Annotated in this window: 48 protein-coding genes and 1 pseudogene (1 of these 49 only partly in view); 26 read left to right on the top strand and 23 right to left on the bottom strand. The window is 71.0% G+C overall.

Annotated features, from left to right (window positions below):
- The 5 genes in view from LADH09A_RS11350 to LADH09A_RS11330 are tightly spaced (at most 6 nt apart) and all read left to right on the top strand, a layout consistent with a single transcriptional unit that may run on beyond the window.
- Positions 1-345: the 3' end of a branched-chain amino acid ABC transporter permease gene (locus LADH09A_RS11350; RefSeq protein ID WP_238644848.1), read on the top strand. Its footprint begins 552 nt before the window's first position; 345 of the gene's 897 nt are visible here — the last part of the coding sequence; its start codon lies off the left edge, out of view; it ends in the stop codon at positions 343-345.
- Positions 342-1,361 carry a branched-chain amino acid ABC transporter permease gene (locus tag LADH09A_RS11345; RefSeq protein ID WP_238644847.1) on the top strand — a complete coding sequence of 340 codons (1,020 nt, stop codon included), beginning with the start codon at positions 342-344 and terminating at the stop codon, positions 1,359-1,361. The genes LADH09A_RS11350 and LADH09A_RS11345 overlap by 4 nt, the downstream gene beginning before the upstream one ends.
- The gene (locus LADH09A_RS11340; protein WP_238644846.1) at positions 1,358-2,101 is read left to right on the top strand and encodes an ABC transporter ATP-binding protein; all 744 of its coding nucleotides are present in this window, start codon (positions 1,358-1,360) and stop codon (positions 2,099-2,101) included. Before LADH09A_RS11345 ends, LADH09A_RS11340 begins: the two co-directional genes overlap by 4 nt.
- The gene (locus tag LADH09A_RS11335; protein ID WP_238644845.1) at positions 2,101-2,901 is read left to right on the top strand and encodes an ABC transporter ATP-binding protein; all 801 of its coding nucleotides are present in this window, start codon (positions 2,101-2,103) and stop codon (positions 2,899-2,901) included. Before LADH09A_RS11340 ends, LADH09A_RS11335 begins: the two co-directional genes overlap by 1 nt.
- A gap of 6 nt (positions 2,902-2,907) precedes the next feature.
- Complete coding sequence (locus LADH09A_RS11330; RefSeq protein ID WP_238644844.1) at positions 2,908-3,711, top strand: methyltransferase domain-containing protein; 804 nt, start codon at positions 2,908-2,910, stop codon at positions 3,709-3,711.
- Between the two features lie 140 nt (positions 3,712-3,851).
- On the opposite strand, the gene LADH09A_RS11325 is transcribed toward LADH09A_RS11330, so the two are convergent.
- Together LADH09A_RS11325 and LADH09A_RS11320 are read right to left on the bottom strand one after the other, a co-directional pair.
- The gene (locus LADH09A_RS11325; RefSeq protein WP_238644843.1) at positions 3,852-4,463 is read right to left on the bottom strand and encodes a dihydrofolate reductase family protein; all 612 of its coding nucleotides are present in this window, start codon (positions 4,461-4,463) and stop codon (positions 3,852-3,854) included.
- Between the two features lie 95 nt (positions 4,464-4,558).
- Complete coding sequence (locus tag LADH09A_RS11320) at positions 4,559-5,122, bottom strand: DinB family protein (protein WP_238644842.1); 564 nt, start codon at positions 5,120-5,122, stop codon at positions 4,559-4,561.
- Between the two features lie 178 nt (positions 5,123-5,300).
- Between LADH09A_RS11320 and LADH09A_RS11315 the strand changes: the two genes are divergently transcribed.
- The 4 genes and pseudogenes from LADH09A_RS11315 to LADH09A_RS11300 all read left to right on the top strand — a co-directional run bounded on the left by LADH09A_RS11315 (position 5,301) and on the right by LADH09A_RS11300 (position 9,361).
- The gene (locus tag LADH09A_RS11315; protein WP_238644841.1) at positions 5,301-5,768 is read left to right on the top strand and encodes a winged helix DNA-binding protein; all 468 of its coding nucleotides are present in this window, start codon (positions 5,301-5,303) and stop codon (positions 5,766-5,768) included.
- A 173-nt stretch (positions 5,769-5,941) separates the two neighbouring features.
- Positions 5,942-6,823, top strand: a pseudogene (locus tag LADH09A_RS11310) (ATP-binding cassette domain-containing protein); the annotation flags it as partial.
- Positions 6,820-7,647 carry an ABC transporter permease gene (locus LADH09A_RS11305; protein ID WP_238644839.1) on the top strand — a complete coding sequence of 276 codons (828 nt, stop codon included), beginning with the start codon at positions 6,820-6,822 and terminating at the stop codon, positions 7,645-7,647. The pseudogene LADH09A_RS11310 and the gene LADH09A_RS11305, both read left to right, overlap by 4 nt.
- A gap of 196 nt (positions 7,648-7,843) precedes the next feature.
- Entirely contained in the window at positions 7,844-9,361 is a 1,518-nt protein-coding gene (locus LADH09A_RS11300; protein ID WP_238644838.1) for a hypothetical protein, read from the top strand.
- 24 nt (positions 9,362-9,385) lie between these two features.
- Here the strand turns inward: LADH09A_RS11300 and LADH09A_RS11295 are convergent, their stop codons facing one another.
- Positions 9,386-12,565, bottom strand: coding sequence for an ATP-binding protein (locus LADH09A_RS11295; protein ID WP_238644837.1), 3,180 nt, complete (start codon positions 12,563-12,565; stop codon positions 9,386-9,388).
- Positions 12,566-12,677: 112 nt separating this feature from the next.
- On the opposite strand from LADH09A_RS11295, the gene LADH09A_RS11290 reads away from it, so the two are divergent.
- The 6 genes from LADH09A_RS11290 (at position 12,678) to LADH09A_RS11265 (ending at position 19,632) form a co-directional block, all read left to right on the top strand.
- The gene (locus LADH09A_RS11290; protein WP_238644836.1) at positions 12,678-13,511 is read left to right on the top strand and encodes an ABC transporter ATP-binding protein; all 834 of its coding nucleotides are present in this window, start codon (positions 12,678-12,680) and stop codon (positions 13,509-13,511) included.
- Between the two features lie 32 nt (positions 13,512-13,543).
- Positions 13,544-14,527 (top strand): ABC transporter substrate-binding protein, encoded by a 984-nt coding sequence (locus tag LADH09A_RS11285; RefSeq protein ID WP_238644835.1) that lies wholly within the window; start codon positions 13,544-13,546, stop codon positions 14,525-14,527.
- Between the two features lie 5 nt (positions 14,528-14,532).
- Positions 14,533-16,632 carry an iron ABC transporter permease gene (locus LADH09A_RS11280; RefSeq protein ID WP_274529370.1) on the top strand — a complete coding sequence of 700 codons (2,100 nt, stop codon included), beginning with the start codon at positions 14,533-14,535 and terminating at the stop codon, positions 16,630-16,632.
- 27 nt (positions 16,633-16,659) lie between these two features.
- Entirely contained in the window at positions 16,660-17,565 is a 906-nt protein-coding gene (locus tag LADH09A_RS11275) for a siderophore-interacting protein (RefSeq protein ID WP_238644833.1), read from the top strand.
- 101 nt (positions 17,566-17,666) lie between these two features.
- Positions 17,667-19,127: an SDR family NAD(P)-dependent oxidoreductase gene (locus tag LADH09A_RS11270; RefSeq protein ID WP_238644832.1), complete on the top strand. Its 1,461-nt coding sequence runs from the start codon at positions 17,667-17,669 to the stop codon at positions 19,125-19,127.
- Positions 19,128-19,155: 28 nt separating this feature from the next.
- Entirely contained in the window at positions 19,156-19,632 is a 477-nt protein-coding gene (locus LADH09A_RS11265) for a heme-degrading domain-containing protein (protein WP_238644831.1), read from the top strand.
- A gap of 60 nt (positions 19,633-19,692) precedes the next feature.
- On the opposite strand, the gene LADH09A_RS11260 is transcribed toward LADH09A_RS11265, so the two are convergent.
- The gene (locus LADH09A_RS11260; protein ID WP_238644830.1) at positions 19,693-21,069 is read right to left on the bottom strand and encodes an FAD-dependent oxidoreductase; all 1,377 of its coding nucleotides are present in this window, start codon (positions 21,067-21,069) and stop codon (positions 19,693-19,695) included.
- Positions 21,070-21,304: 235 nt separating this feature from the next.
- Here LADH09A_RS11260 and LADH09A_RS11255 point away from each other — a divergent pair, with 235 nt between their 5' ends.
- Together LADH09A_RS11255 and LADH09A_RS11250 are read left to right on the top strand one after the other, a co-directional pair.
- On the top strand, positions 21,305-22,687 hold the full coding sequence (locus tag LADH09A_RS11255; protein ID WP_238644829.1) for a serine hydrolase domain-containing protein: 1,383 nt from the start codon (positions 21,305-21,307) through the stop codon (positions 22,685-22,687).
- A 92-nt stretch (positions 22,688-22,779) separates the two neighbouring features.
- A complete protein-coding gene (locus LADH09A_RS11250; RefSeq protein ID WP_238644828.1) occupies positions 22,780-24,102 on the top strand; it encodes an alpha/beta hydrolase in 1,323 nt (440 codons plus the stop codon).
- Between the two features lie 26 nt (positions 24,103-24,128).
- Here the strand turns inward: LADH09A_RS11250 and LADH09A_RS11245 are convergent, their stop codons facing one another.
- A complete protein-coding gene (locus LADH09A_RS11245) occupies positions 24,129-25,355 on the bottom strand; it encodes an MFS transporter (RefSeq protein ID WP_238644827.1) in 1,227 nt (408 codons plus the stop codon).
- A 41-nt stretch (positions 25,356-25,396) separates the two neighbouring features.
- Between LADH09A_RS11245 and LADH09A_RS11240 the strand changes: the two genes are divergently transcribed.
- The gene (locus LADH09A_RS11240) at positions 25,397-26,491 is read left to right on the top strand and encodes an ROK family transcriptional regulator (protein WP_238644826.1); all 1,095 of its coding nucleotides are present in this window, start codon (positions 25,397-25,399) and stop codon (positions 26,489-26,491) included.
- Between the two features lie 96 nt (positions 26,492-26,587).
- On the opposite strand, the gene LADH09A_RS11235 is transcribed toward LADH09A_RS11240, so the two are convergent.
- Positions 26,588-27,040 carry an Rv0361 family membrane protein gene (locus tag LADH09A_RS11235; RefSeq protein WP_238644825.1) on the bottom strand — a complete coding sequence of 151 codons (453 nt, stop codon included), beginning with the start codon at positions 27,038-27,040 and terminating at the stop codon, positions 26,588-26,590.
- 57 nt (positions 27,041-27,097) lie between these two features.
- Positions 27,098-28,336, bottom strand: a complete 1,239-nt coding sequence (locus tag LADH09A_RS11230) for a L,D-transpeptidase (RefSeq protein ID WP_238644824.1) — start codon at positions 28,334-28,336, stop codon at positions 27,098-27,100.
- Between the two features lie 394 nt (positions 28,337-28,730).
- Here LADH09A_RS11230 and LADH09A_RS11225 point away from each other — a divergent pair, with 394 nt between their 5' ends.
- A complete protein-coding gene (locus LADH09A_RS11225; RefSeq protein WP_238644823.1) occupies positions 28,731-29,867 on the top strand; it encodes a DUF1996 domain-containing protein in 1,137 nt (378 codons plus the stop codon).
- 241 nt (positions 29,868-30,108) lie between these two features.
- On the opposite strand, the gene LADH09A_RS11220 is transcribed toward LADH09A_RS11225, so the two are convergent.
- The 8 genes from LADH09A_RS11220 to LADH09A_RS11185 form a co-directional block, all read right to left on the bottom strand.
- Positions 30,109-31,086 carry a hypothetical protein gene (locus LADH09A_RS11220; protein ID WP_238644822.1) on the bottom strand — a complete coding sequence of 326 codons (978 nt, stop codon included), beginning with the start codon at positions 31,084-31,086 and terminating at the stop codon, positions 30,109-30,111.
- Between the two features lie 32 nt (positions 31,087-31,118).
- Positions 31,119-32,645 (bottom strand): OmpL47-type beta-barrel domain-containing protein, encoded by a 1,527-nt coding sequence (locus LADH09A_RS11215; protein WP_238644821.1) that lies wholly within the window; start codon positions 32,643-32,645, stop codon positions 31,119-31,121.
- 8 nt (positions 32,646-32,653) lie between these two features.
- Entirely contained in the window at positions 32,654-36,589 is a 3,936-nt protein-coding gene (locus LADH09A_RS11210) for a ThuA domain-containing protein (RefSeq protein WP_238644820.1), read from the bottom strand.
- An 18-nt stretch (positions 36,590-36,607) separates the two neighbouring features.
- Complete coding sequence (locus tag LADH09A_RS11205) at positions 36,608-37,615, bottom strand: multicopper oxidase domain-containing protein (protein WP_238644819.1); 1,008 nt, start codon at positions 37,613-37,615, stop codon at positions 36,608-36,610.
- 348 nt (positions 37,616-37,963) lie between these two features.
- Positions 37,964-38,803 (bottom strand): amino acid ABC transporter ATP-binding protein, encoded by an 840-nt coding sequence (locus tag LADH09A_RS11200; protein WP_238644818.1) that lies wholly within the window; start codon positions 38,801-38,803, stop codon positions 37,964-37,966.
- 4 nt (positions 38,804-38,807) lie between these two features.
- Positions 38,808-39,602, bottom strand: a complete 795-nt coding sequence (locus LADH09A_RS11195) for an amino acid ABC transporter permease (protein WP_238644817.1) — start codon at positions 39,600-39,602, stop codon at positions 38,808-38,810.
- A 132-nt stretch (positions 39,603-39,734) separates the two neighbouring features.
- Positions 39,735-40,553, bottom strand: a complete 819-nt coding sequence (locus tag LADH09A_RS11190) for a basic amino acid ABC transporter substrate-binding protein (protein ID WP_238644816.1) — start codon at positions 40,551-40,553, stop codon at positions 39,735-39,737.
- A 175-nt stretch (positions 40,554-40,728) separates the two neighbouring features.
- On the bottom strand, positions 40,729-41,406 hold the full coding sequence (locus tag LADH09A_RS11185) for a hypothetical protein (protein ID WP_238644815.1): 678 nt from the start codon (positions 41,404-41,406) through the stop codon (positions 40,729-40,731).
- A 316-nt stretch (positions 41,407-41,722) separates the two neighbouring features.
- On the opposite strand from LADH09A_RS11185, the gene LADH09A_RS11180 reads away from it, so the two are divergent.
- The 4 genes from LADH09A_RS11180 to LADH09A_RS11165 are packed head-to-tail and all read left to right on the top strand — an operon-like array spanning position 41,723 to position 44,765.
- A complete protein-coding gene (locus LADH09A_RS11180; RefSeq protein WP_238644814.1) occupies positions 41,723-42,334 on the top strand; it encodes a SipW-dependent-type signal peptide-containing protein in 612 nt (203 codons plus the stop codon).
- 9 nt (positions 42,335-42,343) lie between these two features.
- Positions 42,344-42,976, top strand: coding sequence for a SipW-dependent-type signal peptide-containing protein (locus LADH09A_RS11175; protein WP_238644813.1), 633 nt, complete (start codon positions 42,344-42,346; stop codon positions 42,974-42,976).
- Positions 42,977-42,987: 11 nt separating this feature from the next.
- Entirely contained in the window at positions 42,988-44,280 is a 1,293-nt protein-coding gene (locus LADH09A_RS11170; protein ID WP_238644812.1) for a signal peptidase I, read from the top strand.
- Positions 44,277-44,765: a hypothetical protein gene (locus LADH09A_RS11165; protein WP_238644811.1), complete on the top strand. Its 489-nt coding sequence runs from the start codon at positions 44,277-44,279 to the stop codon at positions 44,763-44,765. The genes LADH09A_RS11170 and LADH09A_RS11165 overlap by 4 nt, the downstream gene beginning before the upstream one ends.
- Before the next feature lie 73 nt (positions 44,766-44,838).
- Here the strand turns inward: LADH09A_RS11165 and katG are convergent, their stop codons facing one another.
- Entirely contained in the window at positions 44,839-47,115 is a 2,277-nt protein-coding gene (gene katG, locus LADH09A_RS11160) for a catalase/peroxidase HPI (RefSeq protein WP_238644810.1), read from the bottom strand.
- Positions 47,112-47,567, bottom strand: a complete 456-nt coding sequence (locus tag LADH09A_RS11155) for a Fur family transcriptional regulator (protein WP_308194534.1) — start codon at positions 47,565-47,567, stop codon at positions 47,112-47,114. The genes katG and LADH09A_RS11155 overlap by 4 nt, the downstream gene beginning before the upstream one ends.
- A 198-nt stretch (positions 47,568-47,765) precedes the next feature.
- Here LADH09A_RS11155 and LADH09A_RS11150 point away from each other — a divergent pair, with 198 nt between their 5' ends.
- The 3 genes from LADH09A_RS11150 to LADH09A_RS11140 all read left to right on the top strand — a co-directional run bounded on the left by LADH09A_RS11150 (position 47,766) and on the right by LADH09A_RS11140 (position 50,771).
- Positions 47,766-48,173: a YciI family protein gene (locus LADH09A_RS11150; protein ID WP_179778611.1), complete on the top strand. Its 408-nt coding sequence runs from the start codon at positions 47,766-47,768 to the stop codon at positions 48,171-48,173.
- Positions 48,170-49,312, top strand: a complete 1,143-nt coding sequence (locus tag LADH09A_RS11145; protein WP_238644809.1) for an RNA polymerase sigma factor — start codon at positions 48,170-48,172, stop codon at positions 49,310-49,312. Before LADH09A_RS11150 ends, LADH09A_RS11145 begins: the two co-directional genes overlap by 4 nt.
- 430 nt (positions 49,313-49,742) lie before the next feature.
- Complete coding sequence (locus LADH09A_RS11140; protein ID WP_238644808.1) at positions 49,743-50,771, top strand: glycoside hydrolase family 11 protein; 1,029 nt, start codon at positions 49,743-49,745, stop codon at positions 50,769-50,771.
- An 87-nt stretch (positions 50,772-50,858) separates the two neighbouring features.
- Here LADH09A_RS11140 and LADH09A_RS11135 read toward each other — a convergent pair whose 3' ends face one another.
- The 6 genes from LADH09A_RS11135 to LADH09A_RS11110 all read right to left on the bottom strand — a co-directional run bounded on the left by LADH09A_RS11135 (position 50,859) and on the right by LADH09A_RS11110 (position 57,662).
- On the bottom strand, positions 50,859-52,295 hold the full coding sequence (locus LADH09A_RS11135) for a serine/threonine-protein kinase (protein WP_274529357.1): 1,437 nt from the start codon (positions 52,293-52,295) through the stop codon (positions 50,859-50,861).
- A 201-nt stretch (positions 52,296-52,496) separates the two neighbouring features.
- Positions 52,497-53,390, bottom strand: a complete 894-nt coding sequence (locus LADH09A_RS11130; protein ID WP_238644806.1) for an SGNH/GDSL hydrolase family protein — start codon at positions 53,388-53,390, stop codon at positions 52,497-52,499.
- Between the two features lie 125 nt (positions 53,391-53,515).
- Positions 53,516-54,190, bottom strand: a complete 675-nt coding sequence (locus tag LADH09A_RS11125) for a DUF6891 domain-containing protein (RefSeq protein ID WP_238644805.1) — start codon at positions 54,188-54,190, stop codon at positions 53,516-53,518.
- Positions 54,191-54,258: 68 nt separating this feature from the next.
- Positions 54,259-54,873 carry a dihydrofolate reductase family protein gene (locus tag LADH09A_RS11120; protein ID WP_238644804.1) on the bottom strand — a complete coding sequence of 205 codons (615 nt, stop codon included), beginning with the start codon at positions 54,871-54,873 and terminating at the stop codon, positions 54,259-54,261.
- Positions 54,874-55,045: 172 nt separating this feature from the next.
- Entirely contained in the window at positions 55,046-56,440 is a 1,395-nt protein-coding gene (locus tag LADH09A_RS11115; protein WP_238644803.1) for a non-reducing end alpha-L-arabinofuranosidase family hydrolase, read from the bottom strand.
- A 136-nt stretch (positions 56,441-56,576) separates the two neighbouring features.
- Entirely contained in the window at positions 56,577-57,662 is a 1,086-nt protein-coding gene (locus LADH09A_RS11110) for a hypothetical protein (RefSeq protein ID WP_238644802.1), read from the bottom strand.
- Between the last annotated feature and the right edge of the window lie 9 nt (positions 57,663-57,671).

Below are 57,671 nucleotides of genomic sequence, written 5' to 3'. Positions count from 1 at the left end.
CCGGAGATGGTCGCCTGTCTGGGCGTGAGTCCCGCCCGGATCCGCGCGGGCGTGCTCGCCGCCGCCGGCGCGCTGGCCGGGGCGGCCGGGGTGCTGGGCGCGCCGATCATCGGCCCCGGCACGGACACCGCCGACACCGTGCTCCTGCTGTCCCTGGTGGTCGTCGTCCTCGGCGGGCTCGGGTCGATGGGTGGCACCCTGCTGGCCGCGCTCGCGATCGGCGAGATCCAGACGCTGGGAGTGGCGCTGCTGCCGTCCGCGGCGCCGTTCCTGCTGTTCGCCGCCATGGCGGCGGTACTGGCCGTGCGGGCGCGTGGCCTGGCCAGCAGATGGAGAGCGGCATGAGGGACGAGGTGATCCGGCGCGCGCGGGGCGCGGTGGCGGCCCTCGCCCTGGCCGGCCTGGTCGTGGCGCCCTGGGTGGTCGACGACTACACCACGGCGATCCTCGCCCGGACGCTGGCGCTGGCCCTGGTCGGGGTGAGCGTGGCCCTGCTCACCGGCGTCGCCGGCATGCCCACCCTCGGTCAGACCGCGCCGTACGCGGCGGGCGCCTACGCCTGCGCCGTGGTCGGCAGCCAGATCTCCGATGTCGGCGTCGTGCAGCTCGCCGTCGCGGCGGTCGCCGGTGCGGTGCTGGCCGCGCTCACCGTGCCGCTCGTCGTCCACGCCCGAGGGGTGATCGTCCTGATGATCACGCTGGCCATCGGTGAGCTCGCCGTCACGGTCCTCGGTCGCTGGCGGTCGGTGACCGGCGGCACGGACGGGTTGGCCGGCATCGCCGCGGTCCGCCCGTTCTGGGGGCTCCCGGTCCTGGCCAACGACCAGGACCGTTACCTGTACGCCCTGGTCGTCGTGACCGTCCTGGTCGGCGCGGTGCTGTTGCTGCTGCGCACCCGGGCGGGGCTGCTGCTGCGGGCCGGCCGCGACGACGAGACGCGGCTGCGGGCCAGCGGTCACCGGGTGCCGCTGTACCTGTCCGGCGCGCACATCGCCGCCGGGGCGATCGCCGGTGCCGCCGGATCGCTCCTGGTCGTCGCCCAGCAGTACATCTCCCCCGCCGACTTCGGCTTCGACACCTCCGCGCTGCTGCTGCTCGGTGTCGTCATCGGTGGCACCGCCTCGATCGGCGGGGCCCTGGTGGGCGCGGCACTGGTCATCGCCGTCCGGGACTGGCTGTTCGGTGTGCTGCCCGGCCACGCGCCGCTGGTGCTGGGCGTGCTGTTCGTGGCGACGGTCTACCTGCTGCCGACCGGTGTGCACCGGGCACGGGGCAGGTGGGGTCTGCCGAGCGAGCCGGCGGACCAGCCGGACGCGTCACCCGAGCGTGACCAGGCCACAGTGCCGGAGCTGCACCGATGACCGGGCTGCTCACCGTCGAGGATGTCAGCGTGCGCTACGGCTCGCTCGCCGCGCTGGCCGGGGTGGACCTGTGCGTCCACGACGGCCAGCGGCACGCGCTGATCGGCCCCAACGGAGCGGGCAAGACGACCCTGCTCAACGTGATCGGTGGGTCCAGGAAACCGCAGCACGGCAGGGTGATCTTCGAGGGACGCGACGTCGGTCGGCTGGGCCCGGCGGCCCGGGCCCGACGGGGCATCAACCGCATCCACCAACGACCCGCGGTCTTCGCGACGCTCACCGCGACGGAGAACGTGGTGGTCGCCGCGCTGCCCCGGCTCACACCCCGCCGCAGGTGGTGGCCGGGCGGACGCCGGCGCATCGCACAACACCGGGCGGGCCCGCTGCTGGACCAGATGGGCCTCACCGACGTCGCGACGGTGCCGGCCGGGCACCTCGCACACGGGCAACGACGCCAGTTGGAGATCGCCATGGCCCTCGCCGGTCGCCCCCGCCTGCTGCTGCTCGACGAACCGGCGGCCGGGCTGTCCGCCGTCGAGGTCGGCCGGCTCGTCGAGTTGCTCCAGGCGCTGCCCAGGGCGGTCGCCGTGTTACTGGTCGAACATCGACTGGACCTGGTGTACGCCCTCTCCGACACCGTCACCGTGCTGCGCGACGGTCGGACGTTGGCCGCCGGCACACCGGACGAGATCCGTACCTCGCCGCTGGTGCGGCAGGCCTACGCCGACGGGGTGGCCTGATGCTGTCGGTTGATCGCCTGTGCGCCGGCTACGCCGGAGGGATCGTGCTGCACGAGGTCAGCCTGCGGGTCCGCCCGGGCAGCATCCAGGCCGTGGTGGGTCGCAACGGCGCGGGCAAGAGCACCCTCGTGCACACGATCGCCGGGCTGGTGCGCGCCTCCAGCGGTCGCATCGAGATCGGCGGTGTGCACGTGGCCGGCCGGCAACCACACCGCATCGCCCAGTCCGGCGTCGGTCTCGTCCCGCAGGGCCGGCGGGTCTTCTCCCGGCTGACCGTGGCCGAGCACCTGCACCTGGCGGCCGCGCCGTGGCGGGCCCCCGCCTCCGGTGGCGAGGGCTGGACGGTGGCCCGGACCCTGGAACTGCTGCCGCGGTTGGCGGTGCGGCTACGACACCGCGGCTGCGAACTCTCCGGCGGCGAGCAGCAGATGCTGGCGATAGCGCGGGCGCTCCTCGGCCAACCACGGGTGCTGCTGCTCGACGAACCGTGCGAGGGCCTCTCACCCGACCTGGCGGCGCGGGTCCGTGAACTGGTCAACGGCCTCGCCGCCGACGGCCTGACGGTGCTGCTCGTGGAACAACAGCTCCAGCACGCGATCGAGGTCGCGGACCGGGTGGCGGTGCTGGAGTACGGCCGGGTGGTCTACGACCGACCGACGGCGGAGGCCCGCGTCGACCCGGCCCCACTGGCGGCGATGTTGAGCGTCGCCACCGCCCCACCGCCGCCGCCACCACCCAACCGACCGGCCCCTCGGCTCTGGGCCGACACCCCCACGTCACCCGACCCCTCGGAGAGGTAGACACCAATGACAACCGCCACGAGCGATGGCACGTACACGTTCGACAACGGCCAACCGGACGCCGTGCCCCAGATGCACGCGCTGGAGTCCTTCCTGGACCCGATCACGACGCGCCGCCTGGCCCAACCGGTGCTGCGGCCGGGAGCGACCTGTTGGGAGGTCGGGGCGGGCGGCGGCTCGATGGCCCGACGGATCGCCCGCGCGGTCGGCGACGACGGCCACGTGGTGGCCACGGACATCGACCCCACGCACCTCGCGGCGGAGGGCAACCTACGCGTACGTCGCCACGACGTGCGCACCGAAGCGCCGCCCGGGGACGCGTTCGACCTGATCCACGCCCGGCTGGTGCTGCTGCACCTCCCCGACCGGCGACGGGTCCTGCGTACGCTCACCGGCGCGCTGGCCCCCGGCGGGTGGTTGGTGGTCGAGGAGTTCGACTGCACCGCGCCACAGCGGGTGCTGACCGCGCCCAGCGATGACGCCGCGAAGCTCTTCGCGCAGGTCATGGACGCCATGATGGGTGTCCTGGAGGATCACGGCGCCGACCTGGGGTGGGCACAGGACGTGCACACCGAGATGGCCCTCGCCGGTCTGAGCGACCTGGACACCATCACCCACTCGCAGAGCTGGGCCGGCGGCTCGACCGGAACGTCGCTCTACGAGACGAACTCCCGCCAGTTGGAGCCGGATCTGCTGGCGGCGGGGCTGTCGCCCAACCAGCTGACCGCCTTCCGGCGGCTGCTCCGCGACCCCGGGTTCGCCGTCATGTCGTACCACTTCGTCTCCACGCGGGGTCGCCTGCCGAGCTGAGCAGGCGGACGACCGCGCGGAGGGCGGTCGCGTCGTCCGCACCTCTGCCGCCGCAGCACCCCCCCGCTGCGCTCCGGACAGCTCCGTGACGGCGTTTGACCGCACCGGCCGGGCTCCTCACGAGGAGCTCGGCCGGTCTGTCACTTCGGGACGTGGTAGCGCAGGTGCGTGACGTGTGGTGACTCGATCACCGCGGTACGTTCGAGTTCGACGTGGTCGGTGCCGAGGTCGTCGAACAGGCGTGTGCCGGCACCGAGGAGGACCGGTACGAGTTGGAGGTGGATCTCGTCCACCAGCCCGGCCTTGACGAACTGTCGTCCGATGGTGGGCCCGCCCATGACGAGGACGCTCTGGTCGCCCGCCGCGTGTCGCGCCTGGCGCAGCGTGCTGTGCAGCCCGTCGTCGACGAACGTGAAGACGCCGCTCTTCATTGTCAACGGGTCGCGCGCCTCACGGGTGACCACGAAGCACGGCACCGGGAACGGGGTGTCCTGCCACAGGTCCACGCCGACATCGAACGTCCGCTGGCCGATCACCACGGCCCCGGTCGTCGCGTGCCGCTCTCGTACCTGCGCGGCGTCGACCCCGACCGGGGTGACCCCGTCGGCCGCCACCGCGCGATCCCCGTCAGCCTGGAACAGCCACTCGTGCAGCCGCTCGCCGCCTCTGCCCATGGGTTGTTCGGGGCTGACGTCAGGGCCGGCGGCGAAGCCGTCCAACGACACGCTCATGCTCAACACCGTGCGGCCCATCGGGCCCTCCTCATCATCGAAGCTGCGCCATCCTGGAACTGATCCCGCCCCCGCGCGACCGGCCTGCCGCGCTCGGTCGCCGGGTTACCGGACCGTCATGTTCGGCGCGGTACAGCGCCGTCCTGCCAGCCGTAGAGGTCGCGCAGCAGGGAGATCTCTGCGCCGTGATGGATCAGCTCCCGGTTGACGTGCAGGACGATGCCCTCCATGGGAAACCGCTCGGGGCCCACAGCGGGCGGACTCTCCAGGTCGGCGTCCGAGAGCTCGCGGACCCCGGCGTTCCACCTCCCGTACATCTCATCGAGCTGTCTCAGCGCCTCGTCGGCGGTCCCCGCGTAGGGGAAGCTCCGGGAGTCGACCTCCTGGCCGCCGAAGTGCCATCCGACCCGATAGCCCAGGCAGGAGACGATGATGTGCGCCAGCCGCCAGGCGATCGTGGTCACCGGCGCCGGCACCGGGTCGGGGGACGCGGAGTCCATCGTCCACTGCCCCGAACCTGCCGACATCGGTGCGGCCGTCGTGCCGCGTGGACGGATGCTCCAGCAGCCACGCACCGGCTCCCAGAAGTACTCCTCATCGGCAAGACCGTGCAGCCGCGGCCGCAGGTTCTTGTGCCAGTGCCGGTCCAGCTGGTCGGCGATCCGCTCACTTCTTGTCACTTCCGCAACCTACCCAACGGAAAGACCTGCCACGACCCTCGCGAACGCCGTCGGTCACCAGGTGATGCTGAGCGGGCCGCAACGGCTCGTGCGCGGGAACAGCCGGGTCACCTCATTGACCTCAACACGACTTGAGGTCCTAGGGTCGCGCTCAAATAGACGTTCCCAGGAGGCACCCGTGGCAACCCCGCACCTGTCCGACGCCGAACTCGCGACCCAGCCCGCCGCGTACTGGACCGGCGTGGCCTATGAGGCACTCATCGCCTTCACGCGGGCCCGGCACGCTGAGTTCGGCTTCACCCAGCCCCAGTTCTGGTTGCTCCGCAACCTGTCGGGCAACGACATCTCACCCGACGGTCACGGCATGACCATTCCGGAGCTCGAGATGGCGATGAGCACCTACCTGAGGTCCGAGGACGATCTGGAGGCCGAGGCCGGCGTTCTGCTTACTCGGGGTTGGCTCACCCGGGACGACCAGGAGCGGCTGTGGATCACCGAGGCGGGTGAGGCGGCTCGCGTCGACCTCAGGCAGCACGCTCCGGCGATCCGCGCCCGCATCCATCACGGGATCGACGACGCCGACTACGTGACGACACTGAAGGTGCTCCGACAGATGACCCGGAACACGGACGGTCCGGCGGTCTGACCACACCCGGTGTGCCCGCGGCCGTGTCGGTGGCGTGTCAGGGCGGTGTCAGCCGACCGGTGCAGGCTGTACGCATGACAGCTGACCTGGCGATCGAGGCCGAGGGCCTCGTGAAGAACTTCGGGAAGACGAGGGCGCTGCAAGGCGTGGACCTCGCCGTTCCCCGCGGGACGGTGCTCGGGGTGCTCGGCCCCAACGGCGCTGGCAAGACCACCGCCGTGCGCATCCTCTCCACCCTGCTCACCCCGGACGGCGGAAGCGCCCGAATCGGCGGTTTCGACGTCGTACGGGACGCCGAGCGCGTGCGGCAGAGCATCGGCCTCACCGGCCAGTACGCCTCGGTCGACGAGGACCTCACCGGCCGGCAGAACCTGGAACTGTTCGGCACCCTGCTGGAGTTGGGACGGGCCGGCGCCCGGCGGCGGGCGGCCGAACTGCTCGACTGGTTCGACCTGACCGACGCCGCGAACCGGCAGGCCAAGACCTACTCCGGTGGGATGCGGCGGCGGCTGGACCTGGCCGCCAGCCTGGTCGGCTCCCCCGACGTGATCTTCCTGGACGAGCCGACGACCGGACTCGACCCGGCCAAGCGCGAGGACATGTGGAACGTGGTCCGCTCCCTGGTCGGCGACGGCTCGACGGTCCTGCTCACCACGCAGTACCTGGAGGAGGCCGACGCGCTCGCCGACGAGATCACGGTGATCGACCACGGCCGGGTCATCGCGCACGACACCCCCGACGGGCTCAAGCGGGTGGTCGGCGGGCAGACCCTCGAGGTACGCCCGTCCGATCCGGCGCACCTGGCCCGCACGGCGGCGATCCTGACCCAGGTCAGCTCCGGCGCGCAGGCCGACGAGATCCGCAGGGGCGTGCTCGCGGTGCCGGTCAGCGACGACGCGGCACTGACCGAGAGCGTCGCGCGGTTCGCCGCCGCCGGCATCGCGGTCACCGAACTCTCCCTGCACCTGCCGAGCCTCGACGAGGTGTTCTTCACCCTCACCGGTCGTACGGCGTCCGCTGACGACACCACCCGCCCCTCGGAGGTCGCGGCATGAGCACTCTGACCGACGCGGCGCCCACGAGAAGCCGCGCACTCTCCACCACCACCCCGAACCCGCGACCGTTCCGGCTGGTCCGGCACTCGTTGGCGCTCGCCAAACGCAGCCTCATCAAGACCTGGCGTACGCCCGAGGCGCTCATCGACGTCACCCTGCAACCGGTGCTGTTCCTCATCATCTTCGTGTACGTCTTCGGCGGCGCCGTCGCCGGATCGACCCACGACTACCTCCAGTTCCTGCTGCCCGGCATCCTGGCGCAGACCATCGCCACCGGCGCCATCGCGATCGGCGTCAACCTCAACACCGACATCGCCAAGGGGATCTTCGACCGGTTCCGGTCGTTGCCGATCCCCCGCTCCGCACCACTGGTCGGCGCGGTCCTCGGCGATGTCGTCCGGTACGTCATCGTCACCGTGTCGACCCTCGCGATCGGCTACGTGATGGGTTTCCGGATCGAGACCGACCTGTTCCGGGCGATCGCCGGGTGTCTGCTCGCGGTGCTGTTCGCGCTCTGCCTGAGCTGGCTGCCGGTGCTCGTGTCGATGAAGGTGCGGACCGCGGGTGCGGTGCAGGGTGTGATGTTCGCGCTGATCATGCCGCTGAGCTTCGCGTCCAACGTGTTCGTCGGCGCCGACACCCTGCCGGGCTGGATGCAGGCGTTCGTGGACGTCAACCCGATGACGCACCTGGTGGCGTCGGTACGCGGACTGTTCCTCGGCACCCCACTCGGCAACCACGTCTGGTGGACGCTCGCCTGGTGCGCCGGCTTCGTCGCGGTGTTCATGCCGCTGGCGCTGCGCGCGTACCGCAAGAAGATCTGACCTGGTCACGGCGTCGGCACCTCGACCTGCCGACGCCGTGACCGAATGCCGCTCCACGCCGCGCGAACCATTGACCGGGGTCGGGGTGTACGCCATGATCGTCCTCAACTCAATACTGACGGCCGTCGTTGTGCGTGCAGTGGTGCTGCGCGGCGGCGGTTGCGCGTCGGCGTCTCACGGGGGAGATCGTTGCCGAATGACCATGTCCAGGATCAGGCCTGCCACCACGTCGGAATTCCGGGCGCAGGCGGCCGAGGGCGACAAACCGAGTGATCGGGGACTGACCGTCGGTCGTCGCCGCCTGCTCACCGGTGGGTCCATCCTCGCCGCGTCTCTGGTGGGGCAGAGCCTCGTCGGCAGCGCCGCACGGGGTGCGGCGGGCACCGAGCTGTCAGTCGGAAAGGTGGAGATCACTCCGCCGGCGGGCACGTACCTGGCCGGGTACGGCGTCGATGTGCCCCGCAAGGCGACCGGGACCGCCGCCCCGCTGTTCGCGCGGTGCATGATCCTGTGGCAGGCGGGCGTGCCCCACGTGATCGTCACCGCCGACGTCCTCGGGTTCGCGCGTGGCCTGCACCGGTCGATCCGCAGCCAGGTGGTCGCTCTGGGGCTGGCGTCGGAGAACTTCGCCCTGACGGCCACGCACACGCACAACGGCCCGGTGCTCCCCGACAAACTCGACCCGTTCATCTCGTACGCGATGAATTCCACTCTGCAGGCGCAGGTGCGTGCCTACGGCGACCAGTTGGCCACGACGATCGTGCAGCTGGTCCGGGACACACTCGACGGCCCACGAACGGCGTGCACCCTCGACTACCAGGTCGTCGACCAGCACTTCTCGCGCAACCGGGAGAACCTTCCGTACGTCGAGTCGGACGTGCCCGTCCTGACGGCTCGTACGCCGGGTGGTGAGCCGCTGGCCGTGCTGTTCAGCTACGGGTGCCACCCGGTGGTGGCGGGGTCGCAGACCCTGTTCGACTCGGACTACCCGGGGGACGCGGTCACCCGGATCGAGCAGGCCACCGGCGCCTTCGCCCAGTTCCTCCTCGGGCCGGCCGGTGACCAGAACCCCACCGGCGCGCGGGGTTGGGCCCAGCGCAGCCTGCGCGGCGCCGAACTCGCGCAGGCCGTCACGACGGCGCTGCTGAGCCCAGGTCGGCCGGTCGCCGGCCCGACGACGACCCACTACCGGGAGGTGAGCCTGCCGCTGGACGTGACGCTGACCGTGGGCAACCTTCGGGACGTGTCCGCGGCCTACGCCGTGCGGTATCACGATCTCTCCCTGCCGGGTTACTACCGGCGGCACGCGCGAGAGATGATCGCGCAGATCGACGCCGGCACGTTCGCGACGTCGATTCCGGTGCCCCTGCAGTCCTGGAGATTCTCCGGCAGCCCGGACCTTCGGCTGCTGCTGGCCGGCGGCGAGATCGTGTCCGGATACGCCGTCTACTTCCGGGCGCGATACGGCACGTCGAGCCAGCTGATGTTCGCCGGCTACGCGAACGAGGTGCCCGCGTACCTGCCCAGCGACGAACTGCTGCGCAGGCCCGCGACGTACGCCGGCGGGATCGACACCGACTTCCCGGGCATCGCCGGCGGCTCGATGACGGTCTACGGCTGGTTGGGGCACCTCAGGGGGAAACCGACCGCCGCCTCTCCGGACGGGGCGGAACAGATCCTCATCAACGCGATCAGCGCGGCGCTGGCGGCGTAGCGGGCACGTCGGCCGAGTGGAGCGCTAGGCGAGCAGGTCGTCCATCAGCTCGCGGACCCGGACGACGATCGCGGCGACGGACCGCCCGCGCAACGCGGCCACCAACGGCTCACGCTGCTCCTCGTCTCCGAGGGCGACGTTGAGCCGTTCGGCGTCGCCGGGTGGGAAGAACGCCCCGGCGTGGGCGCCGATGCGCGTCGCGAGCGCGAACAGCTCGCGAGCCGCCGCCACGTCGCCCCGGTGCGCGGCGAGTTCGGCGCCGCCCTGCGCCCACGCACCGATGACGGGCAGATCCCGTGAGGAGAGCGCCTCGTCGCTGGCGAGGACCAGCGCGGCGACCGCGCGGGCGTCGGCGTTCTCTCCCGGCACCGGCCGCACCTGCGCCGCCCGCAGGTGCAGGACCGCCACCGCGACCCGGAGCATGGCGCGCGGCTGTGGCGGCGGGCCGGTCCAGCCGGCCAGGATCCGGATCACCTCGTCGCCGTATGCCCGGGCCTCGTCGTAGCGCTCGCGTTGCCACGCCACGTGGGCCAGCCCGAGGCACGCCACGGCGGCGTCCACCGCCTCGGCCTCGCCCGGCGTCGCCGTCTCGGCCAGTCGCCGCTCGGCGTCCCGGTCGCCGGCCAGGGCGAGCTGCACGTCCAGCCGTACCCGGATCGACCGGGCGTCCTGAGTGGCGCCGATCAGCTCCATGTGGCGGACGCTGCGCGCCAGCCACTCGGCGGACCGCGTACCCTCGCCCGGCACCAGGAACTGCCCGACGGCACCCGCCGCCATCGCCATGCCCCACTGGTCACCGGCCATCTCGAAACGACGGTAGGCCTGCTCGGCGTCCACGATCGACGCCGCGTGCATGCCACCGTTCTCCCGGACGGCGGCGCGGGCGAACAGGCCGAGCCCCTGCACGTACGGGTCGGGGTGCTCGACCAGCTCGACGGTGCCCTTCATGCTCTCCTCCGGGTCGGCGGCGTCGAACAGGGGCAGCGCGGACGCCAGCACGGTCAGCCGGGACGACACCTCGTCCGGTCGCTCGGCGAGGACTGTCCGAAGTCCCCGGCGGGCGAGCACGGCGAGCCGGAGGTCCCCGCTGATGCCGGCGTTGACCCCGATCAACAGGCACATCCAGGCCATCCGGTCGGCGTCGGGCAGCGGTCTGCCGCTGCGGCGGCCGCGCAGGATCGCGGAGCGCAGCCGTCGCTGCGGGTCCTCGACGTGCAGCAGACCCGCCGCCCACCCGGACACCTCGAGGTGCAGTCCACGAACCGCCCAGAGGTGGAACAGCGCGGTGGCGATCTCGACGGCGGCCGGCTCGTCGTCCTGCCCGAGTGCCCAGCGCAGACCCGCGACCAGGTTGTCCTGCTCGTCGGCACAGCGGGCGAGGGCGTCGATCTGCCCGGGGCCGACGAACTGGTCGGCGAGCCCGACCGCCAGCTCCCGCGCCCACGCGACCAGGCCGGCCATGGCCAGACCGCGGGCACCGGTCGCGTCCAGGCGGGCTTCGCCGTACTCACGGACCGTTTCGAGCATGCGGTAGCGCGGCGGGCCGTCCCCCTCGACCAGGGTCAACAGGGACTGTTCCACGAGTGTCGCCAGGCCACGGCGGACGTCCGGGGTCTGGGCGACCGCGGCGGCGAGGTCCGCGGTGAACGGCGCGGGAACGACCGCGACCCGCTGGAGCAGGTCACGGTCGTCCTCGGCCAGCAGCTCCCTGCTCCAGTCGACCATCGCCCACAGGCTCGCGTGCCGTTCCGGCAGGCCGCGCAGGGCGTCGTCGAGCAGCGCGAAGCGGTCGCTCAGCCCGGCGAGGACGTCGTCGATCGGCATACTGCGCAGTCGTGCGGCGGCGAGTTCGAGTGCCAGTGGCAGGTTGTCGAGCCGGTGGCACAGGGCGAGTGCCCGCGCCGTGTCCCAGGTGGGCACCGCGCCACCAGCCCTCGCCCGGGACTCGATGAGGGCGAGCGCGTCGCTGTCCGGCAGGGCGGTCAGCCGGTGGACCAGTTCGCCGGCCAGACCCAGCGGGGCCCGGCTCGTCGCGAGCACGGTGACCTCGGACGAGGTCACCGCGACCAGGTCCGCGACGACGGTGGCCACCGCGTCGAGGACGTGTTCGCAGTTGTCCAGCACGACCAACCCGTCGAGGTCGGGCGCCACGGCACGAAGCCGTTCCGCGGGGCTGAGCACCCGCCGCTCCAGGCCCAGGTTGCCGCCGGTCGCCGAGGTGTCCGCACCCCCGAGGGCGGCGAGCACCGTGGGCAGCACCTCGTCGGACGAGCGCAGGCCGGCGAGTTCGATCACGCGTACCGACTGCCCGGCCGCCGCCGCGCGGCGCGTCACCTCGGCGGCAAGACGGGTCTTGCCCGCGCCGCCGGCCGCCACGATCGTCACGAGAGCCGCATCGGCGAGCCCCTCCACCACGGCCGCGACATCGCGTTCCCTGCCGACGAGGGCCGTCATCGGCCGACGCCAGGCGGCGGGAAGGGCGATCCGCATCGGCTGCCGGGGCGACACCTCGACGACCGGTGTGGTCAGCTCGCCGCGCAGCAGCGCGAGGTGCACCTGTGTGATCACGGGCGACGGGTCGGTGCCGTACCGGTCGGCCAGGTCGGCCCGGAGTCTCTGGACCACCTCCAGCGCCTCCGCCTCCCGCCCCTGAGCGGCGAGGACCCGGACGAGCAGGGCGGCGGACGGCTCGTCCGGCGGTGTCCGCGCGACGAGCCGACCCAGGTCGACCTCGTCGAACGGGCCCGCGCCGGCGAGTGCCGCCTGTGCTCGCAGCGCGGCGACGTCCGCGAACAGGCGGGTGTCCTCGACGGTGACGAGTTCCGGGACCTCGGGGAACAGGGCGCGGGCCTGGTCGGCCGCGCCGCGGGCGGCACCGGCGTCACCGGCCCGGAGCAGGGTCCGCGCCTGGTCGGCGAGCATCCTCGCCTCGACGGCGTCGACGGTGACCTGCTCGGCGGGCAGCCGGTATCCACCCGGCACCGCGACCACGGGCAGACCGAGACGACGTACCCGGGACACGAGCGCCTGGACGGCGCCGGTCGCGTCGTCGGGTGAGGCGCCGTCCCACACGGCGTCCACCAGAAGGCTCGTCGAGACCGCCCGTCCACGGGCGTCGACGAGCGCGCGGACCACCGCCGCGAGCCGTTCACCCCGAACGGGCTGGCCGTCGACGGCGAACGGGCCGAGGGTCGTGATCTGCACCGACCCAGCATCCCCCACGCGTGCACGGACCCGACCACTGACGGTCTGCCCGCGGACCACGACGTCGGGACCGGCTTGACACCCGGGCGTTTCCTTAGGTTAGCCTCACCTAATGCAGAGCGAGTTGGCGTCGGCCAACGGGGAGCGCAGCCTGTCCGGCGTCGACCTCCGTCTGGGCTACCACGGTGTGCCGGTGGTGCACGGTGCCATGATCAGCCTTCGTGCGGGCGCCGTGACCGCGTTGGTGGGCCCCAACGGCAGCGGCAAGTCCACCCTGTTGCGGGCCCTGGCCCGGCTGCACCCGATCGAGGCCGGCACGGTCCACCTCGCCGACGGCACCACCGCCGCCAGCCTCCCGTCCCGGGAGTTCGCCCGTCGGGTCACGCTGCTGGCCCAGAGCCGGCCGGTGCCCAGCGGCGTCACCGTCCACGACGTCGTGGGATACGGCCGCCACCCCTACCGGGGGCGCTGGCGCGCGGAGGATCCGAACGGTCCCGCGGCCATCGCCCGCGCCATGGACGTCACCGGCGTCGCCGCGATGGCCGATCGACCCGTCGACGAGCTGTCCGGCGGCGAGTTGCAGCGGGTGTGGCTGGCCACCTGTCTGGCCCAGGACACCCCGGTGCTGCTGCTCGACGAGCCCACCACGTTCCTCGACCTGCGCTACCAGGTGGAGATCCTCGACCTGGTCCGTGACCTCGCGGACGACCACGACGTCGCCGTCGGCGTCGTGCTGCACGACCTCAACCAGGCAGCCGCCGTGGCCGACGAGGTGGTCCTGTTGCACCAGGGCCGGGTGCGCGCCACCGGCACCCCCGCCGCGGTCTTCACCGAGGACGCCCTCACCGAGACCTACGGGATCCGCATCGAGGTGACCACCGATCCGCTCAGCGGACTGGTCACCACCCGCCCGGTCGGGCGGCACGCGATCCGCGCCCTGGTCTGAACACCCCTCATCCCCAGCAGAGAAAGACCGTCATGACCCGTACCCGTTTCACCGCCCTCCTCGCCGTCGTCGCCGCGTTGACGCTCGGCGCCTGCGGCACCACCGAGAACGCCGCATCCCCCGAGACCTCCTCCTCGGCGGCCGGCGGGCCGGTCACCCTCACCGACAGCCGCGGCAAGGAGATCACCCTCAAGGCCCCGGCGACCAAGGTCGTCGGGCTCGAGTGGGGCGAGGTCGAGATGCTGGTCAGCCTGGGCGTCATGCCCGTCGGTGTCGCCGACCCCAAGGGCTACGGCACCTGGGTCACCTCCGCGAAGCTCGACCCGGGTGTCAAGGACGTCGGTACGCGCGGCGAGCCCAGCGTCGACTCGATCGTCGCCCTCCAGCCCGACCTCATCGTCATGGAGGACGACCGGGGGGCCAACATGGTCAGTCAGCTGGAGAAGTACGCCCCCGTCGTGGTCGCCAAGGGCAGTGACGCCACCGACAACCTCGGCCGGATGCGCGCGGACCTCAACATGATCGCGAAGGCTGTCGGCAAGACCACCGAGGCGGAGAAGCTGCTCACCGACTTCGACGCGGCCATCGCCGACGGCAAGAAGAAGATCGCCGACGCCGGGGCCGCCGGCCGGCCGTTCGCCTTCGCCGACGGCTGGAAGGAGGGCAGCACCGTCAGCATCCGGATGTTCGGCAAGGGCTCTCTCGTCTCCGAGATCGGCACCCAGCTCGGCCTCACCAACGCCTGGACCGGCAAGGTCGACGAGGCGTGGGGTCTCGGCCAGACCGACGTCGAGGGCATGACCGTCCTCAAGGACCCGAACCTGCGCTTCTTCTACAACGCCTCCGACGGCGACGACGTGTTCACCGACGGTCTCGCCGGCAACGCCATCTGGAAGTCGCTGCCCTTCGTGCAGAAGGGCAACGTGCGCAAGATGCCCAACGGCATGTGGACCTTCGGCGGTCCGCTCTCCGGCAAGCAGTACATCGACGAACTCGTCAAGACGTACGCGGTGTGAGCGTGCTGAGCGCACCCCCACGCCCGGAGCCGGCCACCCGGCCGGCTCCGGGCGGACGCCTGGCCGTGCCCCGCGTGGTCGGTGTCTTCGTCGCCGCGATCCTGCTGCTGCTGGTGGTCGGCGCGGTGCACCTCACCCAGGGCACCTCGTCGGTCGGCGCCCTCGACCTGCTGCGGCTCCTGACGGGCGCCGACGACGAGGCGGCCCGCGTCCTGATCGCCTCCCGGTTGCCCCGGCTGCTCGCCGGGTTGGCCATCGGCGTCGCGCTCGGGTTCGCCGGCGCCGCGTTGCAGTCGATCGCCCGCAACCCCCTCGCGTCTCCGGACACCCTCGCGGTCAACGCGGGCGCCCACCTGGCGATCGTCGCCGTGGCCGCGTTCGGCGTCTCGCTGCCCGCGCTGCCCGCCGGTGGTCTTGCCTTCTGCGGAGGGCTGGCCGCCGCCGGCCTGGTGATGGCGATGTCCTCCGGTGGGCAGGCCGGCACCACCCGACTCATCCTCGCCGGCTCGGCGACCGCGCTGGCGCTGGGGTCGGTGACGACGCTGCTGCTGCTCCTGTTCGAGCAGGCCACCATCGGTCTGTTCGCCTGGGGCAACGGCTCGCTGGTGCAGAGCGACCTGACCGCGCTGACCCAGCTGGCCCCGGTGATCGTCGGCGCCGTCGTCGTGCTGATGCTGCTCGGGCACCGCCTCGACATCCTCGCCCTCGGCGACGACACCGCCACCGTGCTCGGTCTCGACGTGCGGCGCACCCGGCTCACCGTCATGGTGCTGGCCGTGCTGCTGTCCGCCGCGGCCGTCACCCTCACCGGCCCGGTCGGCTTCGTCGGCCTGTGCGCCCCGGTGATCGTCCGGCTGCTCGCCCCCGTGGTGCCCGGGGTGCACCGGCACCGCATCCTGCTGCCGTTGTCCGGCATCGCCGGGGTCATCATCGTCCTCGGCTCCGACGTGCTGCTGCGCGCCGTGATGGGCGGGCAGGCCGGCGTCGACATTCCCACCGGCGTGGTCACCACCCTGTTCGGCGCGGCGATCCTCATCTGGCTGGCCCGCCGGCACCGCGACGCGGGCCCCACCCGCCGCCCGCCCGGCGGGCACGCGGCCGTCCGCTCCGCCGGCTTCCACCGCATCGTCCTCACCGTCACCGCCGTACTGACCGTCGGCGCCGTGGCGGTCGGCATGCTCGCCGGTGACACCTGGGTGCTGCTCGGCGACGTGCTGAACTGGCTCAACGGGAGCACCGGGCCCGCGTACACCTTTGTGCTGGACCAGCGGTGGCCGCGCGTCGCCGCGGCGGTCCTGGCCGGCGCGGCGCTGGCGGTGGCCGGCACCACCGTGCAGGCGGTCTGCCGCAACCCGCTGGCCGAGCCCGGCATCCTCGGCATCACCGCCGGCGCCGGGTTGGGGGCCGTCTCACTGCTCACCTTCGTGCCGCTGGCCGGGGTGTGGGCCGTCTCCGGGGTCGCCGGGCTCGGCGCGATGCTGGCCTTCGCCCTGGTGTACGGCCTGGCCTGGCGCGGCGGGCTCAGCTCCGACCGGCTGGTGCTGATCGGCTTCGGGGCCTGGCAGGGCGGCATGGCGGTCATCACCTACCTGGTCGTCGCCTTCGACCCGTGGAACACCGGCAAGGCGTTGACCTGGCTGTCCGGCTCCACCTACGGCCGGATGCCCACCCAGGTGCTGCCGGTGCTGATCGCCCTGCTGGTGCTCACCCCGGCCGTGGTCGCCGCCCGTCGCGAACTCGACCTGATGGCGCTGGACGACGACACTCCCCGGGTGCTGGGCGTCCGCCTGGAACGCACCCGGCTGGTCGCGCTCGGCGCGGCGGCGCTGCTCACCTCCACCGCCGTCTCGGCCGTCGGGGTCATCGGCTTCGTCGGGCTGGTCGCCCCGCACGCCGCCCGGGCGCTCGTCGGTGGCCGACACTCCCGGGTGCTCCCGGTGGCCGCCCTGCTCGGCGCGGCGCTGGTCAGCATCGCCGACACCGTCGGACGGACGCTCATCGCCCCGGCCCAGATTCCCGCCGGCCTGGTCACCGCCATGATCGGCGCCCCGTACTTCGTCTGGCTGCTGTGGCGGTCGCGCGCAACGACGAACAACCCCCGGTAGACGCCGGCCCAACCCGGAGAGGCACCCATGACCGAAACCCTGCCCATCGCCCCGTGGCGCGTGTTCACCGTCACCGTCCGTGCGGTACGCCGACTCAGCCCGTCCTTCGTCCGGGTGACCTTCACCGGGGCGGACCTCGACCGCTTCGCCGACAACGGTTACGACCAGCGCATCAAGCTGGCGCTGCCGCTGCCCGACCAGCGCGGGGTGGATCTTCCGGAGGGCGCGGACTGGTATCCGCGGTGGCGGGCGCTGCCCGAGCACCGGCGCAACCCGATCCGTACCTACACCGTCCGGGCGGTCCGACCGCACCTCGCCGAGGTCGACGTCGACCTGGTGCTGCACGGTGACGGCGGCCCGGCGACCCGCTGGGCTCGTCGGGTGAGCGCCGGCGACCAGATCGCCATCGTCGGGCCGGACTCCGGCTACGACGGGAACCACGGCGGCGTCGAGTTCCGGCCGTCGACCGGTAGCTGCCTGCTGCTGGCCGGGGACGAGACCGCGGTGCCGGCGATCGGCAGCATCTGCGAGCGCCTTCCCCTCGACACCCGGGGTGTGGTGCTGCTGGAGGTGCCCGACGCCGACGACGTGCTGCCGCTGGTGGCTCCCCCCGGCGTCGAGGTCCGCTGGATGCCCCGGGGCGTCGACGGGTACGGCAGCCGGCTGGTTCCCGCCGTCGCCGCCGCGGTCGACGACCTGCTGGTGCCCGGCGCGTCGGCGACCACGCAGCCCGTCGGAGACGTGGACGTGGACACCGAGATCCTCTGGGAGGTACCCGAGGAGGTGGCCACGGCACCGTTGTACGCGTGGCTGGCCGGGGAGGCCGGTGTCATCCGCGCGCTGCGCCGGCACCTGGTCGCCGAGCGGGGTCTGGACCGGCGGGCGGTGGCCTTCATGGGCTACTGGCGCCTCGGTCACGCCGACGCCGACTGACAGCGAGGTGCGTGTCGGGCCGCGCGGTGCGTACAGTTTCGGATCGGACTTGGGGCGAGCCGGTTGGATCCGGCACAGGAAACGGGACGAGACAACGACGCATGACGGTGGACAACATTACCGAAAACGGTCAAGACGGTATTGACCGAAGCCGGCTGGAGGCCTGCCTCAGCGTCTTCGAGGCGTTGGAGGCGCTGCCCTCCGACCATCCCGACGTGGTGCGGGTGCAGCGGGCCACCGCGCGGCTCTACAAGGTGATCAAGCAGAGGCGACGTGAGGAACGGCGCGACGCCATCCTCGCGGCCGACCGGGCGGTGACGGAGGCCACCGCCACCGGCGCTCCCGGGCGCATCGACGACGAGACGCAGGGCATCCCGCTGGCGACCTCCGTCGCGGGCGAGACGGCGGGCTTCCTGCACAACCCGCGCGGCTGCTATGTCTGCAAGCAGCGCTACCGCGAGGTGGACGCCTTCTACCACCAGCTCTGCCCGTCCTGCGCCGCGCTCAACCGGGAGCGCCGCGACGCCCGTACCGACCTGACCGGCCGACGCGCCCTGCTCACCGGCGGCCGGGCCAAGATCGGCATGTACATCGCGCTGCGGCTGCTGCGCGACGGCGCCCACACGACGGTGACCACGCGGTTCCCGCACGACGCGGTCCGCCGGTTCGCCGCGATGCCCGACAGCGGGGACTGGCTGCACCGCCTGCGCATCGTCGGGATCGACCTGCGCGACCCCGCCCAGGTGATCGCCCTCGCCGACTCGGTCAGCAGCCAGGGCCCCCTCGACATCCTGATCAACAACGCGGCGCAGACCGTCCGCCGCTCCCCCGGGGCGTACGCGCAGCTCGTCGCCGCGGAGGCCGCGGCCCTGCCGGACGGCCCACTGCCGGAGCTGATCACGTTCGCCAAGCCGGACGGCCAGGGCGGCCCGGTGGGCAGCCTGACCGCCGCGCCGCAGTCGACTGCTCTCACCCCGCACGCGCTCACCGCACTGGCGCTCACCAGCGGTTCCGCCTCGCCGGAGCGCATCGCGGCGTCCACGGCCATCGACGCCGGTGGCCTCGTCCCGGACCTCGACTCGGTCAACAGCTGGGTCCAGCGGGTGCAGGAGGTGGACCCGGTCGAGCTGCTCGAAGTGCAACTGTGCAACGTCACCGCGCCGTTCGTGCTGGTCAGCCGGCTGCGCCCGGTGATGGCCGCCGCGTCGGCGCGCCGCAAGTACGTGGTGAACGTGTCGGCGATGGAGGGCCAGTTCGGCCGGGGCTACAAGGGGCCGGGGCACCCGCACACCAACATGGCCAAGGCCGCGCTGAACATGCTGACCCGCACCAGCGCCGAGGAGATGCTGACCGACGGCATCCTGATGACCAGCGTCGACACCGGCTGGATCACCGACGAACGCCCCCACCCGACGAAGATGCGACTGGCCGACGAGGGCTTCCACGCCCCACTGGACCTGGTCGACGGCGCGGCCCGGGTGTACGACCCGATCGTCCGCGGCGAGCTGGGCGAGGACCTGTACGGCTGTTTCCTGAAGGACTACGCGCCCTGCGCCTGGTGACCCACCCCGTGTGACGAGGAGAAGAAACATGTCAGCTGACCGTGAGCCGTGGCCGACGCTGGACGAGCTGCTGCGCGAGGAGAGCGAGTTGGAACTCGCGGGCCTGTCCGAGACGGACGCGTACGAGCTGGGGATGCTCGCCGTCACCGCCGCGACCGAGCAGGGCCTGCCGGTGTCGGTCGGGGTGTGGCGGGCCGGGCGTCAGCTGTTCCACTGTGGCCTGCCCGGGTCGACGGCCGACAACGACGCGTGGCTGCGCCGCAAGGGTCGGGTCGTGATGCGGTTCGAGCACTCGTCGCTGTACATGGCCCGGTTGTGTCAGGACAAGCAGGTGACGCTGGCCGAGAGGTTCGGCCTGCCGGCCTCGCGGTACGCGGCGGCCGGTGGCGCGGTGCCGCTGCGCGTCCGGGGCACCGGTGTGGTGGGCTGGGTGGGGGTCTCCGGGCTACCGCAGCTCGACGACCACCGGTTCGTCGTCGACGTCCTGCGCAAGCTCAACCGCTAGATGATCGGACCCGGCGGCCTCGTACGAGGCCGCCGGGTCGTCACCTCCTGGGCGGGGGCGTCAGTGCGCGCGCCGGTTGGCGCGCAGCGCGCCGAGGAGCACACCGGGCCGGGCCAGCGCGCTCGGGTGCTCGCGCATGGAAACGACGTCGTTGAACCGGCGCGCCGTGGTCACGTCCGTGACGGTCGCGGCGATGATCTGCCGGCTCGCCCAGCTGGAGATCCGGTAGCCGCGCGGGTAGGGCCCGTCGACGTGGGGCAACCCCAGGTCGGCGGAGGTCGAGATCGACCAGGCGGCGTCGACCACGACCCGTTGCAGCGCGAGGAAGTGGTGTGCGGGCGCCCGCAGATCCGGGTCGGACCGCAGATACGTCGACAGGCAGGCCGCGTGCAGGGCCGCCGACGTCATCCCCTGCCCGTACACCGGGTTGAACGACGCGACGGCGTCGCCGACGCTGATGAGGCCGGCCGGAAACCGCTTCAGGGCGTGGAAGTCCCGTCGCCGGCTGTCGGCGTGGTGGTAGGTCTGGACGTCGCCGAGCATCTCCTGGTCGGCGACCTCGCCGAACTCGGGTGGGAACTGCTCGCGCAGGCGGCGGACGAAGTCCTCCGGGGTACGCCCGGGGCGGTCGTTGCCGTAACCGGCCATCATGGCCATCCACCGGCCGTCCTCGATGGCGAAGAACGCGGCCCCGGCCACGTCCACCTCCGTCTTCGACGTGTTCAGCGCCAGCACGACCGTCGAGGGAGGGGTGACGTCCGGGCGTCGGAACACGGCCGTCGCGTAGTTGAGGTGCACGGTCATCCGCCGGGTGACCGGGCGGTCCCAGCCGGCCTGCTCCAGCCAGTCCGAGAGTCTGCTCGACCGCCCCATGGCGTCCACCACGAGTTCGGCCCGCTCGACGCCGGCGACCCCACCGACGTCGCAGCGGACCCCGGTGACCGCGGTGCCGTCGAACACGAGGCCGGCGGCTCGGGCGGTGACCGTCTTGACGTTGGGCAGCCGGAGCACCTGCTCGCGGATCAGCCCCTCCAGCAGCGGCCGGCTGCCCGCCAGGGTGTCGGCGTCGTCGGGAACGACGACCTTCGGACGGCCGTCGAGGTAGTTGCGGCGGGCCTCCGGTGGCGCTTCGACCGCCCCGCGCGCCAGGGCCGCCTCGCGGAATCCCGGAAACAGGCGCTCCAGCTGGAGGAGACCGCCGGGCAGCAGCGCGTGCAGCTGCGTCCCCTGGGGTACGCCGGGCCGCGCGCCGGCCACCTGGGGGTCGTCCCGGTCGATGATGACGACGCTGTCGGCGTGATCGGACAGCACCCGGGCGGCCAGCAGGCCGGCGACGCTGCCACCGACCACGACGGCCGTACCCATCATCGGGTTGGGCTGGTCAGGGGGTCGAGCCGTGTTCAGCTCTGCGAAGACCCGGGATGGGGAGAGGGACATCGTGCTCTCCAAGGGGTACGAGGTGTGGTGCCCTCCCCGTGCCCGCCAGCGTTCGGTGCACGGGCGGACCGGTGGACGGTCGATCGGCGTGACGCTCGCCGATCGTCGCACAACCCGTCGGACGTCGACCGAACGTGTCCGGCAGGTGACCACTTGTTGGCCGATGGGATGGACGCCGTCGCCGTTCGGGCGGCCCGGTTGGCGCGCGTCCGTGTCGACTGTCACGATCTCCGGCATGCCCGTCGCGCGTCGCACTCTGCTGGGGGCCGGTCTGGCCGCTGCCACCTCCGCCCTCGCGGGTTGCGGCGACGGTGGCCCGCCGGATGCGGGTGTGGCCGGTCCCGGTGACGCGGTGACCGCGACCGACGCCGCCGGCAACAGGGTGGGTTTCGGCTCGGCCGGCACCACCACGCCGCCGTCGGGCTCACCGAGCGCCACCGCGTCCCCGAGCGGCACTGCCGCAGCCGGCCAGGCCCGCTACGCGCAGGACGTGACCGCGCTGCTCCGGCGGCATCTGCCCGCCACCGCGCAGACCGTGCAGCACAAGGGTTTTCCCGGCGCGGTCGCCGTCGTTCTGGTGGATGGTAAAACGACTGTGCACACCGCGGTCGGGGAGGCGCTGCGCTACGGCGCGGGGCCCAAACTGCTCGCGGCGGGCCAGCGCGTCGAGATGCGCCCCGATTCCGTCTTCGACCTCGCCTCGGTCACGAAGGTGTACACGGCCATCCTGCTGTTGCAGCAGGTCGACAGGGGACGCGTCGACCTGGGCGCACCGGTCCGCGACTACCTGCCCGGCTTCACCGGGGCGGGCACCGAGCGGGTCACCGTCGAGATGCTGCTCGCCCACACCAGCGGCCTGCCCGTCGGCGCCAAGGTCACCGGGCTCGCCGACAACGCGGCCCGCTGGAACGCCGTGCTCACCACCGGGCTGGTCTCCGGCGCCGTGCCCGGCAGGACGTTCCGCTATTCCAGCGTCGGGCTGATGATCGCCGGCAGGATCGTGGAGAAGGTCACTGGCCAGCGTCTCGACCAGGCGCTCAAGAGCGGCCTCACCGGCCCGCTCGGCCTGCGCGACACCGGCTTCAACCCGAACACCTGGCTGTCGGGCAGCGCGAAGGCCAGCCGCCTCGTCGCCACCGACGCCCGCTCGTCGCGGGGTCTGCTGCGGGGCACCGTGCACGACGACGTCGCCAACCACCTCGGCGGTGTGGCCGGTCACGCCGGCATCTTCGCCACCGCCACCGACCTGGCGGCGATCGGTCAGATGCTCCTCGACGGGGGCACCCACCAGGGCAGGCGCATCCTCGCGGCGGCGACCGTGCGCCGGATGCTCACCAACCAGAACGCCGGGAAGCCCGCCGTGGACCCGGAGCGGCCCAACCGGACCGCCGCCCACGGTCTCGGGGTCGTGCTCAACCAGAGCTGGTTCATGGGCGGGCTCGCCTCGGCCCGGACGTTCGGCCACACCGGCTTCGCCGGCCCCTCGCTCCTGGTCGACCCGGGCCGCAGACTCGTCCTGGCCCTGCTCACCAACCGCGCGCATCCCAACTGGAGCTGGGCGAACCCGGACCCGGTCCGCGCCGCCGTCGGCGATCTGCTGGCCAGAGAGGTCGGCTGAGCCGAGGGTGTAGACCCGCACGCCTCACCCTGACACGATACTTGCGCTCGCAGTGCAAATACTTCGTCCCTCACGGTGGAGGTCCAATGCAGATGTCTCACCGGAGACTGCTCTCCATGGTGGCCGGGGTCGCGCTCGCCGCCGGCCTGTCCGTCGCCCCCGTACCGCGCGCCGCCCACGCCGCCGCCACGCCGACGTACCGCCCAGTGATCTTCGTGCACGGCAGCGCCGGGTCGGCCTCGCAGTTCCAGACCCAGGCCAAACGTCTCGCCAGCAACGGCTACCCGATCGACATCATCGAGGCCCACGAGTACGACTCACCGAACATCGCGACGATCCTGCCCCAGGTGTACGCGGGGCTCGACACGCGGATCTCCCGCCTGCTGGCGACGACCGGCGCGGACCGGGTCGACCTGCTCGCGCACTCCCTGGGCACCTTCGTCATGCAGGGTTACCTCAACAGCTCACCGGCGCGTGCCGCCCGGGTCGCGCACTACGTCAACCTGGACGGGCGCACCGCGACGTCCCCGCCGGGCGGTGTGCCCACGCTCGCCATCTGGGGTGAGGGCGACCCGGCCCGTGCCGTGGTCGGTGCCACGAACGTCCACCTCCCCGACCAGTCCCACACGCAGACCGTGTCGTCACCGGAGTCGTTCGGCGAGATCTTCCGATTCCTCCAGGGTCGCGTGCCACACACGACGCGGATCGTGCCGCAGCTCTTCGGCACGGCCCGGGTCTCCGGTCGCGCGGTGCTCTTCCCGAGCAACGTCGGCGTCACCGACGCGACCCTGGAGGTCTACCCGGTCAACTCCCTGACCGGCGGTCGACTGTCCGACCGACCCACACATCGGCTGCCCCTGAGTGGCGACGGCGCGTTCGGTCCCGTCCCGGTGCTCGCCACGGCCCGCTACGAGTTCGCGATCGTGCGCCCCGGCGCGCCGACGCACCACTTCTACTCCCAGCCGTTCCTCCGCTCGGACTCGTTCGTCCGACTGGCGACCAGCGTGCCGGGCGAGGGGCTGGGCGCGCTGGTGGACACCAGCGACCGGCACACGGCGCTGACGATCCAACGCCAGAAGGAGTGGTGGGGCGACCAGGGCGAAGCCGGCGACCACCTCTGGATCAACGGCAGGGACGTCCTGAACGCGGCGAACACGCCACGGACCAAGCGGACGATCGCGATCTTCGCGTTCGACGACGCCAGCGACGGCGTGACCGATCTGACCGCGCCCCTGCCGGAGTTCTTCAGCCAGACCTTCATCACGGGCGTGGACCTGTTCATCCCGTCAACACCGGCGCACCTCGGCCTGGTGCGGATCACCGTGGGTCAACGCGGCGGCGGGTACGACGTGATCAACCTGCCGAACTGGAGATCGAGTGCCCATCGCGTGACGGTCAGCGTCGACGACTTCTGACCCCGACCGCGGGCGGCCCGGCCCCGTCAGCTCCCGACGGTGGCCGGGACCCGCTCACGCGTACGGCGTCCGACGGCGAAACTGATCATCCCCAGGGCCAGCCCGACGATGGCCAGGACGACGCCCACCCGGGCCGGCGCGAGGTAACCGAGCCCGGCGGCGATGGCGACGCTGCCCAGGGCCGCGCCCAGACTGTTCGCGATGTTCATGGCGGACTGGTTGAGCGCCGCGCCCATCATCTGCGCTCGGGGGGCGACCGTAATCAGGCGTGCCTGGAGGACCGGCCCGAGATAGAGGCTGGTGGCGCCGACCAGGAACGCGCCGACGAACAGGCCGACGCGGGTCGACGCGACGAGGCTGAACGCGGCGATGCTCACGGTCATCGCGACGAAGCCGATGATCATGCTCCGCTTCAGGTCGCGGTCGGCGAACCAGCCACCCAGAGCGTTTCCCACGGTCATGCCGAGCCCCACCGCGACCAGGACCCACGGCACCGTCGTGGTCGAGAGGCCGGCCACGTCGGTGGTGACGGGGGCGATGTAGGTGTTGACCGCGAAGAACCCGGCGAACCCGACCGCCCCCGTCGCGGCGACGAGCCAGACCTGCGAGGTCCGCAGGGCCCTGAGCTGGGCGGCCGGCGAGCCGTCGACCGCCGCGGTGACCTCCGGCACGACCGCCAGCACCGCCAGCAGCGTGAGCAGGAAGACACCGGCGATGACCAGGTACGCGACGCGCCAGTCGGCCACCTGCCCGAGCCGCGTGATGAGGGGTACGCCGACCACGTTGCTCACGGTCAGGCCGCTGAGCACGATGGCGAAGCCGCGGGCCTCGTTGCCGGGGCCCATCAGGGTCGCCGCGAGCAGGCCGGCCGCTCCGAAGTACGCGCCGTGCGGCAACGCCGCCGCGAACCGGGCCACCAGCACCAGGTCGAAGGTGGGGGCGACCGCGGAGGCGACCGTGCCGACGGCGAAGAGCGCCAGCAGCCCGAGCACGAGCTTCTTGCGGGGCAGGCGGGCACTCAGCGCGGCGATCAGGGGCGCGCCCACGACCACGCCGAGGGCGTAGGCGGTGATCGTCCAGCCGGCGCGAGCGACGGCGTCCGAGGACGACCGGGCGTACTCCTGCGGGAGCAGGCCGCGCGCGATGTCGGGCAGCAGGCCCATCGCCGCGAACTCGGTCAGGCCGATCGCGACGCCACCCAGTGCCAGCGCGACCAACGCCGCCACCCGTCGACCTCTGCTCAACTCGATCACCGAGAAAATTTAGCAACAGCGTTGCGTAATAGGGTGGTGAGATGACTCGCATCACGGCGGACGTGAGGTTCCTGCGTGGCTACAATCAGGCCCGGGTCATGGCACTGGGGCGCACCGCGCGGACGTTCGAGCGCTCGACCGTGGTCGAGGCCACCGGCCTGACACCGCAGGCGGTCTCCAAGGTCGTCGCCCGCCTGACCGCCGACGGCCTGATCCGTCCCGCCGGAGTGCGTCGTACGGGCATCGGCAAACCCGCGGTCGTCTACGAACTCGTCCCCGACAGCCGGTACGCGATCGGCGCGCACGTGGCCCGGCGCACCCTGCGGCTGGTCCTGGTCGACCTGGCCGGCACCGTGCACCACTCGGCGGTCAGCCCCCTACCCGGCGACTTCACCCCGGAGCAACTCCTCGACGCCCTGGCTGTCGGCATCGACGCGATGACGAGCAGCAGCGACGTCCGGGGCCGGCTCACCGGGGTGGGCATCGGCATGATCGGCCCACTGGACCACGCCCACGGCCTGGTCCGGGACGCCCACGGCCTGCGGCACTGGCACGACGTACCGCTGCGCGAGATCGCCGAGAAACACCTCGGCCTGCCCGTCCACCTCGACAAGGACGTCACCGCGGGGATCACGGCCGAGGCCTGGCGGCACGGGGCCACGTTCGGCGACGCGGCACTCATCATGATCGAGTCCGGCATCGGTGGCGGCTTCTGGCTGGGCGGCACGGCACACCGGGGCGCGCACACCAACGCGGGCGAATTCGGCCACACGGTCGTCGACCTGAACGGGCCCCGCTGCGTCTGCGGTCGCCACGGATGCCTGGAGATCGTGCACAACCAGGCCGCCGACGCCGGAGACATCGACCGGGCCGCCCGCGTCGTGGCGGTGGGCGTGGTCAACCTGCTCCAGACACTCGACCTCGCCCACGTGGTGCTGGCGGGCGCGGATCTCCTCCGGAACCCGCAGGCCTATCTCGCGGCGGTCGTCGAGGCCGTCCAGGCCGACGCCCGACGCGCGGACTGGCTCACCACGAAGGTGGCCCTGTCCAGCCTCGGCGCGGACGTCATCGCCGCGGGCGCCGCCATGCAGGTCCTCGACCAGCACTACGGCGTTCCGGAACTCGCCCCGGCCTGACCGACTCGGCGGGCCGATGGCAGGTCACTTCAGCCCGACCCGGAGGGCCGGCTCCAGCACGACGCGTCCCGCCCCGCGGCCGGGTCGTCGCGCCGCTCACTGGCAGACGCGCCACTCGCCGTCCTCCTTGACCAGGAACATGGTCTGCGTCATCCGCGCACCGGTGGCCTGCTGGACCATCTCGACCGTCGCGGTCCCGGTGACCCGCCCGTTGGAGTTGTTGACGTACACACCGACGATCTCGTAACTGCCGATCGTCAACTGGGCTGCCTGGATCCGGGCGAAATCGGCCTGCGTCATGGTCTCGCGCAACTCCCCGCACAACCGCGCGTACGCGCCAGGGTAGTTGCCGGCCCGCACGTCGTCGATGTACGCCGCCGTCGCCGTCCGGGCCGGTTCGACGGCGTCCTTGACGCTGCGGTAGAACCAGAACCCGCCGCAGACGCCGACCACGCAGCACACCGTCAGCAGCACGGCGACGACGATCAGGACGGTACGAGTCGTGCGGTTGGGCTTCGGGCTGGGAACCATCATCGGCTCGTACGTCATGCCCCGGAGGGTAGGGACGTGAGACAAGCGCGTTGAGCCGGTCGGGACCCTGGCGGGTCAGCCGCCGGAGGCGGAGGGGCCCGGCGTCGGCGAGCCGCCGCTGACCGTGTCCGCGTGCGGCGCCGGTCGAAGACTTGCGGGTATCGGCAGGGCGCTGCCCTGGACGAACTGCTCCCAACTGGTGTTCCAGGCCGTCCAGCCGTTGCCCGGTTGCAGCCGGACCTCGGTGCCGGTGAAGGTGACCAGATCACCGACCTGGGTGACGCCCATCAGCCAGTCGGCGGCGGCCGCGGAGACGTTGGTGCAGCCGTGCGACACGTTGCGGTGTCCCTGATCCGACACCGACCAGGGCGCTCCGTGGATGAACTCGCCGCCCCAGGTCAGCCGCTGCGCGTCCTGGACGTTCACCACGTAACCACCGTTCGGCTCACCGCGGGTGTCGAAGGTCGTGCGCTGGTGCTTCTCCATGATCACCATCTTGCCGCTGGAGGTCGGTGTGCTCGGCTTGCCGAGGCTGACCGGGATCCTGCGGATCAGCTTGCCGTCGCGCAGGACACGCATCTGCTTGGTGGCGTTGTCGACCTCGATCGCCACCTGCCGCCCGATCCTGGACGTCGCGGTGCGGTCGACGTCTCCGACCCGGTTCCGGCCGATCGGCAGACCCTGCAAGCCGGCCCGGACGCTGATGGTCGTGCCCGGCCGCCAGAAGTCCGGGGCTCGGTAGTAGACCTGACTGCCGTCGTCCAACCAGGACCAGACACCCGGCTGCGGTGGGCTCGTGGTGACGAACAAGCGACGTTGCACATCAGCACGGTCCGCTCTGGAAATGGGCGGATCGAATGCGAGGGTGACCGGCATGGCCGTGCCGTAGGTCCGTTTGTCGGCGAAATACAGCGTGCTGGTCACCTGCGGTTTCGTCGACGCCGGCATGGTGGTGAAGGTCGTCGTGCCGGTGGTGGTCCGGCCGGAGTCGCCGGTGGCGGTCACCTCGGCCGTGTAGGTGCGCTGCGGTTGCAACGGGACGCTCGGCACCCAGGTCGAGCCGTCCTCCCGTGGCACCGCCCTGACCGGCGTGCCCTTGTCGTCGGCGATGCGCACGGCGGTGATCGTCCCGCCTCTGACGAGCGCCGCGACCTCGGCGCTGACCGGCACGTTCCGGGATCGGTCGGCGGGCGTGAGGGTCAGCTCCGGCGCTGCCACCTCACGCACGGCGGGCCGGGCGGCGGGCTCCCGCTCGGCGGTGCAGCCGCCGACGGCCAGGGGTGCCGCCGCGACGGTCACCACCACGAGCGCCATTCGCCTTCGTAACCCCATCGAACGTCCCCCGGCTCTCGTTTTTTGCGTAGCCGCAATTCTCTCCGCGCCGGCACGCGCCCTGCGCTGTTTCGCTGAATCACGAGGCAAACGTGGGAGGAGCCGTTCGTCGCCGCGGTGGCATGTCCCGTCCGGAACCCGGGCCACCGGTGGACGGGCTGTCCAGCCAGCGAGACGTCGCGGCGCCTCGCTCGGCAGGCCACTGAAGAGAGTGGAGTCGCGCCACAGTCGCCGATTACAGTTTTTTGAAAAAAATTTAGGAATTGAGATCAAGGCAACTGCTGAGCGATATTTAAGGGAGAATTAATCGTTGCAGTTGTGAACCAAGAGGTGGGCGACTCGTACTCTTCGTTCTCGGAAGAAAGGTGCGCCCCCCTTGATAAATCTGCGATCCACCCCTCTACACCGTCGTTCCGTCACCGCCCTGCTGGTGGTGGGCCTGGCGTTCGCCGGCGGATGCAAGGAGGCTCCGGGCACTCCCGGCGCGTCCGGCCCATCCGCCGACACCGGCATCGGCTCGTCCGGCCCTGAGGCGCCGACGGGCACCGCCGGGGCCGACCCGTCGGCCACGCCGAGCGCCCCGGGCACGTCCGCGACGCCGTCCACCCCGGGCAAGCCGGCCACCCCGTCGACCAGCACCGCCCCGCCCACCGCGTCCGGGGGCTGGATCACCATCGACGCCGCCGCGCAGGCAGCGGCGACGAAGGCGTTCTTCGCGCGCAAGCCCAAGCCGGTGACCGGCAACCCGGTCAAGGTCCCCGAGTTCAACGTCGGCTGCAAGACCAGCCACCACAACAGCGACGACCCGATCGTGCTGCCCAAGCTGGTCGGCGGCTCACACAACCACACGTTCTGGGGCAACCGGTCGACCGACGCCAACTCGACCGCCGAATCGCTGCGGGCGTCGAAGGCCACCACCTGCAACTCGCCGGACGACCAGTCCGCCTACTGGGTGCCGACGATGTACCAGAACGGCAAGGTCGTGGACCCGACGGAGGTGACGGTCTACTACGGTTCCCGGCTGAAGGACCCGAGCAGGACCCAGCCGTTCCCGTTCGGCCTGCGCATGATCACCGGGAACGCGAAGAACCAGGTCGACACCCCGGACAAGCAGGGCAACCACTTCTGGTGCGCCGGCATCGGCGGCGAGATCGGCCGCAGCGCCGACAAGACCTTCCCGGTCTGCGCCAAGACCGCGAACATCGTCCGGCAGATCACCTTCCCGGACTGCTGGGACGGCAAGCACCTGGACAGCCCGGACCACAAGGCGCACATGGCCAACGGTGACCACACCGGGGCCTGCCCGAAGAGCCACCCGGTGCCGGTCCCCTCGGTGTCGTTCGTGATCTCGTACCCGTTGAGCGCGAACACGGACGGCATCACCCTCGCGTCCGGCACGTCGTTCTCCATGCACGCGGACTTCTTCAACGCGTGGAAGGACGAGGCACTGGCCGCACGGGTGCGCAACTGCCTCGACCAGGGCGTGAAGTGCAACTCGGCCGGTAACTTCTAGGGCCGACGCGGCACCACGGCAGCGGCCGGTCACCCCCGTTCGGGGTGACCGGCCGCTGCACGAGCGCGACCCCGCTGTGCGCCGTGCCCTCGTGATGTCTTGTTGAGCGGTATACCTCAGAGGCATATTTATGCCTCTGAGGTATACCGCCTACTACCGCATCCGCCCCGACGGAGGTGACCGACGGTCACCAACGGCCGAGGGCCACGCCGCAGCCCCAGACCGGTCAGGGTCCAACCGTCTAGAGTTTCGCCGCGCCCGCCTCTGCAGCCTCCTGCACCGCCGAGGTCCGACGGACCTCGGCCCGCTGGTCAGCGGCGTCCACCCGGTCCGCGGTGGCCACCCGGGCTGCCCGGTTGGTGGTCGTGGCCGCCTGGTCGCCGGTCACGCCGCCACGGATCCGGTTGTTGGCGGCCACCTGGGCCGCCGGGTTGTTGCCGGTAACCGTCAGCTGACCGTTGATGATGTTGTCGTCGACGGTGACGCCACCGGTGGTGCTGGTGATGCTGACGTCCCCGCCCCAGTAGCCACCGGAGGCGCAGCTGTCGAGCGTGCCGTTCGGGCCGACCTGCACGCCGCCCAGGTTGCCGGCGAAGGTGGCCCTGCCGCGCACCGCGCTGCCGCACACGACACTGCCGGTGGCGCTGTTGAGCACCGACAGCGTGCCGTCGACGAACGAGTCGTGCAGGTCGGTGTAGTAGGTGCCGGTGCTGCTGAGATTGCGCTGCACCTGGGTGCCCCGGTCGAGCCGGACCTCACCGGCGCCGACCGTGACGTTCCCGGCGACTGTCGACTCCTCGGCGAACAGGAAGCTGTCGATGGTCGCGCTGCCCTTGGGCCGCACGGTCACGGTGCCGGTCTGGGCGTTGGAGAGGAAGATGCCGTAGCCACCGGCGGCGAGCACCACCTGGCCGTCGACTGTGGTGTCGGTGGCGTCGAGGTAACCGTCCGCGGAGACGCGTACCTCGCCGCTGACCCGCCCACCGGTCACCACCAGGTTGCCGCCGGCGGCGACGGTGACGTTGCCGGTGATCGTGGTGCCGGTGAGTGCGCAGGACTCGCCCGCTGGCACGTACAGGTCGTTGGGCACAGTCACCGCACCACCGGTGCCGATGCAGTGGGTAACCAGGTCGGCGTGGGCGGTGGGTGCCACGGCCAGCACCGAGGCGGCGACGACGGCACTCACGGTGGCCAGCTTGGCGACGGTACGTCCGGGCATCGTTGTACTCCCTGTCGATGAGATTCGAGGACTCATGCGCCGACGTCCGATCGGGCCGCGGCCCGGACGATGGCGCCCTGCTGCCGCCGGTCGAGCGTTCCGCCGGTCACCAGCGCGCCGGTGACCGTCTCGACGTGCCGGACGAAGTGGGCGTGGCCGGGGTAGTCGGCGTTTTCGTCGATCAGATCGTTGATCGTGCAGCCGTTGCCGGTGTCGACGTTGCCGACTCCGGTGTCGTCACCGTCGATGACCACGGTGGCCCGGGTGTCGGACCCGGGGCAGGCGTCAGTGCCGTCGGCCACCACCGTGAACGTCGTCGACTGCTCGGTGGACACGTTCCCCGCGGCGTCGGTTGCCCGGTACCGCAGGGTGTGCGCGCCGGTGGCGCGGACCGTGACCGGCGAGGCGTACGCGGTCCAGCCGCTGGTGTCGAGCGCGTACTCGACCGAGGCCACACCGGAACCGGCGTCGGTCGCGGTGACGGCGACGGTCGCGGCACCGACGTACGCGCCGTCGCCGTTGCGCTCGCCGGTCACCGCGGCGGTCACGGCGGGCGGGGTCTCGTCCTCCTCCGGAGCGGCGACGACGGTGAAGTGGGACATCTGCTCCGCCGACGTGTTACCGGCGACGTCGGTGGCCCGGAAGTGCAGCATGTGCATCCCGGCCGCGTTCACGACGATCGGATTCGTGTACGCGGTGAAGGCTGCCCCGTCCAACGCGTACTCGATGGTGGCGACACCGGATCCGCTGTCGGTGGCGGTCAGCGTGGCGGTGGCCGTACCGATGTAGTTGCCGTCGCCGTCCTGCTGGCCGGCCAGTGCGGCCGTGACCACCGGCGCGGTGGTGTCGTCCTCCCCCGGCTCGACGATCCGGAACGACACCGAGCCGACCGCGCTGACGTTGCCGTCCTGGTCGGTGGCCCGGAACTGCACTGAGTGGTCACCGATCGCGGTCACGCGCACCGGCTCGGTGTACGGCAGGAAGCTGCTGTCGTCGACCTGGTACTCGACGGTCTCCACCCCCGACCCGGTGTCGGTGGCCGTCACGGTCACCGTGGCCGCGCCGACGTAGTTGCCGTCGCTGTCGCGGTCGCCGGCCACGGCGGCGGTCACCGTCGGCGGCGTGGTGTCGCCGCCTCCGCCGCCCTCGGTGACGACCAGCTCACCGACCATCTGGCTGTGCCCGGGGATCGAGCAGAAGTAGCGGTAGCGGCCCGGGGTGAGCCTCACGGTCGCCTGGTGGCGGCCGCTGTTGGCGTCGAACGGGCTGGCCAGGATGTTCAGCGTGACGTCGTGGTTGTAGCCCTCGGTGCTGGTGTCGAAGGTCAGCGTGTGCGGCATCCCGATGGTGTTGCCGGTGGCCTCGCTGTTCTCCCAGATGATGGTGGTCTCGCCGGCCACCGCCTGGGCGGGTGCGGACTTGTAGCGGGTGATGTCGCCGTCGGCGGTCCAGGTCAGCACCTGTTCCGCGACGCGCGGGGCGGCGGAGGCGGGCGTCGCCGCCCACGGGATCACCGTGAGCAGCAACGCCGCCAGCGCGGCCGTGAGTCGTCGGGTCATCGTCTCTCCTAGAGCTCGCGCACGCGCACGTTGCGGAACTCGGTCAGGTCGTTGTCACCGTGGTTCTGCAGGCCGATGAAGCCGCGCAGGAACTGCCGCAGGTCCGTCGGCGGGTCGCCGGCACGGGAGGACTGCTTGCCCGGCGTGTTGTCGAATTCGTTGATCACCACACCGTTGCGGACCATCGTGTAGTGCTGCCCGACGACACGGATCTCGTAGTCGTTCCACTGCTCCTTCGGGGTGACGCCGGCCTGGGCGAGCGGCACCGGGTCGAAGTTGTAGACCGAACCGGTCTTCTGCGGCTCACCGGTCTCACCGTCGTAGATCTGGATCTCGTGTCCGCAGTAGATCGCCACCCAGGCCTGCGAGGTCCGGGCCGATCCGACCGTGCCGCAGCTGCCCGGCGGGCGCTGCTCCAGGGGGATCCGCGGGTCCGGGAACCGGGTGAAGACGCCGGTGTTGGCCCGGCCGGTGCCCGGTGCGATGTCGCGGAACTGGAGCTTCAGCGAGAAGTCGCCGAGTTCCTTCGTGTGCCAGAGCATGCCGAGGCCGCCGCTGGATCGCAGCGACCCGTCCGGCTGGATGGCGAACGAGCCCGTCGGCGCCTGCTGCCAGCCGCGCAACGACTCGGCGGTGCCGTCGAAGAGCGGCTCGTACCCGGTGCGCCCGTTCCGTCCGACCGCCGACGCGGCAGCCAGGCGGGTGAGGGTGCCGGCCTCCCGGGCGGTGAGCAGGTCGTCGGCCTGCAACGCGCGGGTCACCGCGGTCACGTGTCGGACGAAGGCGTCGTGGTCGGCCCAGGTGCTCTCGTCGTCGATCAGGTCGTTGATCGTGCAGCCCTGCCCGACCGTACGACTGGGCACGCCGGTGTCGGTGTCGTAGAGCCACACGTTCTGCCGGCTGTCGGGCACCGCGCAGCCCACCGTGACCGTGCTCTGCACCGTCGCGGTCTCACCGTCGGCGTACGTGACGGTCAGCTTCGCGGTGTAGGTGCCGACCCTGGCGTACGTGTGCCGGGGATTCGCCTCGGTGGACGTGGCGCCGTCGCCGAACTCCCACCGGTGGCTGACGCCGCCGGAGCGGGCGCCGTCGAAGGCGATGGTCAGGGGCTTGTTCTGCACGGCGACCGAGTGCGCCGCGGGCACCGGGGTGGGCGCGCCACCGGTGTAGGTGATCCGGATCAGCTTCTGGTTGGGGTGCAGGCTGAAGAACCCGCCGCCGTAGTCCAGCAGGTAGAGCGCGCCGTCCGGGCCGAACTTGGCGTCCATCCAGCTCTGCAGCCGGGCGTCGCCGTTGCCGCCCGGGATGATGGCGCGCAGCGACTCGGCGTACACCGGTGGGGCGGCCTGCGGCACGCCGGCCGGGTCGACGGTGACCGCGACCCGGTTGGCGGCGTTGGACTGGTCGCCGATGAACCACTTGCCGTCCCAGTGCTCCGGCCATGCCACACCGCTGGTGGTGTCGACGAGGTCCCGGTGGTACGTCGGGCCGGACATGATGGCCTGCCCGCCGCCGCGCAGGTACGGCTGGGTGTAGGTGGCGTCGGCCGCGACGTAGGTCGGCAGGCCGCTGCCGTCGGTCCGCTTCGGGAAGACCGGGCCGCCGCCGTCGGGCGAGTACCAGATCATGTTGTCCCGGGCGGCCGGGATGTCCACCAGACCGGTGTTGCGCGGCGAGGTGTTCTTCAGGTTGTCGCAGTCGTACCAGCCGGTCAGCACTGTCGCGTCGGTGTTGCTGCGGTCCCGGTACGGCTGCCGGTTGCCCATGCAGTACGGCCAGCCCTGGTTACCGGCGGAGGTGATGATGGTGGCGGTCTCGTACTTGGCCGGGCCCAGGGTGGGGCTGGGCGACGAGGCGTCCGGGCCGACCCAGCCCGCGGTCAGCCACTGGTGCTTCGGGTCGATCTGGAGGCGGGCGATGTTGCGTACGCCCATCACGTAGATCTCCGGCCGGGTCTTCTCGGTGCCCGGTGGGAAGAGGTTGCCCTCCGGGATGGTGTACGTCCCGTCGGCCTCCGGGTGGATCCGGATGATCTTGCCGGCGAGGTCGTTGGTGTTGCCCGAGGTGCGGCGGGCGTCCTGGAACGAGATCCCCTCGTACTCCTCGGTCCAGTTGTTGCCGGCGTAGCCCTGCGACCCCTCGGAGGAGTTGTTGTCGCCGGAGCCGACGTAGAGGTTGCCCTTGGCGTCGAACGCCATGCCGCCGCCGGAGTGGCAGCAGCTGTGGATCTGCACCGGGAACTGCAACAGGTCCTTGCGGGTGGTCTGGTCGATGCTCTGCGCCTGGCGGTCGTAGGTGAACCGGGAGACGGTGCGCTGCCCGACCCGCTTCACCCGGTCGACCGAGTCGTGCGGCATCCAGTAGACGTAGAGCCAGCCGTTCTCGGCGAACGCGGGGTCGGGCACGATGCCCAGCAGACCCTCCTCGTTCTTCACCAGCTCGGAGCCGCTGCCCCGGTTGCCCATCACCTCCAGGGTCGTGAGCAGCTTGGCCTGCTTGGTCCGTGGGTCCCAGGAGTGGATGGTGCCGCAGCCCAGACCGACCTTCGGGTTGTTCCAGTCCGCGATCGGGCCGCTCGGGCAGGCCGCCTTGCCGACGTAGAAGGCCGTGCCGTCGGGGGCGATGGTGAGCCCGTGCGGCTCGCCGATCTGGTCCAGTTGCCCGGTCTGGTTGGCCGCGGTGAGCCGCTCCACCTTGTAGTTCGCGGCGATCGTGGCCTGGCAGTCACCGCGTACGCGGCCGGTGGTCCAGTTGAGAGCCCCGGTGAGGTGCGTGCGGAACGCCTCCTCGCCGTAACTGCCCTCGGTGCGGCCCATGCCGGTGTAGAACGACCGGCCGCCGTCGTAGTCCCGGCACCAGGACACCGGGTGGAAGGCGCCGTTGGCGGCCGGTCCCGGGTTGTAGTGCCGCTCCTCGACCTGGGCGAGGGTGTGCACCGTGCCGATGGGGTTCGGGTCCCAGTTCTCCCAGCGGTCGGAGCGGGTGATGGTCAGCGGCAGCGACGCCGTGGCCGGGTGTTTCCGGTCCAGGATGTTCACCACCGCGCGGTTCACCGCGGGCGGTTCCGGGGCGGTGGTGCTGCCGGTGAACAGGCGCAGGTCGGCGAGTTGGACCAGCGGTTCGCCGCTGTTCGCGGTGACGTTCAGCCGGTAGCGCGTGAACTCCTGCGGTGTGGCGATGTCGAACCGCCGGGTCTGGTACCGGTCCGGGAAGCTCTGGCCGGTGCGCCGGTCCAGGTCGGACCAGGTCTGGCCGTCCGTGGAGCCCTGGAGGGTCCAGTCCTTCGGGTCCCGGCCGGAGGAGTCGTTGGCCGACGTCAACGCGTAACCGGTGATCCGCTTGGCGGCGCTCAGCTCGTAGGCCACCCAGGCGGTCGGGGTACGGACGAGCCACTTCGTGTTGGCGTCGCCGTCGGTCAGCTTCTCCTTGGTCTCGTTGGGTGGGTTCTCGCCGCTGGCGGTCACCCGGGCCACCGGCTCGGCCACCGGGATGGCGCCCGCCGGGCGGGTGCCGATCAGGCCGGTGAACCAGGTGGAGTCGACCTGGGCGCGGGCGGCGTCGGCGATGCCGACGAAACCGCCGCCGGCCTTCATGTAGCTCTGCAGCGCCGACTCCTGGTCGCGGTTGAGCGCGGCGCCCGTCGCGGAGAGAAACACCACGCTGCGGTACGCGGACAGCCCGGCCGTGGTGAAGACGCCGGGGTCCGTGGTGGCCGTGACATCGATGTCATGACCGGCACCAAGCTGTTTGATGGTGTCCACCGCGCGGGACACCGGGTCCTGCTGCTCGGCCACCGGCCCGTGGAACACGAGGACGGCGGTCCGCTGCGGCTGCGCTGCCTGCGGGGTGGCGGCCGGTCGCGGCGCGGCTGCCGCCGCCGTCGCGGGAAGCAGTGTCGCGAAGGCCGCTACCGCGGCAAGGGTTCGTCGTAGTTTTCTGGTCATCCCCGTCCCCACTTTCGGTTAACTTCCGTGCGTGTGGGTGTGGCCCTGGAACCGGTGGATCGCCTCCTCGGCGCCCGGTGGCATGCTGCCGTCGGCGTTGCGCACCAGGAAGATCCCGGCCATGCCGCCGTCGGAGTGGGTCTGCACGTGGCAGTGGTACATCCACGCCCCGGGTCCGACGCCCTCCCCGGCCAGCACCTGAAAGCCGAACGAGCTGCCCGGGTTGAGGTCCTTGTTGTCGACGACCAGGCTCGGGTCGCTCGGGCCCTCCAGCATTCCGGTGCGGTTGTCGGCCCAGCGGTGGGCGTGCAGGTGGAAGGTGTGGAACAGGTTGCCGTGACCGATGGCGATCCACTCCACCCGCTGGCCCAGGTTGGCCTCGAACATGGGCGTGGCCGGCGCCATCCTGTTGTTGATCGTCATGTCGTGGAACACGACCGTGAACTGCTTGTCCGGCAGGATGTCGCCACGGCGTCGGACGATCAGCGCCCCGTACAGTCCCTTCGCGACACCGCCGCTGCCGTGGTCGGTGCCCATCGCGTGGTCGTGGTAGTGCCAGTAGCCGGCGCTGCCCGGCATGTAGCGCCGGCCCGCCGCGGCCACCATCTCGTGGGAGCGCCAGACGTACGTCCGTGTCTCACCGGGATTGTTGAACGAGGCGTTGAACGGGCTGCCGTCGGACTCGGTGCTGTAGTCCACCCCGTGCGGATGGATGGACAGCCGCTGGTTGGTGGTGTTGACCAGGGTGATCTCCAGGGTGTCACCCTCGTACATCTCCAGCAGTGGGCCCGGCACGGTGGCCTGACCGGGCGCGAGACCGTACCCGAACAGGTTGCCGGGCAGCTGCTCGGCGTAGATGGTGATCTTCTTGGTGACACCGGCGGCGGCCCGGGCGGGGCTGCCTCCGAACGCGGTGCCGATCGTCGGGGCGGACGCGCCCAACGCTCCGGCGGCGAGCGCGCCGCTGGCGATCAGCGATCGGCGGGACAGGTGGCGGCGAGGGCCACCAGCGTGATCGTCGTCCATGGGTCTCCGTTCCCAACCGGGCGAAGACGCGACGAGGACAGGGTGCATCGACCCGAGCACGGGGGCGGTAGCACGACTGAGGGTGAGGCTCGTCGCGAACTTTGCTCGGAAGACTCAAGACTTTCGGTGGATGACAGCAACTTATGTAATCCATCGATGAAAGTACAGGTCTGATTGCAAAAAGATTACCTTGACATCACGACGGCCGTCGATTGACATGAACCTGACACACGGCGGTCGCGGACGTCCAGCGCCTGGTCAGTCAGTCGCTGGCGGACACCGCCGACACGACCGCGCCGGGTTGCCCTCGATCGGGCAACCCGGCGCGCAGACGTACGGGATCGGTTGTCAGAGGCGGTGGCGGTCGTCCGCCGGCAGGCCGGGGGCCTCCGGCGCCTCGGGTGCCTGATCGGTCTGACCGAGCTGGGCGACCCGGGTCGGGTCGAGGACCCGGGAGAGGAACGAACGGGTCCGTTCGTGCTTCGGAGCGCCGAGCACCTCCTGCGGTGGCCCCTGCTCGACCACCACCCCACCGTCCATGAACACGACCCGGTCGGCGACGTCGCGGGCGAAGGCCATCTCGTGGGTGACCACCATCATCGTCATGCCGTCCTCGGCCAGTTTGCGCATGACGGTGAGCACGTCCCCGACCAGCTCCGGGTCCAGCGCGGAGGTCGGCTCGTCGAAGAGCATCACCTTCGGCTCCATCGACAGCGACCGGGCGATGGCCGCCCGCTGCTGCTGACCGCCGGAGAGTTGCGCCGGGAACACGTCGGCCTTGTCGGTCAGCCCGACGCGTTCCAGGTTGGCCCGGGCGACGCGCTCGGCCTCGGCCCGGCCGCGCCGGAGCACCCGGCGCTGGGCGATGGTGAGGTTGTTCAGCACGGTCAGGTGCGGGAACAGGTTGAACGACTGGAAGACCATGCCGATGCCGCGTCGGACCGCGTCGACCTCGACGTCCGGGTCGGTCATCTCGACGCCGTTCACCCAGATCCTGCCGGCGGTCGGCTCCTCCAGCAGGTCGACGCAGCGCAGCAGCGTCGACTTGCCGGACCCGGACGGCCCGATCACGCAGACCACCTCGCCCTGGCCGACCTCGAAGTCGATGCCCTTGAGCACCTGGAGCGGCCCGAAGGACTTGTGCAGGTCGCGGATCTCGATGGCGGGGCGGGATGCGGTCGTCGTCATGCGGTCACCGGGCCTTGGCGTAGCGGAGTTCGAGGCGACGTACCACCTGGGACAGGGGCAGAGTGATGATCAGGTACGCGAGGCCGGCCACCAGGAGCGGGGTGGCGTTCACCCGGTCGTTGAGCATGTCCCGACCGAACTTGGTGATCTCGATGGTCTGCGCCGTCACGCCCAGCACGTAGGCCAGCGACGAGTCCTTGGTGAGCAGGATGAGCTCGTTCGTCAGCGGCGGGATCACGATCCGGAACGCCTGTGGGATGACGATCGTGCGCATGGCGGTGAAGTGCGACATGCCGAGGGTGCGCGCCGCCTCCATCTGTCCCTTGGGGACGGCCTGGATGCCGGCCCGGATGGTCTCGGCCATGTAGGCGGCGGCGGTCAACCCGAGCCCGATCGCGATCGAACCGAACACACCGCCCGGGATCTCGCGCTCCGGGAAGGCGATCGGGATGCCGTACCCGACGAGGAAGAGCACCAGCAGGGCCGGCAGGCCCCGGAACAGCTCGATGTACGCCGTGGCCACCCAGCGGTACGGCGCGACCCGGGACAGCCGCATCAGCGCCAGGATGGTCCCGAACACGAGGCCGAAGGCGAACGCGCCCAGCGTGTAGAGGACGGTGTTGCGCAGCGCGACGGTGATGATCGTCGGGAACATGGACTTGATGATGTCGACGCGGAAGAACGCGTCGGCCAGCCTGTCCCAGTCCGCGGCGAAGAGCACCGCGGCGATGACGGCGATGAAGACCAGGTACTGGAGCCCGAGGGACAACCGCTCCCGCTGGCGGCGTCGCAGCTTCACGTTCGCTCGTTGCCTTCCCGGAGGTTACCGACACGGAGGGCGCGCGGGGCGCACGCCCTCCGTTACCACGCGACGATCAGCCGCTCGGCCGCTGTGCTGCTCAGCCACTCAGCCACTCGGCCGCTGTGCGGCTCAGGCGCTCGGCCGCTTGCCGATCCACTTCTCGTAGATCGTGTTGTACGTGCCGTCCTGCTTGGCCTTGGCCAGCACGTCGTTGATCTTCTTGAGCAGCTCCGGGTTGGCGTCCTTCTTCACGGGGAAGCCGTACTGCTCGCCGGTGTCGAACTCGGCGGCCACCTCGAACCCGCCCGGGTTCTTCTTGAGGTACTCGGACCAGACCGGCAGGTCGTTGATGGCGGCCTCGACCTGACCGTTGGCGACGGCCTGCTGCAGGGCGGCGAGGTCCTCGAACTCGACGAGCTGAAGGCCCTTCTCCGCCTCGAACTTCTTGGCGTAGTCACGGCCCGTGGTGGCCGCCTGGACGCCGAACTTCTTACCCTTGAGGTCGTCGAGCGACTTGTACGGCTTACCGGTCTTCACCAGCAGCGCCTGGGTGGCGTCGAAGTACGGGTCGGAGAAGTTCATCACCTTCTGCCGTTCCTCGGTGATCGTCATGCCGGCGGCGGCCGCGTCGCACTTGCCGGTGTTCAGGTCCTGACCGGACTTGATCCCCTCGAACGGGGTGTCGATGATCGTCTGCTCGACACCCAGCTCCTTGGCCACCAGGTCCATGATCTCGACGTCGAAGCCGGTGACCTTGCCGCTGGCGTCCTTCGACTGGAACGGCGGGTACGGCAGGTGGGTGCAGACGGTCAGCTTGCCCGCCTGGACCAGCTTGACCCCGCTCGCCTGGACCTCGCTGTCGTCCTTCTTGGCGCAACCCGCGCTCAGCGCGAGGGCGGCGATCGCCCCGACGAGACCGGCCCGACGGACGGCAGTTGGGAACCTCACGGCTGTGTCCCTCCGATTCGGCTTCCATTGCATAGAAAGCCAATCTGGTTCATAGACTTTGCGATAAGCGACCGTACCCGATCCGGCGGGCCACTCCCAGATCGTTTCCGGCCGCACGGCCGGCACGGCGGCAGCGCCCGTCGGTGAACCCGACATTCGAGCAGCAAAGCGCCCCTCAGCCGCCGGTTCCCTCGGGCGCCCCGTCCGGCGTGAGGGCCCCTTCGTGCGGGTCTGTGTCGAGGAACACGTGCTGATGGCCGTGCCCGGCGTCGACGCTGACCTGGTCGAGCTGGGTCGCCGCGACCGACCAGATCGTCACGGCCTGGGTCGCCTGTCGCGCCGTGACGTCCAGCAGGGCCGCACGCTGCGCCGCCGGGACACCTGCGGCCAGCGCGTACGCGTCGACGGCCAGCGACGCCTGCTGGATCGCCGCGCGCAGCCCTCCCCGCGCCACGTTGGTGGCGGTGCTGCCCGACGGTGGGTCGGCGAACGGCTCGGCTGCCTGACGCATGACTTCCTGCCACTGGCGCGCCTGGTTCGCATCCGGTGCACGCCCGGCTGACGTCTCCTCCTTGAGGGCGGCCAGGACGGGGGCGATCTGGTCGCGGACACGTCGGGACGTCTCGGTCAGCTCCAGGATCTGCTGAGCGTCCCGCTTCGCCTCGGCCTGCTGGATGGTCGCGATGGCCGCCTCGGTGGCGTCCGGGCGACCCACCTGGTAGCCGACCAGCCCACCCAGCAGGGCGGTGACCAGCGCGACCGCGCCCGCGACCGCCACGACGCGTGTCGTGCGGCGATGACGCCCATCGGCCTTGTCCGACAGGTAGGAAGGCCGGCCGGTGCGACGCGCCATCGCATCTCCTCACATCGATGGTTCGGGGGCCAAAGGGTAGCTGCCCTTCCGGACGCCCGTCGACAGTGCAGGCCCACCAGCGCCGAGGAATCCCGCTTCGTGTGGGTGATTTACGAACTTGCGGGTTATTTGTCCGGTTCCTGTACCTATCGTCTTCCTTGCGTGACAGTTTCTGCCCTGTCACCTCCGTCTGGTCGTCGGTTCCCCACCAGCGGCAGCCGGTCAGATCACCGCTGCACCGCTGTCACCGGCCCAGGACAACCCACCGCGTTGTTGCACCGAGGAGGACAAGTTGAGTGAACCGACAGGGATGACAATGGATGAAGCGACCCGCCAGGGAGGCCGGCGCAAGCTCAAGGCCATTCTGGCTGGAGGGCTCGCCCTCGGCCTCGGCGCGACGATCACCCTCGCTGCCTGGAACGACTCGGAGTACGCCACGGGCACGTTCACCGCAGGCACGTTCAGCATGGAGGGCAGCACCAACGGCACCACCTACGCCGAGCACCCGACGGCCGGCACGGCGGCCGCGTTGACCTTCAGCACCGGCTTCGGCGACATCAGCCCCGGCGACGTGGTCGCGGCACCGTTCGCCGTACGCCTGACCGCGACCACGACGTACGACGCGACCGTCGAGGTGGCGTCGGCGACCCCCGCACCGCCCGCCTTCGTCGGCCTCACCTACGGAATCGCGACCGTGCCGGCCTTCGCGAACTGCAGCGCGACACCCACGACCCCGACCTGGATCGTGCCCCAGGGCACCGCGCTCAACTCGGTGACCGGCGCGGTGCCGTTCAACCTGACCCAGGGCACTCCCCCCACGACGCCCGGCGCTCCGGTGTTCCTGTGCTTCGTCGTCACCGCGGGGCCCACCCTGGTGCAGGGCACGTCGGTCACGGAAACCTGGCAACTCCTGGCTGAGTCCGTGTAGGTGGCGGCCGTGGTCAACCGTCGGACACCGGCCGGATCACCACGGCTTCGTCGGACCCGTGCCGTACTCGCCGGCGCCCTCGTTCTCGGCCTGGGAACGACGTCCACGCTCGCCGCGTGGACCGACGGCGAGTACGGCACCGGGTCGTTCGGCGCAAGCATCTTCGGCACCGAATCGCAGACCGCGTCCAGTGGTTGGGCGAGCCACACCCCGGTCGGGAACGCCGCGACGCTGGCGTTCAACGCGACGGCGATGTCCCCCACGGTCTCGTTCTACGCCTGGATCGACATCCGGACGACATCGACGACGAATGTCGGTGGCGCTGTCGCGCTGACGAGTTCGTCGAACAACGCCGGCGCCCTGCTCCCCGCCCTCGAATACCGGACGGTGCGTACCGCCAGCACCAGCACCACCTGCGCTGCCGCCGCCTTCACCGGCACGCCGACGTGGATCGTCGGGCCCAGTTACCTGGCCGTCACGTCGGTTCCTGGATCCCCGGTGTCGTCCACCATCACCGCTCCGAGCGGGGCGACGCCACAGGTGCGGTTCTGCTTCGAGGTGCGGATCCAGTCCGGTGCCGCCAACTCGTACCAAGGCACCAGCGGCGTCGTCACCTGGGCATTCACTGCCACGTCTACGTAAAGGATCTTCAGATGGTGGGCCGAACGCGTCGACGGCAAGGCGTCCTTGCCCGGGTCGGCGACCTGGCGCTGACCGTGCTCGCCGTCGGCGGGACGGTGTGCGTCGTCCTCGTCCCGCTGGCGTTCTTCTTCCACGTCTCGCTCATCCTGTTCAAGACCGGGTCGATGAGCCCGACCATCCCCGCCGGGTCACTGGCGGTGGTGCGCGAGATTCCCGCGTCCGAGGTTCGGGTGGGAGACGTCGTCACCGTCGACCGCACGCCGCTGCCACCGATCACCCACCGGGTCGTCGGCATCGACGACGGCGGCGGGTCCACCCGCCTGCTCACCCTGCGCGGGGACGCGAACGAGTCCAACGACGCCGCACCCCATGCGGTGACCAAGGTACGGCTCGTCGAGTGGTCGGCGCCCAGGCTCGGGTACGCGGTCCGGACCGTGTCGAACGTGTACGCGATGAGTGCGATCACGATCGGGACCGCCGCGATCGTGACCTGGGCGTTCTGGCCGCGGGACACCGCACCGCGGAGACGGCGGCGCAGGGCGTTGCCCGACCGGGGACCGGGCTCGTCGGGGCCCGACCACGCAGGAACAGGTCACGAGGTCGGCACCCCCTCCGGGGACGAGACACGGCGTGACGGGTCGACCGTAGGGCGAATGTTCGTCCTGGTGGCCGTGCTGCCGGGCGTCACGGCCGCGATGCTGGCGACGCCCGGCCAGGCACGCGCGGACACCACCGAGGACGTCACCCGCAGTCGACACCTCACCCTGATCTCGGTCGGCGACAAGGATCGCATGACGAATCTGGCACCGAACGAGCCGGTGCCCTGGCAGGTGGGGGTTTCGGCACAGGCCGAGCAGCCCGGCACGGTGACCATCTCGCTGTCGGCGCGGGGCCCCCTCGCGGTCGATCCGAACGGACTCCAGGTGATGGCCGCCGTCTGCGCCAGGCGCTGGGTGCGGGGTGCCTGCCCGGACGGCCAGGCAGAGCAGGTTCTCGCCGACGGTCCCGCCACCAGGCTGGCAGCACACCCGGTCACCATCGCCTCGATGCCCGCCGACCAGCAGCGTTGGGTGCTCGTCACCGCGAGCCTGCTGGCCAACTCCACCGCCTCGGAGTCAGCGGACGTGGTCGTCACGGCGACCGGGTTCGGCGACCGGGCATCGGCCGACGGTGAGGTCGGCCCGCTCCCGCGCACCGGGGCCAACCTGCGGACCCCGGCGCTCGCCGGTGCCGGAGCACTGGTCTGCGGCCTGCTGCTCATCCTCACCACCCGCCGGCACCGGATCCGGGTGACGCAGACGTGAGGCGTCCGGGGCTCCCCGCTCCGTCAGCCCGGGAGCAGACCGGCCACGGTCGGCGACGCTGGATCGCGAGCGCCCTCGCCCTGGTGCTCGCCGGCACCCTCGTCGGGCTTCCACGGCCACCGTCGACGCTGGCCTCCTGGACCGACTCCGAGTACGGCACCGGCTCGCTCCAGGCCGGCACGGTCAACCCGCCGACCAACCTGGGGTGCAGCGCGGGCCTGCTCACCCCACCGACCTTCACCTGGACCCTGCCGGTCGGCGGTCTGACCCGCAGCGGCTTTACCTGGTCCCTTACGGGCGGCTTCTCCGGCGGCGGAACTCTCGGCCCCACCGCCACCACGGTCACCATCCCCGGCGCTCTGCTGGGCATCGGCAGCGGCACCTTCCGCCTGTCCGCCAACGGCCCCGGCGGCTGGACGTCGACACAGGTCACCGGCTCGGTCGGCATGCTGACGGCGGTGCTCTACTTCTGCAGCGTGCCCTAGTCGCAGCGCACCACGCTGGCACGAACGCCGACGAGCCCCGGCCGATCGGCCGGGGCTCGTCAGTGTGAGGCGATCAGGCGATGTCGAACCGGTCGAGCTCCATGACCTTGGTCCAGGCCGCCACGAAGTCGGCCACGAACTTGTCGCGGGCGTCCTGGCTGGCGTAGACCTCGGCGAGAGCCCGCAGCTGCGAGTTGGAACCGAAGATGAGGTCGACCGCGGTGGCGGTCCACTTCACCTCGTCGGTGGCCAGATCGCGGATCTCGTACACGTGCTCGTCGGACTTCGACGCGCTCCACCGGGTGCCCGGGGACAGCAGGTTGGCGAAGAAGTCGTTGGTGAGCACGCCCGGCCGGTCGGTGAGGACACCGTGCTGGGCATCACCGGTGTTGGCGCCGAGGGACCGCAGGCCGCCGACCAGGACGGTCATCTCGGGCGCGGTCAGGTTGAGCATGTAGGCGCGGTCGACCAGCAGAACCTCCGGCTGGGTCTTCTCACCGGGGCGCAGGTAGTTGCGGAAACCGTCGGCGCGCGGCTCCAGGACCCGGAACGACTCGACGTCGGTCTGCTCCTGCGTGGCGTCGGTGCGGCCCGGCCGGAACGGCACGGTCACCTCGACGCCGGCGTCACGCGCCGCCTTCTCGACGGCGGCCGAACCGGCCAGCACGATCAGGTCGGCGAGCGAGATCTTCGCACCGCCGGCCTCGTTGAACTCCCGCTGGATGCCCTCGAGGGCGGTCAGGACGGTCGCGAGCTGCTCCGGCTGGTTGACCTCCCAGTTGCGCTGCGGCTCGAGACGGATCCGCGCGCCGTTGGCGCCACCGCGCTTGTCGGTGTAGCGGAAGCTGGCGGCGGACGCCCAGGCGGTGGAGACCAGCTGGGCGGTCGTCAGACCGGAGTCCAGGATCTTCGCCTTGAGCGTGGCGATGTCGGCGTCACCCACGAGCTCGTGGTCGACGGCCGGCACCGGGTCCTGCCAGAGCTGCGGCTCCGCCACCCACGGCCCGAGGAAACGCTCGATCGGGCCCATGTCGCGGTGCAGCAGCTTGTACCAGGCCTTGGCGAACGCCAGCGCGAACTGGTCGGGGTTCTCCAGGAAGCGGCGCGAGATCTTCTCGTACGCCGGGTCGACGCGCAGCGACAGGTCGGTCGTGAGCATCGTCGGCTTGTGCTTCTTCGACGGGTCGTGGGCGTCCGGGATGATCGCCTCGGCGTCCTTGGCGACCCACTGCTTGGCGCCACCGGGGCTCGTGGTGAGCTCCCACTCGTAGCCGAAGAGGATCTCGAAGAAGCGGTTGCTCCACTGCGTCGGCACGTCGGTCCACGTCACCTCCAGGCCGCTGGTGATCGTGTCACCGCCCTTGCCGCTGCCGTGGGTGCTCAACCAACCCAGGCCCTGTGCCTCCAGCGGGGCGCCCTCGGGCTCCGGGCCCACGTGGTTGTCGGCGACACCGGCACCGTGGGTCTTGCCGAAGGTGTGACCACCGGCGATGAGGGCGACGGTCTCCTCGTCGTTCATCGCCATCCGGCCGAAGGTCTCGCGGATGAAGTGCGCCGCCGCCAGCGGGTCGGCGTTGCCGCGCGGGCCCTCCGGGTTGACGTAGATGAGGCCCATCTCGGTCGCCCCGACGCCGGCCGCCATCTCCTTCTCGGAGGCGTAGCGCTCGTCGCCGAGCCAGGTGTCCTCCGGGCCCCAGAAGATCTCCTCGGGCTCCCACACGTCCTCACGACCGAAGCCGAAGCCGAAGGTCTTGAAGCCCATCGACTCCAGGGAGACGTTGCCGGCCAGGACCAGCAGGTCGGCCCAGGAGATCTTCTGGCCGTACTTCTGCTTCACCGGCCAGAGCAGCCGACGGGCCTTGTCCAGGTTGGCGTTGTCCGGCCAGCTGTTCAGCGGAGCGAAACGCTGACCGCCGTCGCCGGCTCCACCGCGACCGTCCTCGATGCGGTACGTGCCGGCGGCGTGCCAGCTCATCCGGATCATCAGGCCGCCGTAGTGGCCGAAGTCGGCCGGCCACCAGTCCTGCGAGGTGGTGAGCGTCTCGGCGATGTCCCGCTTGAGGGCCTCGACGTCGAGCTTGGCGAACTCCTTGGCGTAGCTGAAGTTCGCACCCAACGGGTTGCCCTTGGACGAGTGGGCGTGCAACACCGAGAGGTCGAGCTGGTTGGGCCACCAGTCCCGGTTGGTGCGCGGGCGACCGCCGGTCTTCGGAGTCGGCGAGTCGATCGCCGGGTTCTCACTCTCGCTGCCGTGCGCGGTCACCGAGTCGTGCGCGACCGGGCAGCCGGCCGCTGCCTTCTGGTCCACGCCCTGCGCACTGATGGGGCCGTTGTCCTGGGTGTCGCTCATGTACTTCCTTCCGAGCTTGCGGATCTCTGGGGCGTGCGTTCGGTCGCGCAGTCGGGACAGGTGCCCCAGTAGACGACCTCCGCCTCGTCGACCACGAAACCATGGTCGTCGGAGGCGGTGAGACAGGGAGCGTGGCCGACGGCGCAGTCGACGTCGGCGATCGCGCCGCAGGAGCGGCACACGATGTGGTGGTGGTTGTCCGCGACCCGGGACTCGTAGCGGGCGGTCGCCCCGGCAGGCTGGATGCGCCGCACCAGACCAGCGTCGGTGAGCACCCGCAGCACGTCGTACACCGCCTGGTGGGACACCGTGGGATGATCCGCCCGGACCAGCGCGATCACGGCGTCGGTGCCGACGTGCGGGTGGTCGCGCAGCGCGGCGAGCACCGCCAGTCGAGGCCGGGTCACCCGCAGCGAGGCGGCCCGCAGTTGCGCCTCGAAGTCGGACATCACCCGACGAACACTAGCTCACTATTTTGGAACGAATCAAGTTTCACGCCGGTCGCGAGCCGCCGTGTCCGACCGGTTCCGCCAGCGCTCCTGAGCCGGAGTAGAAATAATCCGGACGGCATGTCGAGAACCGGCGGCCAGCTCCGTCCCCGGGGTGAAGGCGGCCACGAAGGGCGCCTCACCCGCACCGAGGAGAAGACGATGGCGAAGTACCTGCTGCTCAAGCACTACCGCGGCGCCCCGAGCGCGGTCAACGACGTACCCATGGACCAGTGGACGCCGCAGGAGATCTCGGCGCACATCGCGTACATGAACGACTTCGCGGCACGGCTCGAGCAGACCGGCGAGTTCGTCGACGGTCAGGCACTGGCCCCCGACGGGGTGTTCGTCCGGTACGACGGTGAGGGTCGCCCGCCGGTCACCGACGGCCCGTTCGCCGAGACCAAGGACCTCATCGCCGGCTGGATGGTGATCGACGTCGACAGCTACGAGCGCGCCGTCGAGCTGGCCGGGGAGCTGTCCGCCGCCCCCGGAAAGGACGGCAAGCCGATCCACGAGTGGCTCGAACTGCGCCCGTTCCTGACCGAGCCGCCCACCATCACGGAGTGAACGACGCGCTGATCCGGAGCCTCACACCGGGTGTGCTCGGGGTCCTCGTCCGCCGCGGAGCCGACTTCGCGGCGGCCGAGGACGCCGTACAGGACGCGCTGGTCGAGGCGGTCCGCGTCTGGTCGGCCGACCCGCCACGGGACCCGAAGGGCTGGCTGGTCACCGTGGCCTGGCGCCGGTTCCTCGACGGGACCCGGGCGGACGCGGCCCGTCGTCGGCGTGAGGACCTCGTCGAGGAGGAACCCCCGCCCGGCCCCACCTCGGCGGTGGACGACACGCTCCAGCTCTACTTCCTGTGCGCCCACCCGTCGCTGACGCCCTCGTCGGCGGTCGCGCTCACGCTGCGCGCCGTCGGCGGGCTGACCACCCGCCAGATCGCCCAGGCCTACCTGGTGCCCGAGGCCACCATGGCGCAGCGCATCAGCCGGGCCAAGCGCACGGTCTCCGGAGTGCGGTTCGACCAGCCCGGCGACGTCGCCACCGTGCTGCGCGTCCTCTACCTGGTCTTCAACGAGGGCTACTCCGGCGACGTCGACCTCGCCGCCGAGGCCATCCGGCTCACCCGGCAGCTCACGGCCGCGATCGACCACCCCGAGGTGGCGGGTCTGCTCGCCCTCATGCTGCTGCACCACGCCCGGCGAGCCGCCCGGGGGGCGGCCGACGGCAGCCTGGTGCCGCTGGCGGAACAGGACCGCGGGCGATGGGACACCGGGTTGATCGCCGAGGGCGTCCAGATCCTCCAGGCAGCCCTCGCCCGGGACCGGCTGGGCGAGTTCCAGGCCCAGGCCGCCATCGCGGCACTGCACGCCGACGCGCCCACCGCCGACGAGACCGACTGGGTGCAGATCGTCGAGTGGTACGACGAACTCGCGCGGCTGACCGACAGCCCCATCGTCCGGCTCAATCGCGCGGTCGCCGTCGGTGAGGCCGATGGCCCGCGCGCCGGTCTCGCGGCGCTCGCGGCGCTGGACGACGCACTGCCCCGCTACACGGCGGTCGCGGCATACCTCCACGAGCGCGACGGCAGTGTGGTGACGGCGGCGCGGCTGTACGCCGAGGCGGCCCGGAAGGCCGCCAACCTCGCCGAGCGCGACCACCTGACCCGCCAGGCCGGACGGCTCAACGCCCTCCGACGCTGACCGGGCGCCCACCTGCCTCCCACCCCCTCCACCACTAGGGGCCTGCGGGTCCGGAAAGTCTCCGGAAGTTTTCGGAGTCTTCTTCGCGCTCCCACGGCGACCACTGCGGGTCTCCGGAGGGAGTCCCGGTTTCTGATCGACTACTGACCTGGACAGATATCGCTCCCACGCCAGACGGCAGATCTCCGCGACGTTGCTGGCGTGTTTCCGAAAATTGTTGACAAGTCGACGGCCGGGTTAATACGGTCGCCATCGACGGTGCTCAATCGCGGTCAGCACCAGTCACCGCGACCCACTCCTCCGGTCGTCGCGCAGGACGACCGGCCACCACCACGCGGTACGACGCCGATGGCCGTCCCGGGCCACCGGCAGCCCGCGGGCCGTATCGCACCGCTGGCCCCCGCCAGCCGCCACAAGGAGGAACACGTTAATGATCGACACCGGCGAGATCCCCACCAGACCCAGACGGCGTGGCCGTATCCGGCTGCTCCTCGGCGCCGCCTGCGCCGCCGTCCTGGCCGTCACCGGCACGATGACCGCCACCAACGCGTACGCCGAGGCCGACCGGACCCTCACCTCGAACCTCACCGGCACGCACAACGGCTACTACTTCTCGTTCTGGAAGGACAGCGGCAACGCCAGCATGACGCTGCGCGCCGACGGCCGGTACACCAGCAGTTGGGACAGGAGCACCAACAACTGGGTCGGCGGCAAGGGTTGGGCCACCGGCAACCGGCGCACGGTGACCTACTCGGGCAGCTACAACCCGGGCAACAACAACACCTACCTCGCCCTGTACGGGTGGACGCGCAACCCGCTGATCGAGTACTACGTGGTGGAGAACTTCGGCACCTACAACCCGAGCAGCGGCGCCACCCGGATGGGCACGGTCACCACTGACGGCGGCACGTACGACATCCTCCGCAGCCAGCGGGTCAACGCCCCGTCGATCGACGGCAACCAGACGTTCTACCAGTTCTGGAGCGTCCGCCAGCAGAAGCGCTCGAGTGGCACCATCACCACCGCCAACCACTTCGACGCCTGGGCCCGCGCCGGCCTGAACCTCGGCACCAACCACAGCTACCAGGTCATGGCCACCGAGGGCTACCAGAGCAGCGGCAGCTCCGACATCACCGTCCGGGAGGGCGGTGGCAGCAACCCGGACCCGACCACCCCCACCAACCCGCCCGGCAACGGCAACTGCAACGCGACGATCTCCGCCGGGCAGCAGTGGGGTGACCGGTTCAACCTCAACGTCGCGGTCAGCGGCACCAACAGTTGGGTCGTCAGCCTCGGCCTCGGCGGCGGCCAGAGCGTGCAGAACAGCTGGAACGCCTCCGTCAGCGGCACGAGCGGCACGGTCACCGCGAGACCGAACGGCAACGGCAACAACTTCGGGCTCACGATCATGGCCAACGGCAACTGGAACTGGCCGACGGTCACCTGCCGCACGGGCTGACCTGGTCAGCTCCTGACACCACACCCTCTGGCGTGGCGGCTCCGGCCGCCGCGCCAGAGCCGTGCCAGGGGTACGCCCCGTCGTCCGCTAGACCTGCGGCGCCGCGGGCCGCCCCGCCGCCGATTCCTCGGTCGACGCCGACTCCTCACTCGACGGCTCGTCGGTCGGGTCCGAAACCGGTTCGTCCGTCGGTTCCTCGGTCGGTTCCTCCGTCGTCCCACCGGTCGGGGCTGCCGTCGGTCCCGCAGGGGCACTCTCGGACGTGCTGGGCTCGGGCGTTCCCACAGCGCTCTCCCCGGGCGACGCCGACGGGCCTCCGGTGGCCGAAGCGGTGGCCGCCGGGGTCGGGGATCCGGGCGCCCGTACCGGCAGACCCGCCGAGTCGCGGGTGGCCGGTTCGCCGCCGCCGACACCGGGGCCGGGCTCCCCCTGCGCCGGCACCGTCGGCGACACCGCCGGTGGTGTCGTGGGCGGCGTCGTCGGCTGCCCGGTCGGGCCCGGCATCATCCCGGTGGGATCGGCGAGCACCAGGACGGCAGCCGCGGCTGCCAGCGACCCGAGGAGCACCGCGAGCCCGGTGGACCCGGGACTGCCCGCCCGACGCGTCGCGCCGCCGGGAATGGAACGCCGGGCAACCGGGTGCGCGACCGGCGCCCCGATCGCGGTCGCCCCGGTGGCGGTCCGCAGCAGGTCGGACGGGTCGGCGATTGCCTGCGCCGCCGTGGCCATGGCCGCCGCCGTCGGAAAGCGGTGGGCGGGCTCCTTGGCCATCGCGGTGGCGACCAGCCTCCGGACCGCCTCCGGAACGTCCTCGGGCAGCGGCGACGGTTCCTCTTCGAGGTGCCGCAGCGCCACCGCGAGGGCGGTCTCGCCCTGGTGCGGCGGACGGCCGGCGAGGCAGTGGTAGACGACGGCGCCGAGCGCGTAGATGTCGATCGCCGGGGAGATCTCGTTCTTCGCGATCTGCTCCGGAGCCATGTACAGGGCGGTGCCGACGACCTGGTTCGTGCCGGTCAGGCTCACCGCCTCCTGCGTCACCGCGACGCCGAAATCGACGAGGACGACGTGCCCGTCCGGCTCGATGACCAAGTTGCTGGGCTTGACGTCCCGGTGGATGACCCCGGCGTCGTGCGCCGCCTGGAGGGCACGGGCGGTCTGCGCGGCGATCGACATCGCCTCGGCGACCTCCAGCCGACCAACCTCGGCGATCCGCTGCGACAGGGGCTGCCCCTGCACGCATTCCATCACGATGTAGGCGAGGACCGGCGCTCCGGAACGGGACACCTCACCGTAGTCGTAGACCTGGGCGACACCCGGGTGACGCAGGGCCGCCATCGCCCGGGCCTCGCGGCGGAACCGCTCGCCGAAGCCGGCGTCGGTGACCAGCCGGGGTTGCAGCATCTTGACCGCCACGCAGCGGTCCAGGGTTTCGTCGACGGCCCGCCACACGTCACCCATACCGCCACTGGCGATGCTTTCGACCAGACGGTAACGGTCTCCGACGACTTGCCCCACACTCGGCATAAAGCTTCCGATACCCCGGACTTCCCGATCTCAAGCACCGCCCGGTCGTTCGACCGATCTCGTCGGTGCGCGCAACCGGTCGCCTCCTGAGCGCCCCAGGGCCGAGACCAGGGCGAAGGCGCGGGTCAGACCGTGACGAGGGCAGCCGTGAGCCTGCCCCGCCGCTGGCGACGGGGCAGGCTCAACCGATCGCGGTCGGGGTCAGCTGTTCAGCCTGGCCAGCAGGGCGGTGGCCATGCCCTGCTCACCACGGGCGTTCGGGTGGAACGGGGCGGCCGAGTTCTGCGGCACCAGCCCCTCGACCCACCGGGTGCCGCTGCTCTTGCACGCGTCGCGGCCGATCGACGGGGTGTACACGTCGGCGTAGGTGGCACCGTTGGCGCTCGCGGCGCTGGCCAGCATGGCGTTGAGCGACTTCTCGACGCCACGCAGGTACGGCACGTCCTGGTAGGCGATCGGAACGACCGGCCAGCACCCGTACCCGGTGTCCGGCAGGATCGCCGGATATCCCAGCACCACGACCCGCGCGCCCGGCGCGGCCTGGCGGACCGCCTGGAGCACAGCGGTCACCTTCGGCGTCGCGGCGACGATCCTCGCCTGCAACTGGTCGACGCCTCCGGCGGTGAAACGGTTCTTGCACGGTGAGCCGAGCGGGCTGCTGAGGCTCGCCTCCGCACAGTCGGTGATGATGCCGGAGAAGCCGATGTCGTTGCCGCCGATCTGCACCGTCACAAGTGCGGTGCTGGACGTCACCGCGCTCAGTTGTGGGGGCAGTGCGGTGCCCAACGCGCCGCTGCCGCCGACGAGGATGTCCTCCGTGGTGGCCCCGGAACAGCTCACGTCGGCGAACGACGACGAGCCGGCGGCTGCGGCCACCAGCGACGGATAGTTACGGCTGGACCGCAGACAGTTCAGGTCGACCTGGGAGGGAATCAGGGGCCCTGAGGTGTACGAGTCACCCAGCGCGACGTAGCGGCCGGTGGGCACGGCCGCGCTGGCGGGTGTGGCGACGGTGAACAGCACGCCGGCGGTGGCCAGGGCGAGTGCGGCCAGCCGGGTGGCTGCCCGCAGGAGGGGCAGGCGGGGACGGGTCATGGCGCCTCCCAGACGGGATAACGGTGGGGTGGTGGTGCCAAGATCCTGTCGCCGTCAACGTCAAACGTCAATATAGATGGGCCTCACTAAATGGTGGGTCAAGATGTGGGACGGCTCGGTGGTGCTCACCGCAACGGCGCGTACCACTGGGCGCCAATGACCCGGATCCGCCTGGACTGCTTGCGGTTCCACTCCACCCGCATCCCGTGCCGACGCAGCACCGGGAACGCGATCTCGTCCAGCAGTCGCTCCAGGTCGGCCTGATAGGCGGCCTGCTGTTCCGCCTCCGAGAGGCCCTCGTAGGCGCTCTCGTCGAAGGCGGTCGGCGGGTAGACGCCGTAGCCGAGGTAGACCTCGCCGTCCTCGCTCGCGAGCAGTGACTCGGTGTCCTGCTGGTGGAACCAGAGAAAGCCCTGCCAGTGCCGGGAGTCGTCGCGCTCGTCGTGAATCTCGGCGTTCGCGCAGGTGCCGCAGCAGGTGAAGTCCGCCCTGGCCAACACGCCCAATTCGGTGAGCTCGGTGAAGGCGCGGGTGATGTTGCCACGCACCTCGCCCCACTCGCGCTGCTGCGCCCGCCGGGCATCCGATGCCTTCTCGTACGCCGCCCTGAGCTCGTCGTCCGTGACACCGCAGCGCTCGTCGTCGTCGTCGAAGAAGTCAACGAACTCGTCGGCGTCGTCCTCCCCACGCACGATCCAGGACCACAGCTCGTCCTCGATCGCGCTGCGGCCCGGCTCGTGGATGCGGTCGGTCAGGAAGCGGACGCCGTCGGGGCGATCGTTGTAGGTCCATCCAGTCACGGCGGAATTTTCACACGGGCCTACGACGACCTGGACCCGGCGCACGGCCGGCGGGCACCCTCAGCGCACTAGTTCCCGGCCGGCACCTCACCCAGGGCGTCGTCGTAGCCGACCGCGTCGGGGGCCGCGCCCGGCGCGTAGATCACCCGGAGCACTCCCGTCGGAAAGGCCTCCGTCGCCACCAGTCGCAGGTGGTACGCCGCATCGCCCTCGTCGAACAGTCTGCGGCCCTTGCGGGCCGCGACCGGATGCACCAGCAGCCGCAGCTCGTCGACCAGCCCCGCGGCGAGCAGTTGCTGCACCACCGAGATCGACCCGGGGATGAGGATGCCTCGGACACCCGCGTCGGCCTTGAGCGAGGCGACGGCATCGAGGAGGTCACCCTGGATCAGCTCCGAGTTGCGCCAGGGCAGGTCGAGCGACTGACGTGAGACGACGACCTTGCGGACGTCACCGAGTTGCTTGGCGAACGAGGCGTCGTCGCCACCGGCGGCCTCACGGTCGGGCCACGCTCCGGCGAAACTGTCATAGGTCTCGCGGCCGATGAGCAGCACGTCGGCGGTGTCGTAGTCCTCGCTGACGGCGCGACCCATGTTCTCGTCGAAGTACGGGAAGTGCCAGGCCGGGTCGATCTCGGCCACACCGTCGGCCGAGATGAACAGCGTGGAGATGACCTTTGCCATCGCGAGGGCCCCTTCGAGTCAGGTGATTTCGGGTGGATCGACCGGCGCATCATCCCAAACTCGTCAGCCGCCGACCGGCACCGGTGACGAGTGTCGTGGCATGGGCTCGGGCGGGCTCGGCGTCTGCGCCGAGCCCGCCCGTCCGGTCCTGCCCGATCCTGCTCGGCGCGCCTCAGCGCTGGAGGGTCAGCAGACCCGGCCGGTACGGCAGCAGGCCATAGTCCACGCCGTCGGAGCTGGGGGAACGGCCCTGGTAGAGCAGTTGCAGGTTGCAGGCGTCGACAGTCATGGTCTGGTCGGCGTTGGTACGCAGAAGCTCACCGTGGCTGATGTCGTTGGTCCAGGTCGCACCGCTGTTGACCTTGCCCGCGAACGGGTTGCTCTGGGTCGCGGCCTGCGGCGTCCACGAACCACCCAGGCTGGTGGCCGTGAACGAGCGGAAGTAGCGGCCCGTCGAACCGATCGCCTCGACGATCATGAGGTACTTGTTCAGGCCCTGGAGCTTGTAGACCTGCGGGGCCTCGAACAGGTTGTTCGTGGTGTCGCTCATGATGGTCGTGTAGCTGCTGCCGAAGTTGCCGGGGAAGTTCCCGATCGGCATGCTGGCCCGGTAGATCTTGCCGTTGTCACCGGCGAAGAACAGGTACATGTTCGTACCGTCACCGATCAGAGCCTGGTCGATCGGCCCGGTGCCGGAACCGGTGATGCTTCCGGTGAACAGCGTCTGCGGCGACGACCACCCGTTCGGGTTGGTCGGGTCGCTGGAGGTCCGGTACGAGAATGCCGTGCCACCCCACTGGTAGGCGAGCACCCAGATGTTCTTCGGCGCGAAGTAGAACAACGACGGCGCCACCGTCGCCGAGTTCATCGCGTTCTGGCTGGCCGAGCCCATCTGCGAGTAGTTCGTGAACAGGCTGAAGTTCATCGAACCCCATCTGGTCCCGAAGTCGTGCGTGGTGGCGTAGACCAACTGCTGGCCGTTGTACGGGGCAACGGTGAAGTCCTTCAGCGACACCCAACCCGACCTCGGGGTCGCCAGCACGCCTGTCGATGACCAGCGGTACGTCGACGGAAGGTCGCAGGTGCCGCCCGGCGGCGGGGTCGTCGGTGGCGGGGTGGTGGGAGGCGGTGTGGTGGGAGGCGACGTCGTGCCGCCGGTGCACGTCACCCCGTTCAGGGCGAAACTCGTCGGAGCCGGGTTGCTGCCCGTCCACGAGCCGTTGAAGCCGAACGACACCGTGCCGTTGGTCGCGACCGCTCCGTTGTAGCTCACGTTCGTGGCCGTCACCGCCGCACCGCTCTGCGTCAACGACGTGTTCCAGGCCTGCGTCACCGTCTGCCCGGCGCCGTACGACCAGGTCAACGCCCAACTGGTCAGCGGGTCACCCAGGTTCGTGACCGACACGTTGGCACCGAAGCCGCCCTGCCACTGCGACGACACGGCGTAGGTCACCGAACAGCCCGCAGCCGCGGCGCCGGCCGGCAAGGCAGCGACAACCGTCGACGACACCAGTAAGGCGACGCCGGCCGACACCAGGCCGACATTGGTGGCTGTGGATCTGGTCATAAAGCACCCTCCTGACGGATGGCGGCCCATGCATTGGTGGTGGTCACTGCGGACGAAACTGTTGTGAGCGTTAACAGGCCGCGTCAGGGATATTACGGGAGCGCTCCCACACCCTCAAGCCCAACTCGGGTGCGCCTCAGACGACCGGTAGGACGACAGCACCGAACTGGTTGCCACGCTGGACGTAATGCGGCAGGTAGAGCTTCCACGTGACCGTCAGCTCGCGCCCCGCGCGCATCGGTGCCGGCATCTCGACGACCATCTCGAAGACTGCGGCACCACCCGCGGGGATCTGCGGGACCGGGGCACAGTTGAGCCGGTACAACTGAGCCGTGTTCACCGCCTCGTCGGTCGCGTCGCCGAGGGAGAAGAGTTCCATCAGATAGCCCGGGCACGGGTCCAGCGCGAGGAATGTGTCGGTCGGGTTGCCGAGCGTCACGCGGAGGGTGGACCGCGACCCGGCCGTGGTGGTGGGCGGCCCCGCGACACTGACGGTGAGCTGGTCGAGCGGCGAGGTCGGGGGCGCCGACGTCGTGTCGGGCTCGGTGAACCCGCTGGCGTAGAGCGTGGCCCGCGCGCGGGGATTCACCCCCTCACCCTGCGGGCAGCCCGGACGGTCGCCGGCGGTGATCGGTGCGCGCAACGTGCCACCGCCGTGCGGCACCTCGATCGCAAGCTCCAACGCCCCCTCGGTCGGCTGGCAGAACGGCCCGGACCAGTCCAGGCGCAGGCTCACCTGACCACCGGCTGGCACGACGACCACCCGGGCGCGGGCCTCGTCGTCCATGCCGTGCGTGTAGAGCATGGCGATCTCGCGACCGCCGGCGTACATGGTGGTGGGCACCTCACCCTGCACGGTGCACTCGGCCTCCGACGAGTTGCGCACGTCCACCACACCGACGAGCTTGCCGATGGCGGCGTCCAGGCCGCGGGGTGTCTCGCCGCCGGCTCCGGGCCGCGTCCAGCGCACGAGCCGGCCGGACAGTTGATCCGCTCGGCACGGCTTGCTCTCGGCGGACGGCAGCCGCGGCCCGGCGGGGCGACCGTTGAGGTCCTCGGCGGTGATCCTCAGATCGGCCCACGGCACGCTGCCGTCGGCAAGCAGCGAGGTGGGTGCCGACTCCGCGGCTGCCCGCCCCGGAGCGCCGGGTTGGGCGTCCGGCCCGGCGCAGGCCGCGGCGACGGCGAGCACGAGCAGCAGTGGCACCAGCAGTCGACGCATGTCGCCACC

This window comes from Micromonospora cabrerizensis, from assembly GCF_022230955.1.
Classification (GTDB): domain Bacteria; phylum Actinomycetota; class Actinomycetes; order Mycobacteriales; family Micromonosporaceae; genus Micromonospora; species Micromonospora cabrerizensis.
This window is presented reverse-complemented; position numbering and strand designations above follow the sequence as displayed.

Coding starts and splice junctions, on each gene's coding strand:
- LADH09A_RS11345 (WP_238644847.1), top strand. CDS start 342: ATGAGGGACGAGGTGATCCGGCGCGCGCGGGGCGCGGTGGCGGCCCTC.
- LADH09A_RS11340 (WP_238644846.1), top strand. CDS start 1,358: ATGACCGGGCTGCTCACCGTCGAGGATGTCAGCGTGCGCTACGGCTCG.
- LADH09A_RS11335 (WP_238644845.1), top strand. CDS start 2,101: ATGCTGTCGGTTGATCGCCTGTGCGCCGGCTACGCCGGAGGGATCGTG.
- LADH09A_RS11330 (WP_238644844.1), top strand. CDS start 2,908: ATGACAACCGCCACGAGCGATGGCACGTACACGTTCGACAACGGCCAA.
- LADH09A_RS11325 (WP_238644843.1), bottom strand. CDS start 4,463: ATGGGCCGCACGGTGTTGAGCATGAGCGTGTCGTTGGACGGCTTCGCC.
- LADH09A_RS11305 (WP_238644839.1), top strand. CDS start 6,820: ATGAGCACTCTGACCGACGCGGCGCCCACGAGAAGCCGCGCACTCTCC.
- LADH09A_RS11300 (WP_238644838.1), top strand. CDS start 7,844: ATGACCATGTCCAGGATCAGGCCTGCCACCACGTCGGAATTCCGGGCG.
- LADH09A_RS11290 (WP_238644836.1), top strand. CDS start 12,678: ATGCAGAGCGAGTTGGCGTCGGCCAACGGGGAGCGCAGCCTGTCCGGC.
- LADH09A_RS11285 (WP_238644835.1), top strand. CDS start 13,544: ATGACCCGTACCCGTTTCACCGCCCTCCTCGCCGTCGTCGCCGCGTTG.
- LADH09A_RS11275 (WP_238644833.1), top strand. CDS start 16,660: ATGACCGAAACCCTGCCCATCGCCCCGTGGCGCGTGTTCACCGTCACC.
- LADH09A_RS11270 (WP_238644832.1), top strand. CDS start 17,667: ATGACGGTGGACAACATTACCGAAAACGGTCAAGACGGTATTGACCGA.
- LADH09A_RS11265 (WP_238644831.1), top strand. CDS start 19,156: ATGTCAGCTGACCGTGAGCCGTGGCCGACGCTGGACGAGCTGCTGCGC.
- LADH09A_RS11260 (WP_238644830.1), bottom strand. CDS start 21,069: ATGTCCCTCTCCCCATCCCGGGTCTTCGCAGAGCTGAACACGGCTCGA.
- LADH09A_RS11255 (WP_238644829.1), top strand. CDS start 21,305: ATGCCCGTCGCGCGTCGCACTCTGCTGGGGGCCGGTCTGGCCGCTGCC.
- LADH09A_RS11250 (WP_238644828.1), top strand. CDS start 22,780: ATGTCTCACCGGAGACTGCTCTCCATGGTGGCCGGGGTCGCGCTCGCC.
- LADH09A_RS11240 (WP_238644826.1), top strand. CDS start 25,397: ATGACTCGCATCACGGCGGACGTGAGGTTCCTGCGTGGCTACAATCAG.
- LADH09A_RS11235 (WP_238644825.1), bottom strand. CDS start 27,040: ATGACGTACGAGCCGATGATGGTTCCCAGCCCGAAGCCCAACCGCACG.
- LADH09A_RS11230 (WP_238644824.1), bottom strand. CDS start 28,336: ATGGCGCTCGTGGTGGTGACCGTCGCGGCGGCACCCCTGGCCGTCGGC.
- LADH09A_RS11220 (WP_238644822.1), bottom strand. CDS start 31,086: ATGCCCGGACGTACCGTCGCCAAGCTGGCCACCGTGAGTGCCGTCGTC.
- LADH09A_RS11215 (WP_238644821.1), bottom strand. CDS start 32,645: ATGACCCGACGACTCACGGCCGCGCTGGCGGCGTTGCTGCTCACGGTG.
- LADH09A_RS11210 (WP_238644820.1), bottom strand. CDS start 36,589: ATGACCAGAAAACTACGACGAACCCTTGCCGCGGTAGCGGCCTTCGCG.
- LADH09A_RS11205 (WP_238644819.1), bottom strand. CDS start 37,615: ATGGACGACGATCACGCTGGTGGCCCTCGCCGCCACCTGTCCCGCCGA.
- LADH09A_RS11200 (WP_238644818.1), bottom strand. CDS start 38,803: ATGACGACGACCGCATCCCGCCCCGCCATCGAGATCCGCGACCTGCAC.
- LADH09A_RS11185 (WP_238644815.1), bottom strand. CDS start 41,406: ATGGCGCGTCGCACCGGCCGGCCTTCCTACCTGTCGGACAAGGCCGAT.
- LADH09A_RS11180 (WP_238644814.1), top strand. CDS start 41,723: ATGGATGAAGCGACCCGCCAGGGAGGCCGGCGCAAGCTCAAGGCCATT.
- LADH09A_RS11170 (WP_238644812.1), top strand. CDS start 42,988: ATGGTGGGCCGAACGCGTCGACGGCAAGGCGTCCTTGCCCGGGTCGGC.
- katG (WP_238644810.1), bottom strand. CDS start 47,115: ATGAGCGACACCCAGGACAACGGCCCCATCAGTGCGCAGGGCGTGGAC.
- LADH09A_RS11150 (WP_179778611.1), top strand. CDS start 47,766: ATGGCGAAGTACCTGCTGCTCAAGCACTACCGCGGCGCCCCGAGCGCG.
- LADH09A_RS11140 (WP_238644808.1), top strand. CDS start 49,743: ATGATCGACACCGGCGAGATCCCCACCAGACCCAGACGGCGTGGCCGT.
- LADH09A_RS11135 (WP_274529357.1), bottom strand. CDS start 52,295: ATGCCGAGTGTGGGGCAAGTCGTCGGAGACCGTTACCGTCTGGTCGAA.
- LADH09A_RS11130 (WP_238644806.1), bottom strand. CDS start 53,390: ATGACCCGTCCCCGCCTGCCCCTCCTGCGGGCAGCCACCCGGCTGGCC.
- LADH09A_RS11120 (WP_238644804.1), bottom strand. CDS start 54,873: ATGGCAAAGGTCATCTCCACGCTGTTCATCTCGGCCGACGGTGTGGCC.
- LADH09A_RS11115 (WP_238644803.1), bottom strand. CDS start 56,440: ATGACCAGATCCACAGCCACCAATGTCGGCCTGGTGTCGGCCGGCGTC.
- LADH09A_RS11110 (WP_238644802.1), bottom strand. CDS start 57,662: ATGCGTCGACTGCTGGTGCCACTGCTGCTCGTGCTCGCCGTCGCCGCG.